The 57,671-nt window shown below is 71.5% G+C and carries 53 protein-coding genes, 2 tRNA genes and 1 pseudogene (1 of these 56 running past the window's edge); 32 read left to right on the forward strand and 24 right to left on the reverse strand.

Translation table 11 applies throughout. The features are described from left to right. The first annotated feature begins 179 nt into the window (after positions 1-179). Positions 180-3,902: a S8 family serine peptidase gene (locus tag BUS84_RS35315; RefSeq protein ID WP_074318642.1), complete on the forward strand. Its 3,723-nt coding sequence runs from the start codon at positions 180-182 to the stop codon at positions 3,900-3,902. A gap of 46 nt (positions 3,903-3,948) precedes the next feature. On the opposite strand, the gene BUS84_RS35320 is transcribed toward BUS84_RS35315, so the two are convergent. Beyond that, positions 3,949-4,968 (reverse strand): helix-turn-helix domain-containing protein, encoded by a 1,020-nt coding sequence (locus tag BUS84_RS35320; RefSeq protein WP_074318643.1) that lies wholly within the window; start codon positions 4,966-4,968, stop codon positions 3,949-3,951. A gap of 101 nt (positions 4,969-5,069) precedes the next feature. On the opposite strand from BUS84_RS35320, the gene recN reads away from it, so the two are divergent. The 9 genes from recN (at position 5,070) to BUS84_RS35365 (ending at position 17,966) form a co-directional block, all read left to right on the forward strand. Beyond that, positions 5,070-6,827 (forward strand): DNA repair protein RecN, encoded by a 1,758-nt coding sequence (gene recN, locus BUS84_RS35325; protein WP_074318644.1) that lies wholly within the window; start codon positions 5,070-5,072, stop codon positions 6,825-6,827. Between the two features lie 119 nt (positions 6,828-6,946). Further along, on the forward strand, positions 6,947-8,125 hold the full coding sequence (steA, locus tag BUS84_RS35330) for a putative cytokinetic ring protein SteA (RefSeq protein WP_074319361.1): 1,179 nt from the start codon (positions 6,947-6,949) through the stop codon (positions 8,123-8,125). 27 nt (positions 8,126-8,152) lie between these two features. Further along, the gene (locus tag BUS84_RS35335; RefSeq protein ID WP_074318645.1) at positions 8,153-9,094 is read left to right on the forward strand and encodes a copper transporter; all 942 of its coding nucleotides are present in this window, start codon (positions 8,153-8,155) and stop codon (positions 9,092-9,094) included. Between the two features lie 115 nt (positions 9,095-9,209). Beyond that, on the forward strand, positions 9,210-10,076 hold the full coding sequence (locus BUS84_RS35340) for a hypothetical protein (RefSeq protein ID WP_074318646.1): 867 nt from the start codon (positions 9,210-9,212) through the stop codon (positions 10,074-10,076). Position 10,077: 1 nt separating this feature from the next. Beyond that, positions 10,078-11,778: a murein biosynthesis integral membrane protein MurJ gene (gene murJ / locus BUS84_RS35345; protein WP_074318647.1), complete on the forward strand. Its 1,701-nt coding sequence runs from the start codon at positions 10,078-10,080 to the stop codon at positions 11,776-11,778. Positions 11,779-11,807: 29 nt separating this feature from the next. Then, positions 11,808-12,959, forward strand: coding sequence for a glycosyltransferase family 4 protein (locus tag BUS84_RS35350; RefSeq protein WP_074319362.1), 1,152 nt, complete (start codon positions 11,808-11,810; stop codon positions 12,957-12,959). Continuing rightward, the gene (locus BUS84_RS35355) at positions 12,959-15,412 is read left to right on the forward strand and encodes a hypothetical protein (protein ID WP_074318648.1); all 2,454 of its coding nucleotides are present in this window, start codon (positions 12,959-12,961) and stop codon (positions 15,410-15,412) included. The genes BUS84_RS35350 and BUS84_RS35355 overlap by 1 nt, the downstream gene beginning before the upstream one ends. Before the next feature lie 164 nt (positions 15,413-15,576). Next, positions 15,577-17,328: a CTP synthase gene (locus BUS84_RS35360; protein WP_074318649.1), complete on the forward strand. Its 1,752-nt coding sequence runs from the start codon at positions 15,577-15,579 to the stop codon at positions 17,326-17,328. After that, positions 17,325-17,966, forward strand: coding sequence for an NUDIX domain-containing protein (locus tag BUS84_RS35365; protein WP_074318650.1), 642 nt, complete (start codon positions 17,325-17,327; stop codon positions 17,964-17,966). The genes BUS84_RS35360 and BUS84_RS35365 overlap by 4 nt, the downstream gene beginning before the upstream one ends. A gap of 98 nt (positions 17,967-18,064) precedes the next feature. On the opposite strand, the gene BUS84_RS35370 is transcribed toward BUS84_RS35365, so the two are convergent. Continuing rightward, positions 18,065-18,388: a TM2 domain-containing protein gene (locus BUS84_RS35370; RefSeq protein ID WP_074319363.1), complete on the reverse strand. Its 324-nt coding sequence runs from the start codon at positions 18,386-18,388 to the stop codon at positions 18,065-18,067. Positions 18,389-18,614: 226 nt separating this feature from the next. Here BUS84_RS35370 and ald point away from each other — a divergent pair, with 226 nt between their 5' ends. The 9 genes from ald to BUS84_RS35415 all read left to right on the forward strand — a co-directional run bounded on the left by ald (position 18,615) and on the right by BUS84_RS35415 (position 27,285). Then, a complete protein-coding gene (gene ald / locus BUS84_RS35375) occupies positions 18,615-19,730 on the forward strand; it encodes an alanine dehydrogenase (RefSeq protein WP_074318651.1) in 1,116 nt (371 codons plus the stop codon). Positions 19,731-19,741: 11 nt separating this feature from the next. Next, complete coding sequence (locus BUS84_RS35380; RefSeq protein WP_074319364.1) at positions 19,742-20,734, forward strand: site-specific tyrosine recombinase XerD; 993 nt, start codon at positions 19,742-19,744, stop codon at positions 20,732-20,734. A 182-nt stretch (positions 20,735-20,916) separates the two neighbouring features. Then, a complete protein-coding gene (locus BUS84_RS35385; protein ID WP_074318652.1) occupies positions 20,917-21,840 on the forward strand; it encodes a ParA family protein in 924 nt (307 codons plus the stop codon). A 41-nt stretch (positions 21,841-21,881) separates the two neighbouring features. Continuing rightward, complete coding sequence (locus tag BUS84_RS35390; protein WP_074319365.1) at positions 21,882-22,934, forward strand: segregation and condensation protein A; 1,053 nt, start codon at positions 21,882-21,884, stop codon at positions 22,932-22,934. Then, positions 22,927-23,994, forward strand: coding sequence for an SMC-Scp complex subunit ScpB (gene scpB, locus BUS84_RS35395; RefSeq protein WP_074318653.1), 1,068 nt, complete (start codon positions 22,927-22,929; stop codon positions 23,992-23,994). Before BUS84_RS35390 ends, scpB begins: the two co-directional genes overlap by 8 nt. Then, positions 23,981-24,751, forward strand: a complete 771-nt coding sequence (locus tag BUS84_RS35400; RefSeq protein ID WP_074318654.1) for a pseudouridine synthase — start codon at positions 23,981-23,983, stop codon at positions 24,749-24,751. Before scpB ends, BUS84_RS35400 begins: the two co-directional genes overlap by 14 nt. Before the next feature lie 182 nt (positions 24,752-24,933). After that, the gene (gene cmk / locus BUS84_RS35405; RefSeq protein WP_074318655.1) at positions 24,934-25,614 is read left to right on the forward strand and encodes a (d)CMP kinase; all 681 of its coding nucleotides are present in this window, start codon (positions 24,934-24,936) and stop codon (positions 25,612-25,614) included. Next, positions 25,611-27,014, forward strand: a complete 1,404-nt coding sequence (der, locus tag BUS84_RS35410) for a ribosome biogenesis GTPase Der (protein ID WP_074318656.1) — start codon at positions 25,611-25,613, stop codon at positions 27,012-27,014. The genes cmk and der overlap by 4 nt, the downstream gene beginning before the upstream one ends. A 194-nt stretch (positions 27,015-27,208) precedes the next feature. Beyond that, positions 27,209-27,285 (forward strand) — tRNA-Pro (locus BUS84_RS35415). Between the two features lie 147 nt (positions 27,286-27,432). On the opposite strand, the gene BUS84_RS35420 is transcribed toward BUS84_RS35415, so the two are convergent. Both BUS84_RS35420 and BUS84_RS35425 read right to left on the reverse strand, forming a co-directional pair. After that, positions 27,433-28,620, reverse strand: coding sequence for a hypothetical protein (locus tag BUS84_RS35420; protein WP_143728611.1), 1,188 nt, complete (start codon positions 28,618-28,620; stop codon positions 27,433-27,435). A 253-nt stretch (positions 28,621-28,873) separates the two neighbouring features. Then, on the reverse strand, positions 28,874-29,269 hold the full coding sequence (locus tag BUS84_RS35425) for a hypothetical protein (RefSeq protein WP_074318658.1): 396 nt from the start codon (positions 29,267-29,269) through the stop codon (positions 28,874-28,876). Between the two features lie 142 nt (positions 29,270-29,411). Here BUS84_RS35425 and BUS84_RS35430 point away from each other — a divergent pair, with 142 nt between their 5' ends. Further along, on the forward strand, positions 29,412-29,807 hold the full coding sequence (locus BUS84_RS35430; RefSeq protein WP_074318659.1) for a hypothetical protein: 396 nt from the start codon (positions 29,412-29,414) through the stop codon (positions 29,805-29,807). Positions 29,808-29,821: 14 nt separating this feature from the next. After that, positions 29,822-31,147 carry a hypothetical protein gene (locus BUS84_RS35435; RefSeq protein WP_074318660.1) on the forward strand — a complete coding sequence of 442 codons (1,326 nt, stop codon included), beginning with the start codon at positions 29,822-29,824 and terminating at the stop codon, positions 31,145-31,147. Positions 31,148-31,946: 799 nt separating this feature from the next. Here BUS84_RS35435 and BUS84_RS38470 read toward each other — a convergent pair. Further along, positions 31,947-32,015: transfer RNA gene (locus BUS84_RS38470), tRNA-OTHER, on the reverse strand. Between the two features lie 88 nt (positions 32,016-32,103). Between BUS84_RS38470 and BUS84_RS38475 the strand changes: the two genes are divergently transcribed. After that, positions 32,104-32,271 carry a hypothetical protein gene (locus BUS84_RS38475; RefSeq protein ID WP_159451105.1) on the forward strand — a complete coding sequence of 56 codons (168 nt, stop codon included), beginning with the start codon at positions 32,104-32,106 and terminating at the stop codon, positions 32,269-32,271. Between the two features lie 165 nt (positions 32,272-32,436). Here the strand turns inward: BUS84_RS38475 and BUS84_RS35445 are convergent, their stop codons facing one another. Further along, positions 32,437-33,768, reverse strand: coding sequence for a low temperature requirement protein A (locus BUS84_RS35445; RefSeq protein WP_074318661.1), 1,332 nt, complete (start codon positions 33,766-33,768; stop codon positions 32,437-32,439). 680 nt (positions 33,769-34,448) lie between these two features. On the opposite strand from BUS84_RS35445, the gene BUS84_RS37920 reads away from it, so the two are divergent. From BUS84_RS37920 to BUS84_RS35455, 3 genes are all read left to right on the forward strand, one after another. Further along, entirely contained in the window at positions 34,449-34,853 is a 405-nt protein-coding gene (locus BUS84_RS37920) for a hypothetical protein (protein ID WP_143728612.1), read from the forward strand. Between the two features lie 246 nt (positions 34,854-35,099). After that, complete coding sequence (locus BUS84_RS35450; RefSeq protein ID WP_143728613.1) at positions 35,100-35,624, forward strand: MmyB family transcriptional regulator; 525 nt, start codon at positions 35,100-35,102, stop codon at positions 35,622-35,624. A gap of 52 nt (positions 35,625-35,676) precedes the next feature. Further along, positions 35,677-36,072, forward strand: a complete 396-nt coding sequence (locus BUS84_RS35455; RefSeq protein ID WP_074316118.1) for a hypothetical protein — start codon at positions 35,677-35,679, stop codon at positions 36,070-36,072. A gap of 112 nt (positions 36,073-36,184) precedes the next feature. Here BUS84_RS35455 and BUS84_RS35460 read toward each other — a convergent pair whose 3' ends face one another. Both BUS84_RS35460 and BUS84_RS35465 read right to left on the reverse strand, forming a co-directional pair. Continuing rightward, the gene (locus BUS84_RS35460; protein WP_074319366.1) at positions 36,185-37,069 is read right to left on the reverse strand and encodes an ABC transporter substrate-binding protein; all 885 of its coding nucleotides are present in this window, start codon (positions 37,067-37,069) and stop codon (positions 36,185-36,187) included. 371 nt (positions 37,070-37,440) lie between these two features. Beyond that, the gene (locus BUS84_RS35465) at positions 37,441-38,424 is read right to left on the reverse strand and encodes an integrase core domain-containing protein (RefSeq protein ID WP_208869810.1); all 984 of its coding nucleotides are present in this window, start codon (positions 38,422-38,424) and stop codon (positions 37,441-37,443) included. Positions 38,425-39,061: 637 nt separating this feature from the next. Between BUS84_RS35465 and BUS84_RS37925 the strand changes: the two genes are divergently transcribed. From BUS84_RS37925 to BUS84_RS35495, 5 genes are all read left to right on the forward strand, one after another. Continuing rightward, on the forward strand, positions 39,062-39,304 hold the full coding sequence (locus BUS84_RS37925; RefSeq protein WP_143728614.1) for a hypothetical protein: 243 nt from the start codon (positions 39,062-39,064) through the stop codon (positions 39,302-39,304). A gap of 426 nt (positions 39,305-39,730) precedes the next feature. After that, positions 39,731-40,387 carry an ATP-binding protein gene (locus tag BUS84_RS35480; protein WP_074318665.1) on the forward strand — a complete coding sequence of 219 codons (657 nt, stop codon included), beginning with the start codon at positions 39,731-39,733 and terminating at the stop codon, positions 40,385-40,387. A gap of 220 nt (positions 40,388-40,607) precedes the next feature. Continuing rightward, complete coding sequence (locus BUS84_RS35485) at positions 40,608-41,300, forward strand: DUF4389 domain-containing protein (protein WP_074318666.1); 693 nt, start codon at positions 40,608-40,610, stop codon at positions 41,298-41,300. 57 nt (positions 41,301-41,357) lie between these two features. Next, complete coding sequence (locus tag BUS84_RS35490) at positions 41,358-42,089, forward strand: NAD(P)-dependent oxidoreductase (RefSeq protein ID WP_074318667.1); 732 nt, start codon at positions 41,358-41,360, stop codon at positions 42,087-42,089. A gap of 118 nt (positions 42,090-42,207) precedes the next feature. Continuing rightward, positions 42,208-42,519, forward strand: a complete 312-nt coding sequence (locus BUS84_RS35495) for a hypothetical protein (protein WP_074318668.1) — start codon at positions 42,208-42,210, stop codon at positions 42,517-42,519. 983 nt (positions 42,520-43,502) lie between these two features. On the opposite strand, the gene BUS84_RS40815 is transcribed toward BUS84_RS35495, so the two are convergent. The 16 genes and pseudogenes from BUS84_RS40815 to BUS84_RS38805 all read right to left on the reverse strand — a co-directional run bounded on the left by BUS84_RS40815 (position 43,503) and on the right by BUS84_RS38805 (position 56,306). Further along, positions 43,503-43,637, reverse strand: coding sequence for a hypothetical protein (locus tag BUS84_RS40815; RefSeq protein WP_280175161.1), 135 nt, complete (start codon positions 43,635-43,637; stop codon positions 43,503-43,505). Positions 43,638-44,193: 556 nt separating this feature from the next. Then, a complete protein-coding gene (locus BUS84_RS35500; protein WP_074318669.1) occupies positions 44,194-45,399 on the reverse strand; it encodes a site-specific integrase in 1,206 nt (401 codons plus the stop codon). Further along, positions 45,399-45,785, reverse strand: coding sequence for a helix-turn-helix domain-containing protein (locus BUS84_RS37930; protein WP_143728615.1), 387 nt, complete (start codon positions 45,783-45,785; stop codon positions 45,399-45,401). Before BUS84_RS37930 ends, BUS84_RS35500 begins: the two co-directional genes overlap by 1 nt. A 280-nt stretch (positions 45,786-46,065) precedes the next feature. After that, positions 46,066-46,737: a hypothetical protein gene (locus BUS84_RS35510; RefSeq protein ID WP_074318671.1), complete on the reverse strand. Its 672-nt coding sequence runs from the start codon at positions 46,735-46,737 to the stop codon at positions 46,066-46,068. A 90-nt stretch (positions 46,738-46,827) separates the two neighbouring features. Further along, a complete protein-coding gene (locus BUS84_RS38795) occupies positions 46,828-47,496 on the reverse strand; it encodes a response regulator transcription factor (protein WP_074318672.1) in 669 nt (222 codons plus the stop codon). Next, positions 47,493-48,767 carry a sensor histidine kinase gene (locus tag BUS84_RS38800; RefSeq protein WP_244298832.1) on the reverse strand — a complete coding sequence of 425 codons (1,275 nt, stop codon included), beginning with the start codon at positions 48,765-48,767 and terminating at the stop codon, positions 47,493-47,495. Before BUS84_RS38800 ends, BUS84_RS38795 begins: the two co-directional genes overlap by 4 nt. Before the next feature lie 280 nt (positions 48,768-49,047). Beyond that, positions 49,048-50,136, reverse strand: a complete 1,089-nt coding sequence (locus BUS84_RS35525) for an IS630 family transposase (protein WP_074318673.1) — start codon at positions 50,134-50,136, stop codon at positions 49,048-49,050. Positions 50,137-50,193: 57 nt separating this feature from the next. Continuing rightward, positions 50,194-51,507 (reverse strand): IS701 family transposase, encoded by a 1,314-nt coding sequence (locus BUS84_RS35530; protein ID WP_074318674.1) that lies wholly within the window; start codon positions 51,505-51,507, stop codon positions 50,194-50,196. 54 nt (positions 51,508-51,561) lie between these two features. Continuing rightward, on the reverse strand, positions 51,562-51,762 hold the full coding sequence (locus BUS84_RS35535) for a helix-turn-helix transcriptional regulator (protein ID WP_084757926.1): 201 nt from the start codon (positions 51,760-51,762) through the stop codon (positions 51,562-51,564). Positions 51,763-51,899: 137 nt separating this feature from the next. Further along, a pseudogene (locus tag BUS84_RS35540) lies at positions 51,900-53,678 on the reverse strand (replication initiator). Further along, a complete protein-coding gene (locus BUS84_RS35545; RefSeq protein ID WP_074318675.1) occupies positions 53,678-53,944 on the reverse strand; it encodes a hypothetical protein in 267 nt (88 codons plus the stop codon). Before BUS84_RS35545 ends, BUS84_RS35540 begins: the two are co-directional and overlap by 1 nt. 75 nt (positions 53,945-54,019) lie before the next feature. Next, positions 54,020-54,667, reverse strand: coding sequence for a hypothetical protein (locus BUS84_RS35550; RefSeq protein WP_244298834.1), 648 nt, complete (start codon positions 54,665-54,667; stop codon positions 54,020-54,022). Then, a complete protein-coding gene (locus BUS84_RS35555; RefSeq protein ID WP_074318676.1) occupies positions 54,654-54,938 on the reverse strand; it encodes a hypothetical protein in 285 nt (94 codons plus the stop codon). The genes BUS84_RS35550 and BUS84_RS35555 overlap by 14 nt, the downstream gene beginning before the upstream one ends. Further along, positions 54,928-55,221, reverse strand: a complete 294-nt coding sequence (locus tag BUS84_RS35560) for a hypothetical protein (RefSeq protein ID WP_074318677.1) — start codon at positions 55,219-55,221, stop codon at positions 54,928-54,930. The genes BUS84_RS35555 and BUS84_RS35560 overlap by 11 nt, the downstream gene beginning before the upstream one ends. A gap of 120 nt (positions 55,222-55,341) precedes the next feature. Next, positions 55,342-55,851, reverse strand: a complete 510-nt coding sequence (locus BUS84_RS35565; protein WP_074318678.1) for a hypothetical protein — start codon at positions 55,849-55,851, stop codon at positions 55,342-55,344. Beyond that, positions 55,797-56,306 (reverse strand): hypothetical protein, encoded by a 510-nt coding sequence (locus BUS84_RS38805; RefSeq protein ID WP_167627064.1) that lies wholly within the window; start codon positions 56,304-56,306, stop codon positions 55,797-55,799. Before BUS84_RS38805 ends, BUS84_RS35565 begins: the two co-directional genes overlap by 55 nt. A 63-nt stretch (positions 56,307-56,369) precedes the next feature. Here BUS84_RS38805 and BUS84_RS40820 point away from each other — a divergent pair, with 63 nt between their 5' ends. Next, complete coding sequence (locus tag BUS84_RS40820; RefSeq protein ID WP_280175162.1) at positions 56,370-56,498, forward strand: hypothetical protein; 129 nt, start codon at positions 56,370-56,372, stop codon at positions 56,496-56,498. A gap of 1,103 nt (positions 56,499-57,601) precedes the next feature. Next, positions 57,602-57,671 carry the beginning of a hypothetical protein gene (locus BUS84_RS35575; RefSeq protein ID WP_074318679.1) on the forward strand. Its footprint extends 563 nt past the window's final position, so only the first 70 of its 633 coding nucleotides appear in the window; its start codon is at positions 57,602-57,604; the stop codon falls past the right edge of the window.

Here is a 57,671-nt window from a genome sequence, read left to right on the forward strand (position 1 = left end):
ATGGCCGGCGGAAACCCGCTGGACATCCGACGGCCCCGCGCCCGCCGCCGGATGTCCACCTGGCGACATGTCGCTGGTGCGGCGCGCCGCAGCTAGTGACCACCCGACGCGCTCCGTCGCAGACTCCGATCGGTCGATCTCCCTGAGACCGGCCCCCCTGGAGTAGAGGAGCGCATCGCATGCACAGGCCCCCACGCTGGCTGACCGCCGGCGCGGTCGGCGCGTTGGTCGTCGGGCTCGCCGCACCGGCGTCCGCCGACCCGCCTGCCCGGCCCACCGGCCCGAACCCGGGTCCGACCGTCCCGGGTACCGCGCCCGTTCACATCACCCTCATCACCGGCGACCAGGTCGACCTTGTTCAGGCGGCGCCCGGCCGGCTGGCCGCCACCGTGCGCCCCGGCCCCGGCCGTGAGCGGATCACCTTCCACACCGTGGAGGCCGACGGCGGGCTGCGGGTGCTGCCCAGCGACGTCGTGCCGTACCTCTCCGCAGGGGTGCTCGATTCCAACCTGTTCGATGTGCAGGAGTTGGCCGCCGACGGGTACGGCGACGCCGCGCAGGGCTCGCTGCCGCTGATCGTGCGTTACCAGGAGCAGGCCGGCGGCCGGGTCCGGCCGCTCGCCGGTGTCACCGACGCCCGGCCGTTGGAGAGCATCAACGGCGCGGCGTTGCGGGTCGGCAAGGGCGACCTCGGTGGCCTGTGGACGACGCTGCGCGGCACGCCGCAGGCCCGTACCGCGGGTGCGCCTGCCCGGCTCGGCGCCGGCGTCGCCCGGATCTGGCTGGACGGGAAGGTCCGTCCGGCGCTGGAGCACAGCGTGCCGCAGATCGGCGCTCCGGCGGCCTGGGCGGCTGGCCGGGACGGTAACGGCGTCAAGGTGGCGGTGCTCGACACCGGCGTCGACGCCACCCACCCCGACCTGGCCGGGCGGATCGCCGAGGCGCAGGACTTCTCCGGCAGCGGTAGCGCCCGCGACGGGCACGGCCACGGCACCCACGTGGCGGCCACCATCGCCGGCAGCGGCGCGGCTTCCGCCGGGGTGCGCAAGGGCGTCGCCCCCGGCGCGCAGCTGCTGGTCGGCAAGGTGCTCGACGACGCCGGCTCCGGCTACGACTCGTCCATCATCGCGGGCATGGAGTGGGCCGCCCACTCCGGCGCGAAGGTGGTCAGCATGAGCCTCGGTGGCTCCGCCACCGACGGCACCGACCCGATGAGCCAGGCCGTCAACGACCTGACCGCCGAGACCGGGGCGCTCTTCGTCATCGCCGCCGGCAACGAGGGCACGCCGCGTTCGGTCGGCTCGCCGGGCGCGGCCGCCGCGGCGCTCACCGTCGGCGCGGTGGACCGCGACGACAACCTCGCGGACTTCTCCAGCCGTGGCCCGCGGCTCGGCGACAACGGCCTCAAGCCGGAGATCACCGCTCCGGGCGTCGGCATCATCGCCGCCCGGGCCGCCGGCACCACCATGGGTACGCCGGTGGGGGACGCGTACACGACCGCGTCGGGCACCTCGATGGCCACCCCGCACGTCGCCGGCGCGGCCGCGATCCTCGCCCAGGAACACCCGGACTGGACCGCCGGGAAGCTCAAGGACGCTCTGGTCAGCACCACGAAGGCGAACCCGGAGTTGACCGTCTTCGAGCAGGGCGGCGGCCGGGTCGACGTGGCCCGGGCGCTCGGCCAGCGGGTGTACGGCTCGGCCACCGCCGACTTCGGTCGGGTGTCCACCGGCGGCGCGGCGGTCGAGCGGACCGTCACGTACACCAACGGCACCACGGCCCCGCAGACCCTGCGGCTGGCCCTGGAGCTGCGCAACCTGGACAGCGGCGCGGCCGAGCCCGACGGTGTCACCGCCGGCGGCGGCGAGGTGACCGTGCCGGCGGGCGGCAGCGTGGCCGTGCCACTGCGCGCCGACCCGGCGAAGCTGGCCCGCGGTCCGCACGGCGGGTGGCTGGTGGCCACCGGCGCGGACGGCGTCGCGGTGCGTACCGCCGTCGGGCTCACCCTGAGCGGCCCGGTGCACACGGTCACGGTGAAGGTGCTGGACATGCAGGGGCAGCCGGGCCTCGCGCCGGTGCTCACCCTCTTCGGCGAGCAGCCCGAGTCCGACTTCATCGGCTGGGTCGGCGGCGAAACGCAGGTGCAGGTCGAAGAGGGCCCGTACCTCGTCGAGGCGCTGATCGAGCACGGCGCGCCGCTGGACGAGCAGATCACCCTGGCCACCGACCCGGAGCTGATGGTCACCGGGGACGTCACCGTGGTGCTCGACCCGCGCAAGGGCACCCCGGTGCGGATCGAGACGCCGAAGCCGGCCGAGCAGCGAGCCGCGATCAGCTTCTACGAGCACCGGGTCTTCGGCAACGGCCGGCAGGTCGACCACGGCGTGATGACCTTCAGCACCATCCAGCAGGTCAACGTCACGCCGACCCGTCAGGTGCGCCAGGGCGAGTTCGAGTTCTCCTCGCGCTGGCAGCTGGTGGCGCCGATGGTGGACGCCCGGATCAGCGGGGTGTCCGGTCCGCTGGACATCAACCTGATGGGCCACTCGCCGGCGCCGACCGGCCGGCAGAAGCTGCCGCTGGTCTGGGCCGGGACCGGCACCCCCGCCGAGCTGGCCCGGGTGCGCGGCGCCGCGGCGCTGCTCACCACCAACCCGGACGCCTCGGAGGATGAGCAGATCGCGGCGGCTGCGGCGGCCGGTGCGAAGTCGGTGCTCATCGTCCGGCCGGCCGACCAGAGCGCGTGGACGGTCTGGACCCCGCAGGGGGACCGGCTTGCCGTGCCCGCGATGGCGGTGGCGTACGACGACGGGCAGCGGGTGATCGCGGCGGCGCGTGAGGGCCGGGCGACGCTGGACCTGACGCTGACCGTGGACAGCCCCTACCTGTACGACGTGTGGCAGGTCTCGAAGGGCCGGGTGCCGGAGCGGATCGAGCACATCGTCACCGCGAAGAACACCGCCGAGGTGAGCGCCAACTACGGCGACGTCGGCGGTTCGGAGTGGGCCACCGAGCAGCGGTTCGGCTGGCGTCCGTGGCAGGACACCTCCTGGAACGACGACCAGCGGCTGGTGCGTACCGGCACCACCCGGCAGGAGTTCGTCAGCGCCGGCGACAACTGGTGGCAGCACCGGGTCCTGCACCGGATCACCTGGTCCTGGGGACGGCTGCTCGGCGGTTTGACTCAGCAGCCCCGGCGGTACGACGCCGACGACCGCGCCAGCGAGACCTGGCACGCCCCGGTGGTCCGGCCGGCCGTTCCGGCTGGCGGCGGGGCCCCGGTGCCGACCCGCACCGGGGACAACCTGGACCTGCGGGTGGCCGAGTTCGTCGACGCCGACGGGAACCACAGCGCGGCCGGCGGAGCCGAGGAGTCGGACACCGTCGAGGCCCGGCTCAGCCGGGACGGGAAGCAGATCGCCGACCTCTCCGGCGGGTGGGCGCCGGTGCCCACCACCGCGGAGTCGGCCCGCTACCGGCTCGACCTGAGCACGCAGCGGTCGTCGGACGAGTGGCGCTACGCCACCCGCACCGAGACGGCCTGGCAGTTCACCTCGGCCCGCCCGGACGGGGACACGGCCCGGCCGTTGCCGCTGCTCCAGGTCGACTACCAGGTCCCGGCCGACCTGCGCGGCCAGGTGGCCGGCGGTCGGACGCACCGGCTGGGGTTGACCCTGCGCCAGCCGGCGGGTGTACCGGCGCCGACCGGCACCAGCCTGCGCGTCGAGGTGTCCTTCGACGGCGGGAAGAACTGGCGCAAGGTTCCGGTGCAGGGCTCCGGCACCCGGTTCACCGCCACCGTGCCGGCCGGTCGGGGCGCGGTGTCCCTGCGGGTGCACGGCAGCGACGGGGCCGGTAACACCGTCGACCAGAGCGTGGTCGACGCGTACGGGCTGCGCTGACGCGCGTGGGGCGGGGCGCCCGTGGGCCGTCCCGCCCCGCTCCCGTTCAGATCCAGCCCCGCCGGGCGACCTGGAAGGCCAGTCCGGGCCGGGTGTCCACGCCGGCGGCGGCCATCAGGTCGGCGAGCCGGCGTTGCACGGTGCGCCGGCTCACCCCGAGCTGCGAGGCGATGGACTTGTCCGGCACCCCGGCCACGAACAGCGACAGCAGCCGCGCCTCGTCGGCGTCCGGCCGGTAGCCGTCGCCGGGATGGTCGTCGGGGTCGGGCCTTCGGCCCTCGGTCGCCGGCACCGCCAGCGGGTCGTCCAGCCGCAGCCGGGTGGCCACCCGCCAGTGGCTCTCGAAGAGGGCGAGCAGCGCGTCGAGCAGTTGACTGCGGCCGATCACGGCGGCGCTCGGCTCGCCGCCGTCGCGGTCGGGCACCAGCGGGCAGATGGCGGTGCGGGCGTCCACGATGGCCAGTCGGACCGGCAGCCGGTCCAGGACGCGGGCCTGCTCGCCGGCGGCGACCCCCTTGGCCAGGTCGGCCAGCGCGCCCGGCTCCAGCAGCAGGTCCCGCTCGTAGATGGCCCGGTAGCTCACCCCGCGGGCCAGCGCGTCGAACTCCTCGACGTTCTCCGGGCCGGCCATCGCCAGCGGGTTCGCCCGGCAGAACCAGAGCACCTCGGTACGCGCCGAGTTCTGCAGATCGCGGAGCCGATCCCGGAGCATCCGGGCCCCGGTGATCACCTCGACCAGGTGGTCACCGTGGTGGCGGCGCAGCCCGGACCGGTACTCCTCGGCCAGTTGGGTGACCCGCCGTCGGGCCGCCTCGAGGTCCTCCTGCCGGCGCAGCAGCGCCGCGCCGAGGGCGACGTCCGGTGCGGTCGGGCGCAGCGGGGCGTCCGGGTCGGTGTCGGTGGGCAGCACCAGACCCTTGATCCGCAGGGTCTCGACCTGCGCGACGACCTGGGCGCGCGGGCGTTGCAGCCGGTCGACCAGCTCGTCGATCCGGGCGGTGGTGAGCTGGAGCAGGCAGCGGTAGAGCTCCTCTTCAGCCGAGGTCAGGCCGATCACGTCCAACACGGGGCAGAACTGTACGTCGGCCCGATGTCGCCCGTACCGCGACCTGCCCGCGGGTCCGTCGGCTGGTCAAGTGTCGGGCCTCGCGTCTACTGTCGGGTGCTGTGCTGGAAGAGCTGCGCATCACCGGACTGGGCGTCATCGAGGACACCACGCTGCCGTTGACCGGCGGGATGAACGTCATCACCGGCGAGACCGGTGCGGGCAAGACGATGGTGGTCACCGGCCTCGGCCTGCTCTTCGGCGGCCGGGCCGACGCCGGGCGGGTGCGTGCCCAGCCCGGGCGGGCCGTGGTGGAGGGGCGGCTGCGTCTGCAAGGTCGCGTCGCCGACGCGGTGTACGCCCGGATCACCGATGCCGGCGGCGAGCCCGACGAGGACGGCTCCCTGCTGCTGAGCCGCACGGTGACGGTGGAGGGCCGGTCCCGCGCGCACCTCGGTGGCCGCAGCATGCCGGTGTCGATGCTCGGTGAGGTGGGTGAGCAGGCGGTGGCCGTGCACGGCCAGTCCGACCAGCTGCGGCTGCTGCGCCCGGTCGAGCAGCGGGCCGCACTGGACCGGTTCGCCGGCCCGGCGCACGAGAAGCTGCTCGACGCGCTGCGTGAGGCGTACACCGGTTGGCGGCGGATCGTCGACGACCTGGCCGACCGGCGACGCAACGCCCGCGAGCGCAACCAGGAGGCCGACCTGCTGCGGCTCGGCCTCGACGAGATCACCCGGGTCGATCCGCAGCCCGGTGAGGATGACGAGCTCAAGATCGAGGCGCAGCGGCTGGAGCACGCTGAGGGGCTGCGTACGGCCGCGCAGCTGGCCCAGCAGTGCCTGGCGGGCGGCGCGGAGGCGGCCGACGAGACACCGGACGCGACGACGCTGCTGGGCACCTCCCGGCGCACCCTGGAGGCGCAGTCCGGCACCGATCCGGCGTTGGGTGAGCTGGCGGCCCGGCTGGAGGAGGCGGCCACGCTGGTCACCGACGTTTCCGCCGAGCTGTCGGCGTACCTGGCGACGCTCGACGCCGACCCGGCCCGGTTGCAGCACGTCTACGAGCGTCGGGCCGCGTTGCGCGCGTTGACCCGCAAGTACGCCGACGACGTCGACGGGGTGATCGCGTGGGCCGAGCGGGCCCGCACCCGACTGTCCGACCTGGACACCTCCGACGATCTGCTCGACGAGTTGGAGCGCGAGGGTCAGCGGCTGGCCGGTGAGGTGGCCGATCTGGCCGGTCGTGTGTCGGCCTCCCGACAGGAGGCGGCTGTCCGTTTCGCCGACCAGGTCACCGTCGAGCTGGCCGGGCTGGCGATGCCGCACGCCCGGATCGAGGTGGCGGTGCTGCCCCGCCCGGCCGGGCGGTCCGAGCCGGCGCTGTCGGTCAACGGCGTCGAGGTGGGCATCGCCCCGGACGGCGGCGACGAGGTGGAGTTGCGGTTGCTGGCCCACCCGGGCGCGCCGTCGCTGCCGTTGCAGCGCGGCGCCTCCGGCGGTGAGCTGTCCCGGGTGATGCTCGCCATCGAGGTGGTCTTCGCCGGTTCGGGTGGCCCGCCCACGCTGGTCTTCGACGAGGTCGACGCGGGGGTCGGCGGTCAGGCGGCGGTGGAGATCGGTCGGCGGCTGGCCCGGCTGGCCCGCAGCCACCAGGTGCTGGTCGTCACCCACCTGCCGCAGGTGGCGGCGTTCGCCGACCGGCACCTGGTGGTGGCGAAGGACACGGGCGGCGCGGTGACCACCAGCGGGGTGCGTGTGGTGGAGGACACCGAGCGGGCCCGGGAGCTGGCTCGGATGCTCGCTGGTTTGCCCGATTCGGATCTGGGTATCGCCCACGCCGAGGAGCTCCTGGCTGTGGCGGCCAAGGAAAGGCGGCCGTGACGCCGCGTATTGTGAGCGCAAGCACACCGGCTTGCGCCGACGTGTGCTTCCCTGGGTAGGCGGCCCTGCTCAGGCATGTCGCGACAGATAAGCCTGCCCCACATGCCAGGATGGTCACGATGCGTCTACCCACGTTGCGCCGGAACCGGATCGCGGAGCCGGGCACAGTCCTCGGCACCGCGCGCCTTGATCGCCGGACGAAACGCCTGGTCGGTCGGCTGCGCCCCGGTGACATCGCGGTGATCGACCACGTCGACCTGGACCGGGTGGCGGCCGATTCGTTGGTCGCCGTCGGGGTCGCGGCGGTGCTCAACGCCAAGCCCTCGGTGTCCGGCCGCTACCCGAACCTGGGCCCGGAGGTGCTGATCGCCGCCGGCATCCCGCTCCTGGACGACCTGGGGGAGGGCGTCTTCGAGCGGATCCGCGAGGGCGACCAGGTGCGCATCGAGGGCAACACGGTCTTCGCCGGCGATGAGCCGGTGGCGCTCGGCAGCCTGCAGGACGCCGAGTCGGTCGCCAAGGCGATGGCCGACGCCCGCGAGGGGCTCTCGGTGCAGTTGGAGGCGTTCGCCGCCAACACCATGGACTACCTGCGCCAGGAGCGCGACCTGCTGCTCGACGGCGTGGGCGTGCCGGACATCGAGACCCAGATGCAGGGTCGGCACTGCCTGATCGTGGTGCGCGGCTACGACTACAAGGCCGACCTGGACGTGCTGCGCCCGTACATCCGGGAGTTCAAGCCGGTGTTGATCGGCGTCGACGGCGGCGCCGACGCGCTGGTCGAGGCCGGGTACACCCCCGACATGATCATCGGGGACATGGATTCGGTCACCGACGACGTGCTGCGCTGCGGCGCCGAGGTGATCGTGCACGCCTACCCGGACGGGCGGGCGCCCGGCCTGCCCCGGGTCAACGGCCTCGGCGTCCCGGCGGTGACCTTCCCGGCGGCGGCGACCAGCGAGGACCTGGCCATGCTGCTGGCCGACGAGAAGGGCGCCTCGCTGCTGGTCGCGGTCGGCACCCACGCCACGCTGGTCGAGTTCCTGGACAAGGGCCGCGGCGGGATGGCCTCGACGTTCCTGACCCGGCTGAAGGTCGGCGGCAAGCTGGTCGACGCCAAGGGCGTGAGCCGGCTCTACCGGCAGAGCATCTCCGGTTCGTCGCTGCTGCTGCTGGTGCTCTCGGCGGTCGCGGCGATGGCCTCCGCGGTGGCCGTTTCCACTGTCGGGAAGGCGTACCTGGGCGTGGCCGCCGAGTGGTGGGACAATCTGGTGTTCCAGCTGTACCGGCTCTTCTAGTTCCCGACCGATCAAGAGGCTGCAAGCGTGATCAACTTCCGCTACCACGTGGTGTCCCTCACCGCGGTCTTCCTGGCTCTGGCGATCGGCCTGGTGGTCGGCACGGCCGCCCTCAACGGCCCCGTCGCCGACTCGCTCAAGGAGCAGGTCACCGGGCTGCGCAAGGACAACCAGCAGTGGCGTCAGACGGTCAGCAACATGGAGAAGCAGCTCGGGCTGGAGGAGGAGTTCGCCGAGGAGATGTCCCAGGTCGTCCTGCCGGGCACCCTCACCGGGCGCCGGGTCGTGGTGCTCAGCCTGCCCAACGGGCGCGACCACACCGAGGGCGTGCTCAAGAAGCTCCAGCTCGGCGGCGCCACCATCACCGGCCGCGTCGACCTGCAGGACAAGTTCGTCAACCCGGACAACAACTCCAACCTGCTGGAGCTGGCCGTCACCGCCGCGCGGCCGACCGCGCAGACCACCGGCCTGCCGGGCAACGGGCACGGCGTGGAGACCTCCAGCGCCCTGCTGGCCAGCGTCCTGCTGGACCGCGCCCAAGGCACCGCGCCGGTCAGCGACGCCGACCGGCGGGCGGTGCTCGCCGCGTACAACAACGCCGGCTACCTGACCACCGACGACAACAAGGTCACCGGGCCGGCGGAGGCCGTCGTGGTGGTCAGCGGCCAGCCGTACGTCGACAAGGACTCCGAGAAGCGGGACGAGTCGGTCGTCAAGATCGCCGAGCAGTTCGACCGGACCGGGTCGATCGTGGTGGGCGGCAACGGTTCCGCCGGCGGCAACGTGGTGGCCGTGGTCCGTGGCGACCCGGTGCTGTCCCAGACCATCTCCACGGTCGACAACGCCAACACCGTGCAGGGCCAGCTGGTCACCAGCCTCGCCCTGGTGCAGCAGCTCACCGAAAAGAAGGCCGGCCAGTACGGCGTCGGCGACAACGCCGCCTCGCTGCTGCCTAGACTGCCCCAGTGAGCGAACGACGTACCCCCGTGTCCGAAACCGACGAGGCGGCGCGTGAGCGTGCGCAGCGAGCGAACCTCAGCAGGGCGGCGTCGCACGCCGCTGCCGAGCGAAGCGAGGCACCGGCGTGAGGGCGCTCGGCCGGCTGCTGATCGCCGGAGCCGGCGCCGCCGCCGCCCGGTACGCGCTGCGTGAGGTGCGCACCGCCCCGGTCGGGCCCGCGCTGCAGCGCACCAACTTCCGCGGCCGGCCGGTGACCCTGGCCGCCGGGCCGGCGCTCGCCGCCGGCACGGCCGCCGTCGGCGCGTTCGGCGCCACCAGCGCCGCCTCCGGCGCAGCCGCCCTGGTCGCCGGTCTCGGCGCGGGCGGCGTCGGGCTGTACGACGACGTGGTCGGCGCCCGCCCGGAGCAGAAGGCCGCGAAGGGCTTCACCGGGCACCTCGCCGCGCTGCGCGAGGGGCGGATCACCGCCGGGCTGGTCAAGGTCCTCGGGGTGGGCGCCGCCGGGCTGGGCGCTGCCGCGCTGCTCGCCGCCGACCCCCGGGTCGCCGCTCACCCGCGCCGCCAGCGCCACGGCGCGTTCGGCCGGGGCATCGACGTGCTGCTCGGCGCCGGGGTGATCGCCGGCACCGCCAACCTGCTCAACCTGCTCGACCTGCGGCCCGGGCGGGCCATCAAGTCGGGGTTGCTGCTCGGCGCGCCACTGATCGGCGGCCCGCACGGCGGGATCGCCGCGGGCGCGGCCGGCGCGGCCGCCGGTCTGCTCCGCGACGACCTGGCCGAGGAGGTGATGCTCGGCGACAGCGGCGCGAACGCCCTCGGCGCGGTGCTCGGCGTCGCGCTCGCCGCCCGGACCGGCCCGCTCGGTCGGGCCGGGCTGCTCGCCGTTCTCGCCGGCCTCACCGCCGCCAGCGAGAAGGTCAGCTTCACGTCGGTGATCCAGCGAACCCCGGGGCTGCGGGAGCTTGACGCACTGGGCCGGCGCGCCGACTGACGTGACCAGACCGGCACCCCTCGCCGGCGCCGGCCGGCTGGCCGGGGCAGCCGCGCTCATCGCCGTCCTCACCGTGCTCAGCCGGCTCGCCGGCTTCGGCCGTACCGCCGTGTTCACCTGGGTGGTGCAGCAGAGCGACCTCGGCGGCATGTACGTCATCGCGAACACGGTTCCGAACATCGTCTTCGAGATCGTCGCCGGCGGGGCGCTGGCCAGCCTCGTCGTACCGCTGCTGGCCGGCGCGATCGCGGCGGGGGACCGGCGGGCGGTGGCGGCCACCACCGGGGCCCTGCTCACCTGGACGGTGAGCCTGCTGGTTCCCCTCGCCGTGCTCGTCGCGCTGTTCGCCGATCCGATCATGTCGCTGATCAGCGAGGGCCGCTCCGCGCCGGAACTCGCCGCCGGGGCCCGGATGCTGCGCGTGTTCGCTCCCCAGTTGCCGCTCTACGGGATCGGCATCGTGCTCACCGGCGTGCTTCAGGCGCACCGCCGCTTCGCCTGGCCGGTGATCGCCCCGCTGCTGTCCAGCCTCACCGTGGTCGTCGTCTACCTGGCCTTCGGCGCCGCTCAGGGGCGTGGTGCGAGCGTGGCCCAGGTCAGCCGCAGCGGCGAGTTGGTCCTGTCCGCCGGCACCACCCTGGGCGTCGTCGTGCTGTCCCTCTCGCTGCTGATCCCGCTGCGCCGGCTCCGGCTACGGCCGCGACCGGGGTACGCCTTCCCGGCCGACGCACGCGCGCGGATCGGCGGACTCGCGACGGCCGGTGCGGTGACGGTGGCCGCTCAGCAGGTCGCGCTGCTGGTGATTCTCAATCGGGTCTCCGGCGGCCCCACCGGCTCCCCGCAGGTGTTCAACCTGGCCCAGGCGATCTTCCTGTTGCCGTGGGCGGTCCTCGCGGTACCGCTGGCGGTGGCGTCTTATCCCACACTCGCGGCCGCCTCAGCTGCCGGTGACGAGGATGGCTACCGACGCACCCTCTCCTCGTCGGTGCGCGGCGTGCTGCTCTTCAGCTGCCTGGGCGTCGCGGTGCTGGTCGCGACGGCCCAGCCGATCGCCGCCCTCTTCTACCCGGAGAACCCGGCGTCCACCGCGGCGGCCATCACCGGCTTCGCGCCCGGGCTGCTCGGGTACGGGCTGTTCGCGGTCCTGTCCCGCGCTTTGTACGCCCGGGGCGACACCCGGGCGGCGACCGTGGCGATCACGCTGGGCTGGTTGGTGGTTCCGGCCGTGGCGCTGCCGTTGGCGGGCCTGCTCCCCACCGCCGACCGGGTGCTCGCGGCCACCGTCGCGAACTCGGTGGGCATGTCGGTGCTCGGGGCGCTGCTGCTCGCGGCGGTGTGGCGCGGCGCCGGCCGCGCGGCGTTGGCCGGCGCGGCCCGGGCTGGCGCGGCCGGCGGGCTCGCCGGAGTGCTCGCCGCGCTCGCCGGGCTCGGCCTCACCCGGTGGTTCGACACGCCGGGCGGCGGCACCCCGACGATCGCGACGGCACTCGGTCAGGGCATGCTGTCCGGGATTCTGGTTGGGGTCGTGTTCCTCGCCGTGCTCTGGTTCGTCGACCGGCGGGACGTACGGCCACTGCTCGCCGGGGTGCTGCGGCGCCTGGGCCGGGCGGGCCGGCGGGGGTCGCGGGACCGGGCCGGTACGCCGACGCCGGGCGCGGTTCCCCCGGAGCAGGACGACGGGAAGGAGACGGTGGTCCGGTGAGCGCGAGGAGTGAGCCGGTTCAGCCCGTCCTGCCCATCCGATGGTCGGGCAGCGTCGCGCTGGTGCTCGCCTCCAGCACCGGTGGGGTCGGCCAGCACGTCCGCTCCGTGGCGCGCGGGCTCGTCGCGGCCGGCGCCACCGTGCTGGTGTGCGGGCCGGCGGCGACGCAGGAGCAGTTCGACTTCGCCGGGGTCGGCGCGCGCTTTCAGCCGGTGGAGATCCCGGCCAGCCCGACGCCGGCCGACGCTCGCGCGGTCCTGGCCCTGCGGCGGGTGCTCGCCGCCGCCCGGGTGGACGTGGTGCACGCGCACGGCCTGCGCGCCGGGCTGGTCGCCGTGCTGGCCCGTCCGGCCGCCCCGCTGGTCGTGACCTGGCACAACGCGGTGCTCGCCGGCGGGCTGCGTGGCGGGATGTCCCGGCTCGCCGAGCGGATGGTGGCCCGGGGCGCCCGGGTCGCCCTCGGCGCCTCCGCGGACCTGGTGGAACGGGCCGCCGCGCTGGGCGCCACCGACGCCCGGCTCGCCCCGGTCGCCGCGCCGACGCTGCCCGCGCCGCGCCGACGCCCCGCCGCCGTGCGGGCCGAGTTCGGTGTCCGCCCGGACCAGCCGCTGATCGTCTCGGTCGGCCGGCTGCATCCGCAGAAGCGGTACGACGTGCTGATCGACGCGGCGGCCCGCTGGCGTACCCGCACTCCACCGCCGGTCGTGGTGATCGCCGGCAGCGGCCCGGCCTACCTGCCGCTGGCCGCCCGGACCTCGGCGGCCCGCGCCCCGGTGACCCTGCTGGGGCACCGTACGGACGTGGCCGACCTGCTCGCCGGCGCCGACCTCGCGGTGGTGACCAGCGACTGGGAGGCCCGGCAGCTCTTCGCCCAGGAGGCGCTGCGGGCCGGTGTGCCGCTGGTGGCCACCGCGGTCGGCGGGCTGCCGGAGCTGGTCGGCGACGCCGCCGCGCTGGTCCCCGCCGGCGACGTGGACGCCGTCGACGCGGCGGTGCGCGCGTTGCTCGACGACCCGGCAGCCCGGGCCGAGCTGGGCCGGAGCGGTGCCGAGCGGGCCGCGACGTGGCCCACCGAGGCGGACACCGTGGCCGCGTTGGCGGCCCTGTACGCCGAGCTGGCCGCGGCGCCCACCGGTCCGGCGGCCCCGGACCCTGACGCCCCGATGACGGGACACCGGTGATGCTGCGCCGACTCGCCCCCGCCCTGTTGACCGTGCTCGTGGTGGCGCTGGGCGTCACCGCGCTGGCCGCGCGCCCGCCGCAGGGCGTCCCGCAGCGCACCGCCGACTTCGTGGTGCTCGCCGGGATCGCCGGGCTGCGCTGGGAGGACGTGGATCCGCAGAGCACCCCGACCCTGTGGCGGATGGCCCAGGACGGCTCGATCGGCTCGCTGTCGGTGCGCTCCGCGCACCGGCCCACCTGCCCGGTGGACGGCTGGCTGACCCTGGGCGCGGGCAGCTTCGCCGCGTGGAACGGCAGCCGGTCGGCCGGTGGCTGCCCGCCGGCCGGGGTGGCCGTGGAGCAGCCGGACGGCATCGGCGCGAACCTGCCCGACCAGGAGAGCGTGGTCCAGTACAACCAGCAGCGGCTGCCCTGGGGCACCATGCCCGGGTCGCTGTCGGAGTCGGTGCGCTGCTCGGTCGCGGTCGGTCCGGGTGCGGCCGTGGCCGCCGCCCGACCGTTCGGCCGGGTCGACCGGTACGCCGCGGGGCTGCCGGCCGATCCGCGCGCCCTGCTCGGCTCGTGCGTGCTGAGCATCGTCGACCTGGGCATGGTCGACGGGACCGACCCGGTGGCGCGCGCCGAGGCGGCCCGCGCGGCGGACGCCCAACTGGCCCGGGTGCTGGCGGCTCGGCCGCCGCGGTCACTGGTGCTGGTCGCCGGGATCTCCGACACCGCCCAGCCGTCCCGACTGCACGTGGCGGTCGCCGACGGGCCGGGCTGGGAGCGGGGCTGGCTCACCTCGGCCAGCACCGGCCGGGACGGGTACCTGCAACTGGTCGACCTCGCGCCGACCGCGCTGGCCGCGCTGGGCCGGCCGATGCCGGATCGGCTCTTCCTCGGCCGGCCGGCGGTCAGCACCGGCGGCCGCCCGGCGGACCTGACCGAGGCGATCAACGCCCCGGCCGACGCGGACCGGGAGGCGGCCGCGCAGCGGAGCGTCTCCGGGCGGTTCTTCACGCTGCTCGCCGGGTTGCAGGTGCTGCTGGCCATCGCGGTGCTGCCGCTGCTGCGTCGGGCCCGCCCGCACGCCGGGCCGGCCGGGCCGACGCGGGCACCGGCGCGGGTCGTGGCGGTGGTCGAGCTGCTGCTGGTGGCCGCGGCGTTGACCGTGCCGGCCGCGCTGCTCGCCGACGCGGTGCCCTGGTGGCGGGGCGAGCATTCGGGTTGGATCTTCGCCGGGGTCACCGCGCTGCTGGTGGCGGCCGGCACCGCGGCGGTCCGTTTCGTCCCCGGGTACGCCGGCACCCTCGGCCCGTTCGGCGCGGTGGCCGGGCTCACCACGCTCGTCGTCGGGCTGGACGTGCTCACCGGGGCCCGGCTTCAGCTCAACGGCGTGGTCGGCTACTCCGCGTTGCAGGGCGGCCGGTACTCCGGCCTGGGCACGGTCGGGTTGGGGGTGTTCCTCGCCGGCGCGCTGCTGAGCGGGGGCTGGCTCGCCCAGCGGGTGCACCGCACCTGGCGGCCGGCGGTGATGGTGGCCGTCGGCGGCCTCGCCGTCGTGGTGGTCGGCAGCCCGTACCTGGGCGCCGACCCGGTGGGCGCGATCGCGCTGACCGCCGGGCTGAGTGTGGCCGCCGCGATCAGCGCCGGCGGTTGGCTGACGATCAGCAGGCTGGCCTGGGCCACCATGGCCGCGCTGGCGGTCGGCATCGGCTTCGCCGTGGTGGACCTGCGCCGTCCGGCGGCGGAGCGGGGCAGCCTGGGTCGGTTCCTCTCCGCCGTGGGTGACGGCACCGGCGGGTTCACCGTGCACCGGTCCAGCACCGCGAACTTCGAGACGCTGGTCAACAGCCCGCTGACGGTGCTGGCCCTGGCCGGCGGCCTGCTGGTGTGGTTCGCCCTGCTGCAGCCGTGGGGCGGGCTGACGCGACTGTTCGGCATCTACCCGGCCGTGCGGGCCGCGCTGGCCGGTACCGCGGTCGCCGCGGTGCTCGGTGGCGTGCTCGACGGCGCGGCGCTGGACATCGCCGGCGCCGCCGCCGCGGTGGTGGTGCCGATGGCCGCGCTGGCCTCGCTGCGGGTGCTGGGGCACGCAGCGGACCGCACCCGCCCGGTCGGGGGGCGCACCCGCGACGACGGCGCCGCCGACGATTCCGGTTTCGGCGGCGACGGGCCGGCCGGTGGGGGTGACGGCCCGACCGGCGGTGGTGGGCCGCTGGGCGCCGGCCATCCCCGCCCGATCAGCGGCCCACCCGCCGGCCCGCCCGGGAAGGTCGGCCGGCCCCCGAACCCGGCCACGCCAGCCGAACGGGCTCCCGACGATCCGGCGGAGCCGATGCTGGACGCCCCGGCGGCGCCGGCGCAACGACCGGCTGACCCGTCGGAGGCCGACCCCTCGGACACCGCGCCGACGGTGGCGCGGCCGCCCCGGCAGGTCACCCGATCATCGACCGAGATTGCTGCTCCCTGAGCGCCTGGGCGCCGTCGTGGTGGCCCCGCCGGGTCCCACCCGGGGTGCGGCCTGCGAGTACCCGCCCGGGAGGTGTTACCGTGGAATCCCGTGGATCGCGTGATCACTTTGCTGATCAAGCACGGCGGTCTGCATGACCGCGACAGACGACACGGGAGCAGGCCTTGGCCCCATCAGCACGGACGACCAGGCACATTTTCGTCACCGGGGGCGTCGCCTCCTCGCTGGGTAAGGGCCTCACCGCCTCCAGCCTCGGCAACCTGTTGACCGCGCGCGGGCTGCGCGTCGTGATGCAGAAGCTCGACCCCTACCTCAACGTCGACCCGGGAACGATGAACCCGTTCCAGCACGGCGAGGTCTTCGTCACCGAGGACGGCGCCGAGACCGACCTCGACGTCGGGCACTACGAGCGGTTCCTGGACCGGGCGTTGTCCGGCAAGGCGAACGTCACCACGGGCCAGATCTACTCCGACGTGATCGCCAAGGAGCGGCGCGGCGAGTACCTGGGCGACACCGTCCAGGTCATCCCGCACATCACCAACGAGATCAAGTCCCGGATCCTGGCGATGGGCGACCCGGACGACGACGGCCACGTCCCGGACGTGGTGATCACGGAGGTCGGCGGCACGGTCGGCGACATCGAGTCGCTGCCGTTCCTGGAGGCGATCCGCCAGGTCCGCCACGACCTGGGCCGGGACAACTGCTTCTACCTGCACGTCTCGTTGGTGCCCTACCTGGCGCCCTCGGGTGAGCTGAAGACCAAGCCGACCCAGCACTCGGTGGCGCAGCTGCGCAACATCGGTATCCAGCCGGACGCCATCGTGCTGCGCTGCGACCGGGAGATCCCGGAGAAGCTCAAGGAGAAGCTGTCGCTCTACTGCGACGTGGACGCCGAGGCGGTCGTCGCCGCGCCGGACGCGCCGAGCATCTACGACATCCCGAAGGTGCTGCACCGTGAGGGGCTGGACGCGTACGTGGTGCGCCGGCTCGGGCTCTCCTTCCGGGACGTGGACTGGACCAGCTGGGACGACCTGCTGGAGCGGGTGCACCGGCCCCGGCACACCGTCACCGTCGCGGTGGTCGGCAAGTACGTCGACCTGCCCGACGCGTACCTGTCGGTGAGCGAGGCGATCCGGGCGGCCGGGTTCGGCCACCGTGCCCGGGTGCAGCTGCGCTGGGTGCCCAGCGACGAGTGCGTCACCCCGGCCGGCGCCGCGGCGGCCCTGGCCGGCGTGGACGGCATCCTCATCCCCGGCGGTTTCGGGGTGCGCGGCATCGAGGGCAAGATCGGCACCGCCCGGTACGCCCGGGAGAACGGCATCCCGCTGCTCGGCCTCTGCCTCGGCCTGCAGTGCATGACCATCGACGTGGCCCGGCATCTGGCCGGCCTGGACGGCGCCAACTCGCTGGAGTTCGACGAGCAGGCCGCGCACCCGGTCATCGCCACGATGGCCGACCAGGAGGACATCGTCGCCGGCAAGGGCGACCTGGGCGGCACCATGCGGCTCGGCGCGTACCCGGCGACGCTGACCGAGGGCTCGATCGTCGCCGAGGCGTACGGCAGCACCGACATCAGCGAGCGGCACCGGCACCGCTACGAGGTGAACAACGCCTACCGGGACGCGCTGACCAAGGCGGGCCTGCACATCTCCGGCACCTCGCCGGACGGTCGGCTCGTCGAGTTCATCGAGCTGGACCGGGGCCTGCACCCGTTCTTCGTGGCCACCCAGGCGCACCCGGAGCTCAAGAGCCGCCCCACCCGCCCGCACCCGCTGTTCGCCTCATTCGTCAAGGCCGCCGTGGCGTACTCGCAGGCCGACCAGCTTCCGGTCGACCTGGACGCGGCGACGGAGGCCCCGACGGCGCGTCGGGCCGCCCGCAACGGCGCCGCGACGAAGGCGTCGTCCGCGTCGTGAGCGAGCGAGCCAACGGGCACAGCGGCGCGGCGCGAAGCGCCGTCGAGCACCGCTACCAGGTGCGCTCGCGCGAGGAGCGCTACCAGGGCCGGATCTTCGCCGTGGTCAGCGAGGAGGTGACCATGCCGGGCGGCGGGACCGCGGTGCGTGACCTCGTCCGGCATGTCGGGGCGGTGGCCGTGGTGGCGCTCGACGACGCCGGCCAGGTGGTGCTGATCCGCCAGTACCGGCATCCGGTCGGCCGGCACCTGTGGGAGTTGCCGGCCGGGCTCATGGACGTGTCCGGCGAGGAGTTGCCGGCCGCCGCGCTGCGGGAGTTGGCCGAGGAGGCCGACCTCACCGCCGGGCGGATCGACGTCCTGGTCGACCTGCACAGCTCGCCCGGGTTCACCGACGAGCTGGTCCGGGTCTACCTGGCCCGGGACCTGGCCGACGTGCCGGCCGGCGAGCGCCACGAGCGCAGCGACGAGGAGGCCGACCTCCAGGTCGTGCGGATCGACCTGGACGAGGCTGTCGGCATGGTCCTGGCCGGCGAGATCACCAACGCCTCCGCGGTGGCCGGGCTGCTGGCCGCGGCCCGCGCCCGGGACACCGGCTGGTCGGCGCTGCGCCGCGCGGACGCACCGCTGCCGCGCTGAGAGTCGCCGCCGGGGCGCACCCGGCGGCCCCGGCGAGGGGTACGCGCGAAGGGCCCCGCGGCACGCGTGCCGCGGGGCCCTTGTCGTGGTCCGGTGGATCAGTCGCGCAGCGGCCGGCCCTGTGCGTCCGTGCCGCCGTTGACCAGGATGAGGATGCCGTCGATGAGGCCCCAGATGCTGCCGAAGCCGAGGGTGCACACGCTCACGACGAGCTGCAGCACACCGATCTTGATGTCGCCGATGTAGAACCGACCGGCGCCGAAGAAGCCGAGCAGGATGCCGAGGACGCCCGCAACGACCTTGCTCTTGTCGGAGACGCCCTGGGGGTACCCCGGCTGGTAAGGAGGAGTGGTCATGGGCCGACACACTAGTGATCCACTCGCCCGCTGTCCGCAGCGGGACCCACCAGATGGGACGATAATGGGTGAACATTGTCCTGACGGCTGAGGTTGCCCCCCACCGCCGACCCGGTCGATGCCCTGACACTCCGTCAGGTCACCCCGGCACCGGATGCCACTGTGCTGGCCCGCGGCGGGGCCGGGCGCGCCTAGACTGCCGCCGGCGGGACCGGTGGACCGCGGTGGCAACGGGGCCGTCGCGGCACCGAGCAGTCGGGGGAGAGCAGCCCCGAAGAGAGGTGTCTGCATCGTGAAGGTCGGAATCCCACGCGAGGTCAAGAACCACGAGTACCGCGTGGCGATCACGCCGGCGGGCGTCAACGAGTTCACCCGCAGCGGTCACCAGGTCTTCGTCGAGTCCGGCGCCGGCATCGGCTCCAGCATCAGCGATGAGGAGTTCGCCACGGCGGGCGCCAAGATCCTGGCCACCGCCGACGAGGTGTGGGAGACCGCCGAGCTGGTGCTCAAGGTCAAGGAGCCGATCGCCGAGGAGTACCACCGGATGCGCGAGGGGCAGGTGCTCTTCACCTACCTGCACCTGGCCGCCTCCAAGGAGTGCACCGACGCGCTGATCGACCGGAAGGTCACCGGCATCGCGTACGAGACCGTCGAGCTGCCCGACCGGTCGTTGCCGCTGCTCGCCCCGATGTCCGAGGTGGCCGGCCGGCTCGCCCCGCAGGTGGGCGCCTTCTACATGATGCGCACCGGCGGTGGGCGCGGCGTGCTGCCCGGCGGCGTGTCCGGGGTGTACGCGGCCAAGACCGTGGTCATCGGCGCCGGCGTCTCCGGCATGAACGCCGCCGTGATCGCGCTGGGCCTGCAGTCCGAGGTGCTGCTGCTGGACAAGAACGTCGCCCGGCTGCGCCAGGCCGACGCCATCTACCGGGGCCACCTGCAGACGGTCGCCTCCAACGCGTACGAGATCGAGCGGGCCGTGCTCGACGCCGACCTGGTCATCGGCGCGGTGCTGGTGCCCGGCGCCAAGGCGCCGACCCTGATCTCCAACGAGCTGGTCTCCCGGATGAAGCCGGGCAGCGTGCTGGTCGACATCGCCATCGACCAGGGTGGCTGCTTCGAGGACTCGCGCCCCACCACGCACGCCGACCCGGTCTACAAGGTGCACGAGTCGATCTTCTACTGCGTGGCGAACATGCCGGGCGCGGTGCCGAACACCAGCACCTACGCGCTGACCAACGTCACCCTGCCGTACGCCCTGGAGTTGGCCAACCAGGGCTGGCGCGAGGCGCTGCGCCGCGACCCGGCGCTGGCGCTGGGCCTGAACACCCACGACGGCCGGGTCACCTACGGCCCGGTCGCCGAGTCGCACGGCATGGACGTGCTCCCGCTGGCCGACGTGCTGGCCTGAGCGGTGGCGGGCTGACCGGCATCGCGGACAGGGCCGGCGCGGGCGAGCAGCCCGCACCGGCCCTGCGCCGTGCCGTGCGCGGCTATCTCGACCACCTCACCGTCGAGCGGGGCCTGTCCGCGAACACCCTCGCCTCGTACCGCCGGGACCTGGAGCGCTACCTGGCGACCCTGGTGGACGCCGGCATCGGCGACCTCGCGTCGGTCGGCGCCGGCGTCGTCGAATCGCACCTGGCCCGGCTGCGCGCCGGCGACGACGCGCACCCGCCGCTGGCGGTCTCCTCGGCCGCCCGCGCGGCCAGCGCGGTACGCGGCCTGCACCGCTTCGCGCTGCGCGAGGGGCTGGCCGGCGCCGACCCCAGCCGAGACGTCCGCCCGCCCACCCCGCCGCGCCGGCTGCCCCGCGCGCTGCCGGTCCACGACGTGGTCCGGCTGCTGGAGACCGCCGGCCCGGTCACCGCGACCGGCGACGGCGCGCCGCTCGCGCTGCGCGACCGGGCGCTGCTGGAATTTCTGTACGGCACCGGGGCGCGGATCTCCGAGGCGGTCGGCGCCGCCGTGGACGACCTCGACGCCGACGAGGGCACCGTGCTGCTGCGCGGCAAGGGCGGCCGGGTGCGGCTGGTGCCGATCGGCGGGTACGCCGTCGAGGCGGTGCGCGCCTACCTGGTCCGGGCCCGGCCCGGGCTGGCCTCGACCGGCCGGGGCACCCCGGCGGTCTTCCTCAACGCCCGCGGCGGCGCGTTGACCCGGCAGGGCGCCTGGGCCATCCTGCGGCGCGCCGCCGGCCGGGCCGGGCTGCCGGTCGACGGGCCCGCCGCGGTCTCCCCGCACACCCTGCGCCACTCCTACGCCACCCACCTGCTCGACGGCGGCGCCGACGTGCGGGTGGTCCAGGAGTTGCTCGGGCACGCATCGGTGACCACCACCCAGGTCTACACCCTGGTGACCGTCGAGCGGCTGCGCGAGGTGTACGCCACCGCCCACCCGCGCGCCCGGGGCTGAGCCCCCGCTTGCGGTCGGTCCCGACACGCCGGGCCGGTGCCGAACCCCCTGCTGGTCGGTGGCGTACAGTCGGCATCGGCGCGGACCTCCTGGGGCGACACGACCGGGGTGCGCAGCGGCGCCGCGAAGGACGTCGGACGGCTCCGACGCCGGGTGGGTCGTCGGGAGGGGGCAACGAGGACATGGCTGGCAACGGTGACCGTGCCGAGACCTGGACGTCGGAGCTCCGCGAGCAGCAGGCCACGCTCGGCGCGGACCTGGGTCCGGCGGACCCGGCGGCCTACACGATGCGCAAGCCCATCCCCGAGCCGATGCCCACCGATCGGCACGGCCCGGCGCGCATCATCGCGATGGCCAACCAGAAGGGCGGCGTCGGCAAGACCACCACCACCATCAACCTGGGCGCGGCGCTGGCCGAGTACGGCCGCAAGGTGCTGCTGGTCGACTTCGACCCGCAGGGCGCGCTCTCGGTGGGGCTGGGGGTCAACCCGCACAACCTCGACCTGTCCGTCTACAACCTGCTCATGCAGGACGACGTCCTCGCCGAGGACGTCCTGATCAAGACCGACGTCGCGGGCCTGCACCTGCTTCCGGCCAACATCGACCTCTCCGCCGCCGAGATCCAGCTGGTCAACGAGGTCGCCCGCGAGATGGCCCTGGCCCGGATCCTGCGGACGGTCCGCAAGGAGTACGACTACATCCTGATCGACTGCCAGCCGTCGCTCGGTCTCCTGGCGATCAACGCGCTGACCGTCGCGCACGGTGTGCTCATCCCGCTCGAGTGCGAGTTCTTCAGCCTGCGCGGCGTCGCGCTGCTGCTGGACACCATCGACAAGGTGCGCGAGCGGCTCAACTTCGACCTGGAGCTCGAGGGCATCCTCGCCACCATGTACGACAGCCGCACCACGCACTGCCGGCAGGTGCTGCAGCGGGTTGTCGAGGCGTTCGGCGACAAGGTCTACCAGACGGTCATCACCAAGACGGTGAAGTTCCCCGAGTCCACCGTGGCCGGTGCTCCGATCACCACGCTGGACCCGGCGTCCTCCGGGGCGCGCAACTACCGTCAACTGGCCCGTGAGGTGATCGCCGCCCAGTCGGAGCGGTAGCCGGAACGCCCGGTGCCCACCTCGTGCACTACGGTCGTCCGGTGACCGCGCCACCCCTCGACCCGCCGGCCGGGCCGCACGAGGCCGCCGCCCCGGCGGTCGCCGCCGAGCTGGCCGTCGAGGCCGACGGCGTGCTGCCGACCGCCCCGGCGGTCCCCGCCGAGGAGACCTCCGGCTTCACCGTGCGGCTGGCCAACTTCAGCGGCCCGTTCGACCTGCTGCTGCAACTGATCAGCAAGCACAAACTCGATGTCACCGAGGTGGCCCTGCACAAGGTCACCGACGAGTTCATCGCCTACATCCGGGCCATGGGCGACAAGTGGGACCTCGACGAGGCCAGCGAGTTCCTGCTGATCGCCGCGACCCTGCTCGACCTGAAGGCGGCCCGGCTGCTACCCGCCGCCGAGGTGGAGGACGAGGCGGACCTCGCCCTGCTGGAGGCGCGGGACCTGCTCTTCGCCCGGCTGTTGCAGTACAAGGCGTACAAGGAGGCGGCGGCGCACATCGCCGAGCTGGAGGCGGTCGGCGGTCGGCGGTATCCGCGGGCGGTCAGCCTGGAGCCCCGTTACGCCGAGGCGCTGCCCGACCTGGTGCTCGGCATCGGCCCGCAGCGGCTGTTGAAGCTGGCCGTGAAGGCGATGACCCCGAAGCCGGTGCCGGAGGTCTCCATCGCCCACGTGCACATGGTCCGGGTCAGCGTCCGGGAACACGCCGGGATCCTCGCCACCCGGCTGCGCCGGGCCGGTACGGCCACCTTCTCGCTGCTCTGCGCCGATTGCGAGGCCACCCTGGAGGTGGTGGCCCGGTTCCTCGCGCTGCTGGAGTTGTACCGGGAGGGCTTGGTGGCTTTCGTGCAGGAGCAGGCTCTGGAGGAGCTGACCGTGCGCTGGACCGGCCCGACCGACGGCGACACCGAGCTGCACGTCGACGAGTACGCCGGTGCCCCGGCCGACCCGGAGTCGACGAGCGTGCCGGCAGGCCCGGCCGACCCGGAGCCGGTGGATGCGGCCGAGCCAGAGCCGGACCCCGTTGCGGCGGGGGAGGCCGGGGGAGCGGACGAGACGGCAACGACGGAGGGGGAGCGCGATGAGTGACGAGGAACGCCGGGACTCCCTGGCCGACCAGGCCGCCGCCTGGGTCCCCCCGTGGGACCGACCCCGTCCGCCCACACCCACCGTCTCCGACTCCGACGAAGAAGCCGTCGCCGTTGACGACCGCGTCGCCGAGCCGATTCCGTCCGGCACTGCCGAGCCGGCCCTGCCCGGCACCGCCGAGCCGGCCCTGCCCGGCACCGCCGAGCCGGCCCTGCCCGGCACCGCCGAGCCGGCCCTGCCCGGCACCGCCGAGCCGGCCCTGCCCGGCACCGCCGAGCCGGCCCTGCCCGGCACCGCCGAGCCGATTCCGTCCCGGCCCGTCACCAGCGATCCGATTCCTGCGGAAGGTCTTGGAGGGGAACCACCCGGGCCGGAATCTTCAAAGATCGCGGAGGAGGCGGGCGCGCCGGGCGCGGGCGCGGCGGCGGGGGAGGGCGTCGCTGGGGACGTACCCCCGCGGTCGGTTGTGGGGCGGCGGAGGGTGCCGGCCGCGCCGGAGCCCGCGCCGGAGTTGTCCGACGCCGAGCTGCGCGGCGCGCTGGAGGCGATCCTGCTGGTGGTCGACGAGCCGGTCAGCGAGCTGATCCTGGCCCAGGTGCTGGAGCAGCCGGCCGAGCGGGTCGGGCCGATGCTCGACGAGATCGCCGCCGGTTACACCGCTGCCGGGCACGGTTTCGAGCTGCGCCGGGCGGCTGGCGGCTGGCGGCTGTACACCCGGCCGGAATACGCGACCTATGTCGAACGGTTCGTATTGGACGGGCAGTCCGTGCGGCTGACCCAGGCGGCGCTGGAGACCCTCGCCGTGGTCGCCTACAAGCAGCCGGTGACCCGCTCGCGTATTTCCGCCATCCGCGGTGTGAACTGCGATGGGGTCATCCGTACGCTGGTTACCCGCGGCCTGGTCGAGGAGTGCGGCACCGAACCGGACAGCGGGGCGTTCCTCTACCGGACCACCACGCTGTTCCTGGAGAAGCTCGGGCTGAACACCGTCGACGAACTGCCGCCACTCGCACCCTTCCTGCCCGACGACGTAGAAGAGCTTGCTGATGCCACGCAATGACCGTTTCCCGAAACCCGACGCCCCCGTCTTTGAGGGGGCCGAGCGCCTGCAGAAGGTGCTCGCCGCCGCCGGCGTGGGTTCCCGGCGTGCCTGCGAGGACCTGATCTTCCGACGCCGGGTCACGGTCGACGGCCGGGTCGCCAAGCTCGGCGACAAGGTCGACCCCGCCACCGCCGTGATCCAGGTGGACGGCGAGCGCGTCCAGGCCGACAACCGCCTGGTCTACGTGGCGATGAACAAGCCGCGCGGGGTGGTTACCACCATGGCGGACGATAAGGGACGCAACGAGCTGGCCGAGTTCATCGGCAACCGGGTGGAGCAGCGGGTCTACCACGTCGGGCGGCTCGACGCGGACAGCGAGGGTCTGCTGCTGCTCACCAACGACGGCACCCTCGCGCACAAGCTCATGCACCCCTCGTACCAGGTGCTGAAGACCTACCTCGCCGAGGTGGCCGGGCCGATCCCGCGCAACCTGAGCAAGCGGCTGATGGCCGGCGTCGAGCTGGAGGACGGGCCGGTCAAGGTCGACTCGTTCAAGTTGGTGGACACCCTGGGCAAGAGCGCCCAGGTGGAACTGAGCCTGCACGAGGGGCGCAAGCACATCGTCCGGCGTCTGCTGGCCGAGGTCGGACACCCGGTCACCCGGCTGGTGCGTACCTCGATCGGGCCCATCCGGCTGGGTGACCTGCGTACCGGGCGAATCCGGCGGTTGACCAACGCCGAGGTCGCCGCCCTGTTCAAGGCCGTGGGTGACTGACCCCGAGTTCGGGGTACGGCCTTCGGTAGGCTCCCCGACGGCCCGAACGCCGGCCCGCCGATGGTGCGAGGCGCACCGCGCGCGGTGCGCGGCGAGCTGCGGGCATGATTGATGACGATAGACAACCGCTTGCGGCGCCGGAAGGCCGGCGATCCGTGAGGTACGGGCTGAGGAGGACGACGGTGGAGGAAAACGTACGGGCCGGGCGATGTGTGGTCGCTGTGGACGGGCCGTCCGGTTCGGGTAAGTCCACCGTCTCGCGGCGGCTCGCCGTTGGCATCGGTGCGCGCTACCTGGACACCGGGGCGATGTACCGGGCGATCACCTGGGCCGTGCTGCGCTCCGGCGTCGACCTCGCTGACGCCGCGTCGGTGGCGAAGGTCGCCGGCGAGGTGGACCTGCGCATCGGCACCGACCCCCAGGGGTACGGCGTGACCGCCGACGGCGTGAGCGTGGACGCGGAGATCCGCGGTCCCGAGGTGACCGGGGCGGTTTCCGCCGTCGCCGCGGTGCCGGCGGTCCGCGAGCTGCTGGTCGCCCGGCAGCGCGAGATGATCGCCAACGCCGGCCGGATCGTGATCGAGGGCCGTGACATCGGCTCGGTCGTGGCGCCGGACGCCGATTTGAAGGTCTTCCTGACCGCCTCCGAGGCGGCCCGGGCGGCCCGCCGCAGCGCCGAGGACGCGGCCGACGTGGCGGTCACCGCCGCCGACCTGGCCCGCCGGGACCGGCTCGACTCCACTCGCAAGATCAATCCGCTGGCCCAGGCGCCGGACGCGGTGGTGCTGGACACCACCGAGCTGGGCATCGACGAGGTCGTGCTCCGGCTGCGCGACCTGCTCACCGAACGGGGCGTGGCATGACCGAGGGTGCAGGGTGGGTCGAGCTGCGTGAGCCGGACGTCGCCGTCGAGGAGCCGACCGGCCCGCAGCCGGTGGTGGCCGTCGTCGGTCGCCCCAACGTGGGCAAGTCCACGCTGGTCAACCGGATCATCGGCCGCCGACAGGCGGTCGTCGAGGACGTCCCCGGGGTGACCCGGGACCGGGTGCCGTACGACGCGCAGTGGAACGGCCGGGCGTTCACCGTGGTGGACACCGGCGGTTGGGAACCGGACGCGAAGGACCGGGCCGCGGCCATCGCGGCGCAGGCCGAGACGGCGGTGGTCACCGCGGACGTGGTGCTCTTCGTGGTGGACGCGATGGTGGGCTCCACCGACGTTGACGAGGCCGCGGTGAAGATGCTGCGGCGCAGCGCCAAGCCGGTGATCCTGGTGGCGAACAAGGCGGACAACACCTCCATCGAGATGGAGGCCACCTCGCTGTGGTCGCTCGGCCTCGGCGAGCCGTTCCCGATTTCCGCGCTGCACGGGCGGGGCTCCGGCGACCTGCTGGACGCCATCCTCGCCGCGCTGCCGGAGGCGCCGGCGATCGTGGAGAACCGGCCGCGCGGGCCGCGTCGGGTGGCGCTGGTCGGGCGTCCGAACGTGGGCAAGTCCAGCCTGCTCAACCGGTTCTCCGGTGAGGAGCGGGCGGTCGTCGACGCGGTCGCCGGCACCACCGTGGACCCGGTGGACAGCCTGGTCGAGATCGGCGGTCAGACCTGGCAGCTGGTGGACACCGCCGGGCTGCGCAAGCGGGTCGGTAAGGCCAGTGGCACCGAGTACTACGCCAGCCTGCGTACCGCCGCCGCGATCGAGGCCGCCGAGGTGGCCGTGGTGCTGCTGGACTCCAGCGAACCGATCAGCGAGCAGGACCAGCGGATCCTGTCGATGGTGACCGAGAGCGGCCGGGCGCTGGTCATCGCGTTCAACAAGTGGGACCTGGTCGACGCCGACCGCCGGTACTACCTCGACAAGGAGATCGACCGAGAGCTGCGCCGCATCCCCTGGGCGATCCGGTTGAACCTGTCGGCGATGACCGGCCGGGCGGTCGACAAGCTGGCCCCGGCGCTGAACAAGGCGCTGGCCAGCTGGGAGACCCGGGTGCCGACCGCGCAGCTCAACCAGTGGCTGACCGCCCTGGTACAGGCCACCCCGCACCCGGTGCGCGGTGGGCGCGCGCCGCGGATCCTGTTCGCCACCCAGGCCGGGGTGGCGCCGCCGCGGTTCGTGCTCTTCACCACCGGCCCGCTCGACGCTGGCTACCAGCGCTTCGTCGAGCGCAAGCTCCGCGAGGAGTTCGGGTACGAGGGCAGCCCGATCGAGATCTCGGTCCGTCCGCGCAAGAAGCTCGGCCCCGGCGGCCGAGGCAAGGCGCACGGCTGATCTGTTCTCCAGAAAATGCCGGATGGGGTTTCGCCCATCCGGCATTTTCCTGCCTTCCTCCCACCTGCCCTCCTAGGATGCTGTAGGGGTTGTGGGGTGATTCGGTGGCACCGCGACTCGGGTGGGGCCTGTGCGGAAGAGCGAGGCTGCTGCGCTAAGCTGTAGCGGCTGCCGCGGGGGAAACCGCGCGGAGGCGGGACGTGGCGCAGCTTGGTAGCGCACTTGACTGGGGGTCAAGGGGTCGTCGGTTCGAATCCGGCCGTCCCGACCAGCACTAACGGAGATCATCTCCGGCGGTCGGAAAATCTTTGGGAGCAGGTCGGGAGCGACCGCTCCCAGCCCGGGGAGCAACCGGGCGTGTCGCGAGCACGGAGAAGCCCGGGGAGCCGACGCTCGCCCGGGCTGCTTGCTGATGACGTCAGTGAATGCGTCGTACCGGGCGGAGGCCGGGCGAACCCTGGCCCGCGTTGCCCGCGTTGCCCGCGATGATGCGCTCGCTCTCGCGCAGAATCTGCTCCGCCTCCTGGTCGCCCTCGGCGAGGAAGGTGACGACCGCCTTCTGCAACGCCTCCGTCTGCGCGTGCACCTGCTGGACCAGGGCCTCGTTCTGCTGCTGTGTCCACACCGGGGCTTCTGTCGCCGCGCCGTACGGCGGCACCTTTCCACTGCTGGCCTCCGCCGTAGGCGATGGGGGCGGCGGTCCAGAGCCCGGGGCTCGATCGAGGTCTCCGTCCAAAACCACCGCGCGTACGTCGGCGTCGGCCGGGTGTACCGGCGCCGGCGCCGGCGCCCGCGCCCATCCGATGGTCCCGTGGGCGAGGGGTGCGCGCGGCTGGAAGACCGTTGGCCTCTGACTGAGGTGATCAGTGGGCTGCGGCACGACGCCCAGCGTGGGCAAGCCGACGGGTGCTCCGACGATCGGCCGCAGGATGGGGTCCAGCGACGGGCACACCGGGGTCAGCTCCTCCCGTAGCTTCGCACCCGGCTGGGTGACGACCTGGTCGAGCCGGTCGATGAGCGGCCTGTCGAGCACACGCTCCAGGAGGCGGTCGACGCGCGGCAGGGCCTCGTCAGTGAGGCTCGTGACGGTGTCGGTGACCGCTCGCAGCGGCCCGGCCTGCGGGGCGGTCGACGTGTCGGCTGCCGGCTTCGTGTGCCTGCCTGACGCGGGTCGGACCGCCGGCTTCAGCTGGGCGCGCTCGGGCCGGGTGCCGAGCTTCGGTTGTTCCGGCCGCCCCTGCTCGGCCGGTGGCTTGGGCTTCGGCTCGCGTCCTGCGTCGGGCTTCCGGTCGACCACTGGGCGATCGGGTATCAGCGCGTCGATGGTCTCGCCGGCGGCGCCCAGCAGGTCCGCGACGACGCCTGGCTGGCGGTCGTCGGCCCAGGCTGTGCCGGGGGCTGTCGCATCCGCGGCCGCCCATACGCCGAGGGACAGTGCTGTCAGCAGCAGCCCTCGCATAGCGAAGCGTGCTAAGGGTTGCCTCATCGTCACCTGCCTTCCTGGTTCTCGTGGGGGATCGCCTGTCCGGGTATGGAGCGGCGCCTTAGCGAGAGTCCAGTCCGTGCAGTAGCCGATCGGTGTGCTGCCGGTGGGCGCCGCGGGCACCGCCGTGTGCTGCGACACTCCGCACGCCGTCACCCCCGTGCCAGTTCATCCGCTGTTGATCTACTGACGGGTAGCCTGCCGAGAAGATCGTCCCTGGAAAACCGGATCGCATGTTGTCGTGCACAATTTGCAGAGACAGAAGTATCGCCCGCAAGGGTGGCCGCTGCCGCTCGTTGTTGCGGCGCGAGCGCGGGTTCAACGAAAGAAGGGGCGGCGGGCATCGTTGCCCGCCGCCCCATCGCGCCAGCGCCTCTCAGGGTTCGCGGACCCAGGGCCAGCTGGCAGCAGCCCCGCGCTCGATCAGCGGGACCATGCGGAACGTCGCGTCGCTCAAGCCGCCCAGCTCGATCCGGTTGCGGCTGCCGGCGTCGAACGCGGCCGGCGCGTAGCCGGCCAGGTTGAACCCGTACAGCTTCACCGACCGCGGCACAGAGTCGGTGACCCCCTGGGCGTAGTAGCCGGACATCGTCTGCATGTCGGAGAAGACGAACACCCGGTCGTGGCCGTTGAAGGTGCGCCGGATCGAGCCGGCGATCTGGGTGCCATGGCCAACCTCGCCGACCCGGGCGCAGAAGCGCTTCACCTGGTCGATGACGCTGGCGCCGCGCGGTATGTCGTGGCGGAAGACGCCGTCGGCGAACGTAGCCACGGCGGGGCCCGACACCGTCGGGCGAATGCATGCTGAGCGGCGAAAATCCGCTAAACATGAAGAAACTGCCGAGCCCGCGAAACGTCCTGGCATCCGCGAGCGCTAGATCATCCGGGCGGTCCTGCAAGCCGGGCCCGATCCCGTGGGCAGCAGCGGCTCCAGCGCCGCCCACTGCGCGATCACCAACACGCCCGACCCATCACCAGCTGACCGCCACCTCGGGCTATGGCACCTGACCTACCTCATCAGTCATCGTGGTGGTGCTCTTCTGTGCGCCGTCCGCGGCGCCGCCCGCGCCGACGGGTCGGTTGCCGTCGCCGCCGGCGTCGTCGGCACCCCAACATCAATCCACGCCGCCTACGTCGACGAACTCCAACTCCGGGCCGGCAACACCGACCCCGGCGTCCGGATCGCCGCCGGCCTGCCCGCCGGAGGCACCGTCAGCGATTGGCTGGCCGCCTCCGGAATCCCCTACGAGTACCGGCTACAGGTGTCCGCCGCCAACGGCACCTACACCACCAGCCCCTGGACCCCCTGACAGGAGATTGCACCATGCCTCTCGCTGTATCCACCGCCCGTGTCGAGATCACCCCCCAGCCGGGTCAGCCGATGGCCGGTTACGGCACCTGGGATGGGCCGAGGGAGGCTACCGGCACCGCCAGCCCACTGTGGGCGCGGGCAGTGTGCCTGTGGGACGACGGCTACCCCAACGTCATCGTCAGTGTGGACATCCTCGGGGTCGGTGCCCAGCTCAACGCCGGGGTACGGGCGGCGCTTGGCGGTGAGGTGCCGGACACCGACCTGATGCTGCTGGCCAGCCACACGCATAACGGCCCGGCGCTGCCCGACGGTTTGCACCCGTACATCAGCTACAACCTGACCGACACGACCGTCATCGACGCGTATGGGGTGTGGCAGCGGGACACGGTCGTGCAGCTGGTGCGGGACGTGTTGGCTGGTGATCGCACGCCGGTAACGCTGGACTACCGGGTGGCCAGCCAGTCGTGGAGTCGCAACAGGGCTGGCCTGTCTTACCGGGAAACGGCGGTGCCGGTACTGACTGCCCGCGGCACCGACGGCGACCCGGTCGCGGTGCTGTACTCCTACGGCTGCCACCCCGTCGCGGCCGGCCAGCAGGACGAGTGGTACGCCGACTACCCGGGCGTCGCGTCCGCCGTCATCGAGGACGCCTACCCGGGTGCGAAGGCACTGTTCATTCCAGGTCCTGCCGGCGACCAAAACCCGCCCGGACCGTTCAGCTGGTCTCAGGCCGAGACGCTTGGCCAGCAGCTCGGCAACGCGGTCACCGCCGCGGCGGCCACTCCTGGTCGCTGGATCTCCGGGCCATTCCGCAATTCCTACCGGGAAATCACTCTGCCGCTGGACATCACCACCACCCCGTCCAACATGGCGGCGGTCCGGTCGCTGTACGTGGCCCGGCAGACCGCGCCCGGCCTGTACCCGTGGTACGCGCGGCACGGTGAAGTGATGGTCGACCAGATCGACCAGGGCACCTACAAGACCAGCATCCGCGTGGCCAGCCAGGTGTGGAAGCTGTCCGGCAGCCCAACCTTGCAGATCGCGATGGTCGGCGGCGAGCTGGTCAGCGGGTACGCAGTGTACTTCCGCAACCGCTATGGCGGCGCGAACGGACTGATCATCGGCGGGTACGCCAACGGCTGCACCTGCTACCTGCCGTCCAATGAGCTATTGCCGCCCATCAAGACCGGCGGCTCGTACGAGGGCGGCTGGAAAACGGACCACCCGGGAATCGCCGGGGAGTCAATGACTGTGTACGGGCAGATCGCCCACTGCAAAGCCGGATCCGCCGGCACCGAGGCTGCGCTGATCAGCGCACTCAACACCCAGCTCGCGTGAGGGGACACCGGTGAAGGCTTCAGGCATCATTTACGTGCAGGGCCGTAACTCATACTCCGACTCCGACGGACGGAAATACGGGATCGCGATCCACAACACCAGCAACAGCGCGAGCGCGTCGGCCGAGGCGTCGTACGCGACCCGCCGCACCGACGGCGTCAGCAGCCGGGCAGGAGATTGCTCGGCTGGTGTTGGCTGGTCTGGAGCCGTCCGCGATCGCCGCCGCTGTCGCTGATGCTCTGCCCGCCGATCTAGCGCGTGAGGTGTCGGACGAGCTGGCCACCCGGTTGCAGGGCTGACCGGGGTGGTGACGCTTGCCCTGGCGCGCTGGCCGACCGTTCCGAGCGTGCCGTGGCGGACTGTCGTCACCGTGGTACTCGCCAAAGGTGCATGGGACAGCGTCGGTTTGCTCGCTGGTGATGTTGCCTACGCGGGCCCTTCGTATGACGTGCTGCGGTCCATACCGCCCGTCGGCGGCATGCGGTCTCGCGGCGTTGTCCTTGCCGCCCTCACGGTGGTCGCGTTGGTCGTCTCGTACCGGTCGGCGCGCGCCGGCCGGGATCGGGCGTTGCGTTGCTGCCTGGCCGGCTACGCGGGTCGGAGCCGATTCCCCCGCCGTCTCTGGATGAGCCGCCACCCGGTGGCACACCGCCAGCCGCGCCCGAGCTGCCCACCCCGCGCCGGCGGTGGGCCCCGCTCCTCGGGGCGCTCGCCGCGACCGCGGTCGTCCTGGTCGTCGGTCGGGGCGGCCAGCACCAGTACGCCGTCAACGTGTTCCTGACCTACGACGCTACGGCTGGGCCGGCAACTGGACTCGAACCAATAACCATCGCTTAGAAGGCGAAGAACTCCCGCCCTACGCACCGGCTGGCCGCCAGCGCGCCGACCTGCGCCGGGAGGCACGCCGACTGGTCGAGTCCTCACCGCTGTGGGATCGCGGCCAATGGGTGCTCCAAATGGTCGACGCCACCCCGCAGACCGTGGTCATCCAGGTGCAGGCCTCGGCCGCCGACGGCGCCAGCGCCTGGGACCTGCGCTGCGACCTACGCGAGGGACTGATCCGCTACCTGCGCGACCAGCACCCCCAATGGCTGCCCCGCACCCGCAACCAGTACCAGCCCTGACCGGCGGGTCCGGCGGGGTCGCACCGATCGACCACCTCGGGCGGGACGCCGTTCTCGTCGGGGGGGCACGGTCAAGAAGCAGCAGGTCGCCGAGCGCATGGGGGTCTCCCAGTCGCGGGGGCTGGTAGACGTGGCGCGTCCACCGCGTGATCGTCTGTATGTTGCTCAGGACGGCGCCGACCCAGTCTGGTCGGCGTCGTCCGCCGGTGGCCGAGCCGCCTCCGCCTCCTCGAGGAGCGTGCTCCGCAGCAGCCGCCGTTGCGGGCGGCTGACGATGAACTCCGTCACCGCCGTGACGAGGCAGACGACGGCCAGCCACATCAAGGCCCGTAGGGCGGAGATCCGCGTGGTAACGGGAATCGTCGCCAGCAGCACGGCCGCCGCGGTGAGCCGTGGCCAGATGATAGTGCCGATCCGGGGGCTCAGCCGCCACTGAAACGCGGCGTGGGCGAGCAGGAACAGGGCTACGCCGCCGTACATCCCGTACCGGCCGAGGTCGTCGAGCGGGTCGCCGCGCCGGTACGCCGCCTCGTCGCCGACGAGAGAGGGCACGTGCTTCAGGCCGAGCGCCAGCAGAATGACTCCCGTGATCATCGGAAGGTGGAGGTAGCTGTACCCGTCCCGTCCGAGCCCCGCCCGCCGGGCCGGATCCGCCGCGTACAGCGCGCTCTCGCCGGCCAGAGCCGACAGGTCGAAGTAGATCCACCCGAGCGCGCCGGCGACGACGACGGCGAGCGCCGACGCAATGAGCAGCCCCAGCGTGCCGGGCAGGTGGGCTCCGGCCAGCCCGATCGCCACCAACACCTCGCCGATCGCCACGATGACGATGAGGTTGTGCCGTTCCGTCCAGTGCCGGACGGAGAAGATCCGCCGGTCGCCGATGGGCAGGGCCATCCCGAAGGCGTAGTCCACGACGACCGCGACCGCCCAGAGCGTCACCTGCCCGATCCCTACGCGGCCGGTGTCGAGGCCGGTCAGGGGCAGTGCGGCCGCAGCGGTCAGCAGCCCGACGGCGACGAGCATCGGCACGGTGAGCGCCGCGAGGTCCCGGCGGCGCAGCCCGGGCGAAGCGTAGATCCGCAGCGCCAGGTAGATGGCCCGCACCAGGACGAACCCGGCGACGAAGACGAACGGCATGTACACCCCGCCGGGCCGGTCGGTGAAGGCTTCGGGAATGGAGACCGAGAGCACAAACATGATCGGCGTCGCGGTCAGCAGCACCAGACGAGACAGGCCGTAGTTGGCGCTTGCCCGGTTGCCCAGCCAGGCGAACAGCGACCAGGACCACCAGAGCACGGTGAGCAGCAAAATTCCCTGCAGCACGCTGAGCGGGCTGGCCTCGTCGGACATCCGGGTGGTGACCTGAAGGAAGGCGACCACGAACACCAGGTCGAAGAAGAGCTCGGCCGTAGTGACGTGGGTCCGCTCGGTGACGGGGCGGATGCCGGGTCGTGGGCCTCGACCACCCGAACCGGCGCGGCCGTCAGGTTCAGCCACGACGGGTAGGTCCGCTCACTCGTGGCTCCTCAGCCAGTCCGACTCGTGGACACCGGCTACCCCGTCGATCATCCGGTAAACGCCGGTACTTTGGCTCCCGGCCGGGGAACCGACGTACCGGTCGACCTTCGGTCACGTCAACGAGGGCGGGTCGCGGTAGCGGACGGTAAACATGGTCCGGCTCGTCGCGCCAGCCAGAAGCTGGCTGCCCGACCTTCGAGCCTTCCTGTTCCCTCTGGGCCGGATCACTTCCGGGGCATCGAGGGCGAGCTCGGTGCGACCGCCACCGGATACCGGCGTGTGGTCTCCGCGCTGCGCGCCGGTCAGCGCGACGATGCGCCATCGGAAGTGTGGCCGGTCCTGAGCTTCGGCGCTCAACGGTTCCGGGCGCTCATACTCGCCAAGCACGCCCACAGGACGGAGCGGGGGCGCTTGGTGACCGGTTTGACGAAGAGGGCATCCTAAACCACGCAACCGAGGCTGTGCTGGCTGGCGAGATGGCAGCGATGCTCGCCCTGTGGCTGCGTCAGGACCCCGCTAAGCGCTCAGCGGCAGACGCATTCGCGGTCTGCGCATCTGGCCTGCGATCAGCACAGTGGCTGTGGCTCGAAGACGACGATCGTGGCATGGGCTGCCTGCGGTGTGTGATCGAACAGGTGGCACGAGCACGGACCTAGCGGGTGAGGCCGGATCGCGCTGCCAGGATTGAAGCGAACCCGAGGTCCACCCCTCGCGACTGGATAGAGGGCGCTGGCTGGAAGCGCCTGAACCTGTTGAACCGGGCCCTCGGCGAGTTCGCGCACGGGTCGACAAGGACGAATTGGAACGTCGCCCGTGGTGCACTCGTCGCGCTTCAAGCCAACGCAGAGGCGGATGAAGAAGCGCAGTACACCGGCCGCACCCACGCACTGGCCGCGATGATCTTCATCATATCCGTGGAATGCGCGGCCTGGGTCGACAGCTTCAGCAGTCAACTGGGCGAGGCGTACCGCAAGGTCATTCGTGTCGACGACGCGGGGGCCGACCGCGCCATCGACGCACTGATGAATCGAGCGTGGGAGAAGCGCGGAACACCGCTGCGGTGAGGGTCACTCAACGACAACGTCCCGGCGGTTGCCGCCGGGAGGCCCGCAACGACGCGGGCCGGTGACTGGGCAGGGCGCGGTAAAGGCGGCCGATACTCCGACGATTTCCTTGACCGGGTCGCTGACGCTCTGCGGCTCACCGACAACGAACGAGAGGTCCTCTATCGCCTGGCCGTCGGGCGTCAACCAGTCCCGAGGGCGGGTGCCGACGAAGACACCAGCCCTGCTCGCGAGGTGTGCCGGACGATGGAACGGCTTGTGGCGACCCAGCAATGCCCGGCGTACATCATCGACAGTGCCTTCAACATTCAGGCGTGGAACGCGCAAGCGGCAGCTTGGTTCCCATCGCTGCCGAGCGAGCCCAACCTGATGCGGTGGGCGTTCGGGCACCGGGCGGCTCAACAGCAGCCGGACCGGTGGGAGGAAGACTGGGCGCCGTCACTGCTGGCGCAGCTACGGATGGCTCACGCCCGCGAACCCGACAATGAATCGCTCACCCGGGTCATCCGGGATGTCATCGCCAGCAACGAGCAGGCGCGTTGGTGCTGGGAGAACAAGCCCAGCGTCACTGATCCAGGTCAGGTCGAACGGGGAGTTCGTATCCCTGACAGCGCCAGCCCGGTGATGGTAGAGGTGATCACCTGCTCACCGCTGGGCTACGCCGGCATGCAAATGGTCTGCATGGTGCCGGTTGATCCCGCGCAGGGCGGCACGTTCGTCTCCTCGATGAGCGCGCGGGCGGTTCCAACGTCGGGGAGTCGAGCCGCCTGACTAGGCTCGGGTGCACCGGAACGACGGTGCTCAGTCCCGGCATACTGGCCCGGTGATCGACAACGGATCGCCGGGCCGACCGGACCTCTCCTCCGCGCTGCGGTTCCTCAGCGAGCTGATCGCCTGGGTGGCCACGCCGTGGGCGCTCGCCCCGCACTCGGTGCCGCTGGCGGTCGCCTCGGTGGTCGTCCTCGTGGGGCTGCCGACCGTTTTCGCCACCCCCGGCGACAAGAACCACGTCCTGGTCCCCGTGCCCGGGGCGGTCACCATCGCGCTGGTGGGGTTGCAACTGGTCGCTGCGGCGGTCTCGGCCTGGTTCGCGTGGCCGTGGCCGGCCGCCCTGGTCGTGACCGCCGTGGCGCTGTCCACCGTGGTCACCGAGCTGCCGCGCTGGCGTCGGCTCGCCCCACTCGGCCCCGAGGGCCGGCCCTCGCACCGACCTGCCTAACCCGCCCGCGGCCGGCGACTACCTCGCCGGCCGGGCCGAGCGGGAGCTGTGCCAGCGGGCCCACCGACGGGCGGCGACCCGACCGCGCGTCGGCGGACCGGGCCGGGCGGCGTCAGGCCACCCGGCGGATGCTGCCCGCCGGCGGGGCCGGCACGGCGTCCGGGTGCAGGATCCCCGCGATCGCCTCGACCCCGTCGACCAGCCGGGGTCCGGCCCGCACGATCAGCCCGTCCGCGTCGACGGCCCAGACCTCCGCGTCCGGGAAGTGCGGGACCACCGCCGCGGCCTGCTCGGCCGCCCCGTCGAGGTGGAAGCCGCACGGGGTGACCAGCACGACCTCCGGCGCCGCCGCCCGCAGCGCCGCCCAGGTGGTGGGTGTCGAGCGGGCGCCGGGGTGGGTGGCCACCGGCTTGCCGCCGGCGGCCCGGACCTGGTCTGGGATCCAGTGACCGGCGCCGAACGGCGGGTCCACCCACTCCACCACCGCGACCCGGCGCCGGGCCCGGCCGGCCACCGCCGCGCTGACCCCGGCCAGCCGCGCCCGCAGGCCGTCCACCAGGGCCTCCGCCCGATCCGGTACGTGGGCCGCCGCCCCGACCGCGAGGATGGTGCCGAGCACCTCCTCCAGGGTGTACGGGTCCAGCGACAGCACGTCGGCCCGGCAGCCGAGGTGGTCCACGGCGTCGGCGACCCGCCCGGCGGGCAGGGCGCAGACCCGGCACAGGTCCTGGGTGAGGATCAGGTCGGGGTCGAGCCCGGCGAGCGCGCCCGCGTGCAGGATGTAGAGGTCGGCACCCGCGGCGAGCTGCCCCTTGACGTACGCGTCGATCTCGCCGGGGCTCATCCCCCGGGTGTCCCGGCCGCCCACGACGACGGTCTTGCCGGCCCGGTCGGCCGCCGGCAGCTCGCACTCGAAGGTCACCCCGACCAGGTCCTCGGCGAGGCCCAGGGCGTAGACGATCTCGGTGGCGGACGGCAGCAGGGAGACCAGGCGCATCCCGCCATCCTGCCCGCCCCGCGCCCCGCGCCCCGCACCGCCCCGGCAGCTGCCCGATCCGGCCTCCGCGCCAGGGCACGGCGATAGGCTGGGGCGGCGCCGGAAGAGCACGGACGCGTCGGTCGTCGCCGCTGCACGGGTCGCCGCGGTCCACCTCGGGCCGCCCGCCCCGACGGCGATCTCGCGGGAGGCGGTGCGGTGTCGGATCCCATCGGAGCGTTCTTCGACCGGCTCGCCGGCGGTGGGTACGAGCGCCTGCTGCGCAAGACCGCCGGCACCGTCCGGTTCGAGCTGGTGGGCGACGACGGGCTCGACGTCTGGCACCTGACCATCGCCGACGGTGTGCTTGCCGAAAATTCCATCCGCGCAGCTCAGGCGGCATGTTCGTACTCGTGCAGGATGCCGCCGAGTCGGTCGCTTCGGTGGACACGCAGCTGGTTGATCTCGTCGGGATTGGCAAGCGGGGTGGGCAACGGGCGCAGCGGTCGGGCGTTGGCGATGCCTTGGTGCGGACGGTGCGTGTTGTAGAAGGTCTCGAACTCGTGCAGGACGTGCAGTAGGTGGTGCTGATTCCAGATCAGCGTCCGGTCCAGCAGTTCGCGGCGGCAGGTTTGCACCCACCGCTCCATCACCGCGTTCATGCGGGGCATCCGGACACCACTGCGCACCACGGTGATGCCCGCGTCGGCGAGGATCGCGTCGAACAATGCGGGAAACTTGCCGTCTCGGTCGCGGATCAAGTACTTGGCTCGGTAACCGGCATCCTCCAGGTCCATCACCAGGTTCCGCGCTGTCTGCGCTACCCAGCCGGCGGTTGGATGGGCGGTGGCGCCCAGAATCCGGATCCGGCGGCTCGTGTGCTCGATCAGCGCTAGGACGTAGAGTCGTGCCCCTGTCAGCGTGACCGCTTCGAAGAAGTCGCACGCCAGCAAGGCGTCTGCCTGCGACCGCAGGAAGTCTGCCCAGGTGCTGGCCGCCCGTTGAGGTGCCGGGTCGATTCCGGCGTTGCGCAGGATCTCCCAGACTGTGGATGGGGCGACTTTCACACCGAGGACGAGCAGTTCACCGTGTAGGCGCCGGTAGCCCCACTGCGGGTTCTCTCCGGCTAGGCGCAACACCAGGATCCGGATTGAACGGACCGTTCGCGGGCGACCCGGCCGTTTAGGCCGAGAGACCGCCGCGTGTTTGCGGGCGACGAGATCGCGATGCCACCGGATGACCGTGTCGGGACGGACCAACAACCGCAGCCCGCGCAACACGTCCCTCGGCACTTGATGAAGCAGCGCGGCCAGCAACGCCCTGTCACTCGGGTCGAACCGCGGCCGCTGTTCGCCGATCTGGCGCTGCAGCACCATGAGCTAATGGCGCAGGGCGAGGATCTCGATGTCCTTGATCCGGTCGCTCGTTGGTAGCAGCTGGAGCATCGCGAAGACGTTCGTCACCCCGAGGTACGCCAGTCGTAGCAGCATGGCCAGCCATCATCGTCCACTGATCGTCGGCTATCCCCACCCGGCCATCGCACCCGGCATCAAGGTCTCCGGATTCTCTGCGGCGGCGCCGCGACCAGGTCGGATGTGGTTCTCGGCAAGCGCAGGGCCGGTGGCGGCAGACGCCGGCTCGGCGTCTGCGCTGGAGCGGTGGCTTCACCTTCGGTGGTTTGCGCAGTCCCGAAGGCTAACCGCGAGGTGGGACACGTGCGTTGTCGGCGGGTTCTGCGGCAATCCGGAGACCGTACGCGATCGGCTGCAACAGGCCCATCATGACCCGCTATTGGCGCAGAAGCACGTCTCAACTGCACGCCCAGCTGGTTTAACATCTACGGCCGGCTTGGCAGGTTCGCCAAACCCGTAACGTCGCGACGGCGCCCGACACCCTGACAGCGGCCAGCTCGACATCGCGCCACGCGACGCCTTCGGCCCCGACCGGGAACCGATCATCCTGCTACAGCGGGAGATTGACCAGGTCAGCGGTCAGGCCGACTACCGTCGCCAATTGCTCGACCGGCTGATCGGCGACGAGGTCGCGGCCGCCGAGCGCGAAGTCGATCTGGTGCGCCGCCGGCTGCGCGCCAACGGCGCTGAGCTGAGGAAGCATCTGCTGGAACAGGCGAAGCGCCCCGAGTTGGAGCGCCACATCGCAAAGCTCACCCATGAGTTGGAGCTCTTTCAGCAGACCGGCGCGCGTTGGACAAGCTGGCCACGCACAACCGCCTGCAGGCCATCGACCGTCCCCTGACGTCCGCCTGCGACCTCACCTCACAGACGGACACTGGCAGCCCTTGGCGGAACGCACTGCGGGACTTGCAGGAGACAATCGACAATAAGCGGGGCGACCTTGCCGAGCGTGTGGATGATTTGACCAGTGCGGCCGAGCGGGTCCTGCTCAGTGTCACAAGCGCCATCACGACGTCATGCCCCGCGATGTCTGCGCGGTAAACGGGCTGTCTCGGCTTTTCGATGAGGAGACCACCACAGCCAGAGGATGACCGCGAAGCTGCGGTGTGGTCCAGCCCTTCATACCTGGATTGTGACGCCCGTTCGCTGGAGCGTGCTCGGCAGCGTACGGTGAGGCCTCCTCGGCCGCTGCTACGCCGACGCACTGCGGCTTGGTGACCGTGGCTGCAAGTCGTCCTCGACGTATCTCCTTGCTCGCCGATCGCCCATGAACAGCGAGCCGAAAGTCGTCACCGTGGCCGACCTGCACAGCGCCTCCGAGGACCATGCCGATCGCACCGCCCGAGTGATCAAGGGCTTCCTCAGCAGTGAGTGGCCACCCGCCGACAAGGCACTGATCGAGACATGGACGCTGATCACGTTCGCCGAACTACGCGCGCTGCGAGCCTCCGTGCGTCACGCCCTCGCCGGCCGGCTGATGTCGACCGGCGCGGGAAGTGAAGAGGTCGCGCGACGCCTGGCGATCGTGGCGACCGAGCTTGCCGCCAACGCCATGGCGCACACCGGACCTCCCACGACGGTGCGGCTCTTCCGGACCGCCACGACGTACATCGTCGAAGTGGCGGACAACAATCCGTGGCTCGCCCCCCAGGCCGCCGGGGAACGTTTCGCCAGAGCCGGTGGACTCGGTCTGCACATGGCCCGCAAATTGTCTCTGCGCATGGGCTGGTACACCGACGCCGGGATCAAATACGTGTGGGCCGAGGTCGCAAACGCGGTGGCGGCGTCACGGCATCGTCCTGCTGCGGCTGGGGTCCGAAGCAGTGCGGCTGGCGGTTCAGCCGGTCCAGGCGCCGTCCTCGGCGATCAATCGAGATGTAACAACCCGCGCCGGGAGACGCGCGGCTGCGTCGATTGCGCGTAGGGTCGCCCATGGATCGGTTCGCCGGGTCACCGGCGAGTCAGCGCCCGCCGGGCGTGCTGCCCGGAACGTCGGCAGTCCCACAGGGACCCCTCTACGTTCGAGGGCCGAGTGTTGGCAGACGGTCCGGTCATCCGATCGTCATCGACGTCATCATCCCGGTGACGGGCCTGCGCCGCGCCCCTACCAGGCGACGACAGCCGCCGGCGGAAGGCGAACCGTCATGACCGCACCGTTGAGCTATCCGGTACGCGTGAACGCGCGCATGGATCCACACCTGTCACGGTGGCTGTGGCTGGTGAAGTGGGTCCTGATCATCCCGCACTACCTCGCCCTCGTCTTCCTCTGGATCGCGTTCGTCGCGCTGTCGGTCTTCGCGTTCTTCGCGATCCTGTTCACCGGCCGATATCCCCGGCCGATCTTCGACTTCAACCTCGGCGTCATGCGGTGGACCTGGCGTGCCAACTACTACGCCTACAGCGCCCTGGGCACCGACCGATATCCGCCGTTCACCCTGGCCGAGGTGCCTGACTACCCGGCCCAACTGCACGTCCCCTACCCCGCGAATCTCTCCCGTGGTCTGGTCTTGGTCAAGTGGTGGCTGCTCGCCATCCCGCACTACCTGATCGTCGGCTTCTTCGCCGGCGGCGGCACCTGGCTCGCCACCCGCTCCGACACCCAGAACTTCAGCTGGGCCAGCAACGGCCTGATCGGACTTCTGGTCCTGATCGCCGCGATCATCCTGGCGGTCACCGGCCGCTATCCCGACGGCCTCTTCAACCTGATCCTCGGCCTGAATCGGTGGGTGCTGCGGGTCGCCGCGTACACGTCGTTGATGACGGACGCCTACCCGCCATTCCGGCTGGACACCGGCGGTACCGATCCGGCTGAGCCGGTCATCGTGGCTGCGCGGTGAGACCGGTCCGGTACGCCCGGCGACAGCCGGCCACCTTCCAACGCCAGGAGTAGAGACATGGATCCACACGCACGACCTGACCCTGTACGCCTGAAGGTCTGCATCGTCGGCGCGTCCGGGAAACTCGGGCAGTACATGGTGAAACATGCACTGGATCGCGGCTACCAGGTGGTAGGCGTGTGCCGAGAAGAGAGCGTAGGCAAGCTCGACGCGTTCAAAGGACGCATGACGGTCATGGCAGGAGCGACCGACGATCGCAATGTCATCGCACGTGCGGTCGCTGGGTGCGACGGGGTGCTGACCGTCCTGGTTCCGCGCGGCGTGCACGGCTACTCGTCGGGCACCGCCCAGGCAGTCCTCGACCACGCACGGCCCGAGGCGCGTCTCGTCTTCTCATGCGGGTGGCACATCAGCCGCGACGGCCACGACGTGTACTCCTTGAAACTCAAGGCGCTCGTCAAGATCGCCGGCCCCCTCGCGAAACTTGCTCGCTTCGCCGACCTCGGTGATCAGGTCGAAGCCTGCCGGCGCATCTTCGCCAGCAACACCCGATGGACAATGGTCCGCGGCAGCGACCTGCAGGAGGGCGACAGCCAAGGGCTGCCGGTGTGGAGCCGACACGTAGGCGACCCGATCCTGGCGAGCAACCTCACGCGCCGGGTGGACTTCGCCCTTTTCATGGTGGACGCCCTGACAAACGATCAACTGGTTCAGGAAGCACCGGCGATCGTCGGCTGCCGCACGCCGTCGGCGCTCGCCCATCCCGCCACGGGTGCGGGCGCGCGATGAGCGTGAGACGAGACATGGCGCGGTCTCTGCCGACCGACGCACTTCGCCGGTTCACCGGAAGTCTGTTCCTGCTGGGCTCGGTCACGATCGCGGTCGCGGTCATCGTGCTGCGGGTGGTATGAGCCTGGGCCTGTTCCTCGGTGCCGCCACCGTCGGCTATCGCACGTCGCTGGCCGGCCTCGCACTCATGGGCTCGATCACCGGGCTGGTGCTCGGAGCCGCCCAGGCCCTTGCCCTGCCTCACACAACCCACCGCCGTTGGGTCTGGCCGGCCGCGATGCCCGCACTGTGGGCGATCGGCTGGACCTCGACCACCCTCGGCGGGATCGACGTCGATCAACAGTTCACCGTGTTCGGCGCCTACGGGGCGGTGGCGTTCTCGGCTCTGTCCGGCCTGTTGTTGCCGATCGTCGAGCCGCTCAGCCGCTGAACTGGCCACGCTGGCGGCCGAGCAAGATGACGCTTCAGCCAAGCTGATACTCGACGTGGCCCACCCACCCGTTCGGTAAGGAGGCGTGCACGATCCACGGACGCCGAGGACGTCGCTCAGCCACAGTGCGGCGGCCGAGATGTCGTCGCAGAGCACACCCGGCACGACAATCGGATAGCCCGTTCCGGGTCGTACACGACGATTTCACCGACACCGCGTACCAGCCCAAACCCGCCGTCGTCCTGGTGCACGGCGCTTGGGTGGACGGCTTTTCATGGAACGCCGTGGTGCAGCGGCTGCAGCGGGTGGGCTAGCCGGTCCGAGTTCCGCCCAACCCGCTGCGCCGTGCCCGGCGACGCCGCCACACTCAGCGGCTTTCTGTCGACCATCACCGGACCCGTTGTCCTGGCCGGCCACTCCTACGCGGCGGCGATATCACCAACGCCGCGACGGGCAACACCAATATCAAGGCCCTGGTGTACATGGACGCCTTCGCGCCCGACGCGGGGGAGACTGTCTTCCCGCTCAGCGGCGCCGACTCGGCTCTCGTGGTGGACCCGGCGATGGTCTTCGACTTCTTGCCTTTACTCCGGGGCGCCCGCCGGCGACGTCGACGTACCTCAAACGCACCACGTTCCTGATCTTCGTCGCCACCGGAGTACCGGCCGACGCGGCCGGACTGCTCCACGCCGCTCAGCGCCCGCTGGCGTTGAGCGGCGGCAACCAACCCTCGCGGCGCACCGGCCTGGAAGGCCATTCCGTCCTGGTACCTGGTCGGCACCAAGGACGAGATCAGCACACCCGCGGCGCAGCGGTTCATGGCTTCTCGCGCTCACGCCTGTACCGTGCAGGTCCGCGCCGGGCACCCTGTCCCCTGTGCACCACCCGAGCGGCCCTGCTGCAGCTCTACGGCCGCAGCGGCCGACGATCGTCAGCCCCCACCTTCACCGCCGCATTCGGACAATTGAGCGATGCTGCCGGCGTCAGCGCCCGGTGGACACGATGTTTGAGGAGCGCCCGTTCTGCTCGTCGCGCTTCAGGCGCTTCGCAGTCTGCTTCTCCTTGATCGTCTTACCCTTTTTCTTGACGTTCGCCTTGGTCGTCGAGTCCTTGGACATGATCGAACCTCCTGGAGCAGGTCGGTGAACGTGCAGCGTGTTACTCGCCTAATCGTGGCGTGCAGGTGACGGAAGACCCGCGCGGCGTGCGCGAAGTCTTCCCTGCACGCCGACCCTACGCTGTTCGAGCTCTTGCCGACGTTGGGAGTGCATCGCCGGTGGTGGGCAATGGTTCGTGTCGCCTCACCGACACGAACCCCCTTCCCTACGGTAGGCGGGTCGCGATGGGTCGTTTTATTGGTGACGGTAGGTCCCATGGTGGGGGAGTGGGGTGCGGCGGGGTCCTGGCGACGGCTTGTCGGCCTGCCCCCGTTTACCCCCGAAAACCCCGTCTGCGGATGACAACCAGTGACAAGACGCGATCATCACTTGATCGTGTCTGCGCAGCTCAGCGCCCATTTCTGACGGCTAATGACAAGGTCGGGGCGGCTACGGTTGGTAACAAGGGGTCGTCGGTTCGAATCCGGCCGTCCCGACAGCATGTAGATGGGCCGCAACCGGGGCTTCTGCCCTGGTCAGCGGCCTCTACTGATTACGGCAACCTTCTGGGGAGAAGCTAAACCGCCCGTAGCTGGGGACCACCTGGGGACCGGCGAACCTTCAGGTGAGCACTCAGTGCCACTCCGGCGTCCGTGATCGACTGGCGATCGGGGTGCAAGTACTGCTGGGTCGTGGTTAGCGACCCGTGCCCGGCGATCTTTCGCAGGACGTGCACCGGCACGCCGGCATCAGCCATCCAGGTCAGCCCTGTGTGACGCAGATCGTGGCGTCGCAGATGTTCGTAGCCCAAGGCAGTCACGACCTCGTCCCAGTTTGTCGCGTCCCGCAGTACTGCTGTGCTGATCCGACCGCCGCGAGGTCCGGTAAATAGCCGGCCACCCGGATCGCCACAGGAGATGACCCGGCGCGTAACGAGTTCGCGCACCTCTTGGACCAGCGGTACCCACCGAGCGCGCTTTCCTTTAGTGCCCTTGTCAGCCAACCCGCCAGGGTTCGGCGTCGTCTGCCGTCGGACCGTCCAGCTCCAGTTGGTCAGGTCGATGTCGCCTACGCGCACGCCAGCCACCTCACCGATTCGAGCGGCCGTACACGCAGCGAAGACGACGACATCACCCCAGCCCTGAAAATGACCTGCTGACCGCTGCACGAGGGCGTCGGCGAGTTGCGTCAACGCATCCCAGTCGGGCAGCGCCAACGAACGAGGATCGTCCAGTTCATCCGCGGCCCGTTGATACTCCCGCTGCCAGCCGCTGACCTTGGCCGGGTTCCGATCGATAATGCCGTCGCGGACGGCCTGCTCCATCACACGCACGAGGACGGCGAGGCTGTTCTTTACCGTGGACCGGCTGCACTCATCGGCAATCCAACCGTGAACGGCTCGGTCGATTGCCCCGTTGGTGATCATGCGGACCGGAAGATGGCCGAGCGAGGGAATGACCCGCTTGCGCCAACCAGCTAGGTAGGGATCAAGGGTCTTGCTCTCAAGGCCCCGGACGGCCAACTGCATCACTGCCTCGCCGTAGTCGGAGAGTCGCATCGTGGCGGCCATCGGGTCTACGCCACCCCGAGCGGCGCGGGCCATACCCTCAATCCACGCGTTGGCTGCCTCGAGACTGCCGACAGACTCCGACTTCGACTTTCGGGTCTTGCTGACCGGATCGATCCACCGCACCCGTGCGCGGTAAGGGTTCGCGCGTCCCCGACGGAACTCGACGTCAGACGACAGGGACACTCCAAGTGGAGGCGTCTCGCGGCTGCTCATCAGGCCGCCTCGGGTGTAACACGCTTGCTTAGTACTCCAACGTCACTTGATCTTTCGACTGCTGTGGTGACCGAGTTTGCGCTGGCCCCGACCCCGTACCCGAGCCCGGCCAGTTCGCCCTGCATGCGTCGACACCCCCAGGTCGGGTTGTCCCGCGCCAGCCGCAGCACCAGCTCTCGCGCTCCAGCCGTGACCGGTGGACGGCCCGGACCGCGCCTAAGGTAGGTCCACTGCCGGGCGTTCAGGTTGCGGTGCCAGCGCAACAGCGTGGCCGGGGTGACGAAGAACGCCGCCCACCGCGCCCACGGCAACAACCGTGACAGCCCGGCCAGCACAGTCCGATCGCCCGGTTCCAGGTCCAGTCGACGCAGCTGCCTTCGTAGCACCACGACATGGTGCCGCAGTACCAGCGCCTCCACCGCGTTGGCCCGTTCTCCACGGCCACGAGGATGACCAACTGCAGCACCTGGCGGAGAAGCAGGTACCCATACGAGAGGATCATGACCGGCAGCATGCTGCCAATCGTCGATCCCGGGGCGGACAATCCCGCAGTTCACGGCCGCGAAGTTTCCGAACGGTACAGGTTGACCGGTTGACCGCCTCAGCGGAGGGCTCCTGACCGGACGATGCCGGTCAGGAGCAGCGGCCGCTGGAATCGGGATGGTGCTACCAGGTGCCGGCACGATCCCCGGCCAGCGCCGGCGAGGTCGGCACGGACCGGGTGGCCGCCCGGGGACGCAGCCGCCCGGCGATCATCTGTATCCCGACGTAGAGGAACGGGAGCAGGAGCAGCAGATCCGCGGCATGCGCTACCAGCACCTCGCGCGGGATGCGGCTCACCGGGAAGACCACGGCCCCCAGGCAGATCAGCCCGCCGATCGCCACCGGCACGGCCCGGATCCGGGCCAGCACCAGGCCGAGGAAGAAGAGGCTGGTCGGGAAGAGCGGGCCGGCGAACCAGAAGAGCAGCGACGCGGCCACCGGGTACGGCTCGAGCAGCCGTACCGCATCGCCGTGCGAGACGCCGAACAACTCCTCGTGCATGCCCTGCAGCCCGAACGCCACCCCGCCGAGCACCCCGTAGCAGGCCAGCGGCAGGGCGATGGCGGCGTACCGGGGTGCCCGCGGCTCGATCGCCCGGAACACCCCGACCAGGCCGACCAGCCAGGCCAGGGAGGAGAGCACGTTGAACACCGCGGCGTCGACTCCCTGCACGCCGCCGTCCTGCCAGTAGAACGTGCCGACGACGCTCAACGCCGGGCCGAGCAGCAGCCCGACCCCCGCGATCCACCGGTACGACCTGGGCAGTTCCTGCGCTTCTTGCGAGTAAGTAGTCATGCCGATGACGCTATGGTTCGATCCGGCTCGATCCGTCCGGCGAACGCGGTCGCCGCACTACCGCAAGCGCGGTAGTCGTCCAAGCGCCGGCTACCGCGACGGCGGCAGACCCGTCAGGCCGGACTGGTAGGCGAAGACCACCAGTTGCGCCCGGTCCCGGGCGCCCAGCTTCACCATCGCCCGGTTGACGTGCGTCTTCGCCGTCGCTGGGCTCATCGTCAGGCGTACCCCAATCTCCTCATTGGAGAGTCCGGCCGCGACCAGCGTGACCACCTCACGCTCCCGCTGGGTGAGTGCGGCCAACGACGCCGCCGGAACCGCAGGACCGGCGGCCCGGCCGACGAACGCCGCGATCAGGCGCCGGGTCACGGTGGGCGCGAGCATCGCGTCGCCGCGGGCCACCGTCCGTACCGCCTGCCGCAACTCCTCCGGCTCGATGTCCTTGAGCAGGAATCCGCTCGCCCCGGCGTGCAGGGCGGAGTAGACGTACTCGTCCAGCTCGAACGTGGTCAGCATCAGCACCCGTACGCCCGGCAGCCGGTCGTCGGCGAGGATCCGCCGGGTCGCGGTGAGCCCGTCCGTCCCCGGCATCCGGATGTCCATCAGCACCACGTCGGGGCGGTGCGCCCGGGTCAACGCGATCGCCTCCGCGCCGTCGCCGGCCTCGCCGACCACCTCGATGTCGTCCGCCCGTTCCAGCAGTGCCCGCAACCCGCCGCGGACCAGGATCTGGTCGTCGGCCACCAGCACCCGGATCACGTCGTCGCCTCCCGTACCGGCAGCCAGGCCCGCACCCGGAAGCCGCCGGCCGGCTCCGAGCCGGCGGCCAGCCAGCCGCCGAGGCTGCCGGCCCGCTCCGCCATCCCGCGGATGCCGAACCCGGTCCCCGGCGTGGCCGGCTGAGTGCCATCGTCGACAATCTCCAGTCGCAGTCCGTCCGGCAGATACTCCACGGTGACGTCGACCTGGTTGGCGGCGGCGTGCCGCAGCACGTTGGTCAGCGACTCCTGGGCGATCCGGTACGCGGTCGCCTCCACCGCCCGGGGCAGTGGCCGGCGGTCGCCGCGCCAGGTGAGCGCCACCGCCGGCCCGTCGCCGGCCCCGCAGGCGCGGGCCATCACCGGCAGCCGGTCGAGGCTCGGCGCCGGCGGCTCCGGTTGGGCCGGCGCAGCGCCGAGCGGGACGCCCTCGGGTGAACCGGTGTCCGCCGGATCGGCGTCGCCGGGCGGATCCGCCGTGGCCGGGGTGCCGTCCCGCAGTACGCCCACCGCCGCGCGCAGGTCGCGCATCGCCTCCCGGCTCGCCTGGCGTACGGCGCCGAGCGCCGCCCGGGCCTGCTCGGGCGAGTCCTTTAGCGTCTCCGCCGCCACCCCGGCCTGTACCCCGATCACCGCGATCGTGTGCGCCGTGATGTCGTGCAACTCTTGGGCAATGCGGATCCGTTCCCGGGCAAGGCGCTCCGCCGCGGCCCGGTCCCGGTCCGCGGCGGCCCGATCCCGCTCGGCGGTGAGCAGCGCGAGCCGGGCCCGGGTCTCGGCCTGCCATCGGCGGCGGCTGCGCGCGGCCTCGCCGAGCAGGAGCGCGGCGATGAAGACACCGAACGAGCCGTCCAGAGTGGGATCAAGGGGGTCGAGGTTGTGAGTGGCGACGCGCCCCTGCAGATCGGACCCGATCAGGAACGCGGCGACGAGCATCGACGCGGCCCGGTCGGTCGCGGCGGCACCGGTGTAGAGCGCGACCCAGACCGGCACGGCCGGCGCCCCGCCCGGATAGTCGAGGATGTGGTACGCCAGCCAGCCCACCGTGACCAGCGCGAGCACCAGCGCCGGCCAGCGGCGGCGCAGCGGCAGCACCGTCGACATGGCCAGCCCGAGCAGGTACGCCGCCTGGTCCGGCGGCCGGTCCGCGGACTGCACCACGCCGGCCCGGATCCGGAAGACGGTCGCCACCGCCACGACGACCACCAGGGCCGACTCGCCGACCCACGGCGGCACCGTCGCCCACCAGCGCCGCAACGCCTCGAACGTCACCCGCTCACGGTACGGAAGACGGCGGCCGCCGGCATACCACGAATGCGGTATCCGCTGGTGGCCGCCGTCGCCGCTTGACCGCGGGCTCAGCCACCACGCCCGCTGGCGGTCGATGCGTTGACCGCGCTGTGTTCGCGCGCAACGGAAAAGCGGCGGGCACGCCCGAGTACCACGGTCGCGAGCAGAGCGAAAGGAGCCAACGGCGCCAGTAGTCGGACCTGGGTGAGCAGCAGCGTGCTGACGGCTGCTCCGGCCACGAGCCCTAGGAGGATAAAGACGCTTAGTGTCCTGAGTCGTTAATTCGGCCGCAGTATGCGGCGAGGCTGTTCAGGATCTCGTCTGCGGTCCTGGTCCAGACGAATGGTCTCGGGTCGGTGTTCCATGCCTCGATCCAGATCCCTACGTCGGCTTCGAGGTCGGCGAGGCTGCGGTGACTGGACCGGCGGAGTTTGCGGTTGGTCAGCTCGGCGAACCAGCGCTCCACGAGGTTGAGCCACGACGCTGATGTCGGGGTGAAGTGCAGATGGAAGCGGGGATGCGCGGCCAGCCAGCGGTGCACGGCCGGGGTCTTGTGGGTGGCGTAGTTGTCCAGCACCAGGTGCAGATCCACCTCGGCGGGCGTGTTGGCGTCGATGGCCTTCAGGAACTTGAGGAACTCCTGGTGACGGTGCCGGCGATGCAGCTGCCCGATGACTTTGCCCGTGGCCGGGTCGAACGCGGCGAACAGGCTGGCCACGCCGTGCCGGACGTAGTCGTGGGCCTGCCGGGCCGGGACGGTGGGCATCATCGGCAGCATCGGTCGGGTCCGCTCCAGGGCCTGCATCTGTGACTTCTCATCGACGCACAGCACCATCGCCTTGACCGGCGGATCCAGGTACAGGCCCACGACGTCACGGACCTTCTCCACGAACATCGGGTCAGCTGACAGCTTCCAGGTGTCCACCAGATGCGGCTCGAGACCGAATGCCCGCCAGATCCGCGACACCGCCGTCTGCGACAGCCCGGTCTCGCGCGCCATCGACCGGGTCGACCAATGACTGTCCTGATTGGCCGGCTGCCGTACGAGGGTCTTGACGATCACCTCATCAACCCGGTCGTCGGTGATCCGACGCGGCGCCCCGGGCCGCGGCTCGTCGACCAGCCCCTCCAACCGACGCGCCAGGAAACGGCTACGCCACTTGCCCACCATGTCCCGCGACACCCCAAGTCGCTGCGCGACGTGCGTGTTCACCAGGCCATCGGCGCACAACAACACGATCTTCGACCGCAACGCCAACGCCTGCGACGACTTGCCCCGCCGCGCCCACCGGGTCAGGCACGCGCGCTCGTCATCAGTCAGTTCCACCACACCGCGCGGACGACCAGCCATGCCGACAGCCTACTATCTGCCGGCGAATTAACGACTCGGGACATTAGTACTCCAACGTCACTTCGCCGGTCGGCTGGCGTAGTGGCTGAGTCTGCGCTGGTAGTGGGATCGACGGGCTCGAACTTGGGATGTTCGCCGCCAGGTTGACCAGTGCAGGGTGTGAGCTGGCGGTAGTGGAAGGGCAAGGACGAAGGCGTTGAGGAGTCGACGGATCTCCGCCACGGTCAACGCGATGATCTCCGGGTCGGAGTCGGCCTGCTCGGCGGCGGCGGCGAGGACGGTCAGCACGGCCAGGGCGAGCATGGCCAGGGTGATGAAGCGGTGCCAGCCGTTCCAGCCGCGGACCTGGTAGTGGTCCAGGCCGACTTGGCCTTTGCCGGTTTGGAACAACTCCTCGATGCTCCAGCGGGACTCGGCGACGGTCACGAGGGTGTGCAGCGGCACCGGTCGCGGTGACCAGCACAGGTAGAAGGCCAGCTCGCCGGTGCTGCGGCTGCGGCGGATGAGCAGCCAGCGGTGCTCGCCATGCAGGCTGGTGGTGATCCAGGCCCACAGGTAGTCGCGGGGTCCTTTCGCTCCCGGACCGCAGCTGAGCCGTTGCCACTCGGCCGTGGGTATCCGGTCGGCGAGGTCGTCGACGCGGATTAGAGTTCTCCCGTCGTTGACGGTGACGCGTCGGTCGCAGCCGACCGCGAGGACGTAGCCGACGCCGCGATTCTCCAGGTCTGCGCGTAGGCCGGGGTCGGCGCCGTAGACCTCGTCGCCGGTCGCCCACCCGACGGGGACACCAGCGTCCAGCGCCGCGGTGATCATCTGCCGGGCCAGGGTCGGTTTCGTGGCGAACCCGACCTCATCGGGAACGCCGGCGCCCGCGCGGTGGTCCGGCCGCTCGCACCAGGTCGCCTCGGGTAGGTAGAGCCGGCGGTCGATCAACGCTCGCCCCAGGGGTGAGACGTAGGAAAGGAACACCCCGACCTGGGCATTCTCCACCCGGCCGGCGGTGCCGGTGTACTGCCGCTGCACCCCGACCGAGCAGACGCCCTTCTTCAGAAAGCCGGTCTCGTCGGTGACCAGGACACCATCCGGGTGACCGACATGCTCCATCAGAAAGGCGCGAACGTCATCGCGGACGGCGTCGACGTCCCACACCGCCGTGCGCAGCAGCCGCTGCATCGCCTGCGGATCCTCGTGACCGGCGCGTTCCGCCAGGGACCAGCACGTCTTACGTTCCACCATCGACAGCAGTCCCTCAACGAACGCCGCCATGCTCCGGCGTGGTTCGGCCCGGGCGAACCGGCCAGCGACACGCGCTACCGCCGTGTCAAGGATGGCCCGCCACCCGGTGGGGTTTACGCTGTGGCCCGCGGCCACCGCACGATCTTCGGTTGTCCTCACAAGCCATCGATGATCACGCGGTGGCCGCCCTCATGCCTGCGCCACGCCCAATGCCGAAGCCAAGTGACGTTGGAGTATTAGGAGCCATCGCTCGACATCGTCGACGTTGTACATCGTCACCCGCTCCGAAAGCTTGATGAACGGCGGGCCCTGCGCGGGCTTGGCGGTGCGCCACCGCCGCACCGTTGATGGATCGACCTTGAGTAACCGCGCCAGGTCCTCGGTAGTCATCAGCTTGGACTGCCCGGAAGGCAAGGGTGCCACTGGGTCGTCCAGGCTCGGCCTCGGTATGAATACGACGAATCCGTCTCTGCTGTCTCGGCCATGGTGTGGAATCGCTTGCATGATCAGTCCTTTCTGGTCTTCAGTCAGGCAGCGGCTGTTGCGGTGCCGCTGGTGAGGGCGGTGCCGAGTTCGTGGGCGAGTTCTTCGCGGCCGGCGGCGTGTCGTGCGCGGGCGAGGGCGGCGGCGGTGTTGGCGAGGAGTGCGTCTCCGGTGGTGTGCCAGCCGACGCCGGCGAAGGTGAGGGTGCCGACGATGGGGGTGGTGTCGTCGAGGTGGTCGACGGCCTTGATGTGCTCGCCGGCGCCCTGGTCCTGGTCCTCGTTGCGTCGGTAGGTGACGCGGGTGTCGCGCAGGAGTTGGAAGGTGACGGAGTAGCGGCGGGCTTGGTGAGGAAGTGGCCGCCGAAGCCGAGCATGTGAGCCCATCGCCGCAGCCGGACGTACGGGTTGGCCGTGGCCGGTTTCGTCGGTTCGGCGTCAAGGGCGGCTTGACGGGTGGCGATGCAGACGGGGCAGGCGGCGTAGCGGGTGTGGGTGCCGCAGTCGGGACACTCCCAGGACTCGACGAATCCGGGCCGGGGCCGGTTGCCCCGAGGCCGTTGGGACACCGGGATGGGTGCGCCGGTGGGTCGGCCGAGTCGCCAGCAGGCGTCGATGAGGCGGGCGGTGTGGTCGCCGTCGGGATCGGCGTAGTCGCCGATGCTGTCGGCGTCGAGCCTGACGGAGCGGTGCCCGGTTACCTCGGTGCTCTTGGTGGCGTATTTGGCAAGGTATCCGGCGAACCATGCTGTCGGTGACCTCACCGCGACCGGTCAGGCTGATCGGACGGATGTCGACCTGCTCGCCCCATGCCATGGGCCAGCCCTCAGGGCGGTCCGGATGGCCGGGGGTGGCGAAGGCGACCTGCTCGACGGCGTGCCGGAGGGCGTCTTCCAGGTCAGTGGTCGTGAAGCCGGCCGGTGGCGGCACTACGGCCGCCGCGTCGGTGGGATGCATGCCGTCGAGGCGGACCAGGGCGTGGAAGTGGACCGCTCCCGTTGCCTGGAACTCGGCCACCTTGCCGTGGGAAAGCCGGATCGGCGGGACATTGCGGGTGTTGCCGGAGGCGGTGACGACCTCGACCTGAGGTATGCCGCGTCGGCGGGCGAGTTTGGCGAGCCACCGTTCCGCGGCTTGCTTGGTGCGGTGCCACAACTCGCCTGAGTAGAGGTTCCAGACGACCTGGTGGTCGTGGTCGTAGCAGTCCAGGCACAACGGCTGACCGAGGACTTGGTCGCCGGGCTCATGCCGAGCCCAGCACACGGCAGGTTGGCCGTGCTTGCAGAGGCCGGTGCCACGGCGGGCGTGACACGGCTCGGGCCGGCAGTCGCAACGCTTCCGATCCCGGCAGGTGTGTCGCTTGACCACACGGACGTGAACCGGCCCGAAGGACGGGGCGGTGAAGGTGGGGAAGACGGACGGGTGTCGGGCGACCGTCTCGGGGACACCCTTACCGCCGGTGAGGCCGACGCGCAGCAGTTGGTAGGCGTCGCGTTGGTAGGTCTGGGCGCAGGAAGGGCAGACGGTGGCCCGACGGTTGCCGCACGCGGTGTAGATCGTGGCATCAGGCATGGCGTCGGTGTTCCGCTGATTCAGCACCAGGCCCGTCGACGGGTCGACGGTGAGGAGCTGGCCGGCGAGGCGGATTGGGCGGGTGCAGCCGGCGGCGGCCCGGACGTGGTCCAGCCAGCCGAAGTAGTCGGGGCGGGTGGCGCGTGCGAAGGCGGAGCCGGCGGCGGTGTAGCCGTAGACGGGGATGGTGTCGGCGTTCGAGCCCACACCCCGGGCCGTGGCTCGGGGTGTGATGTCCAGCGTCGAGGCCATCAGCCGGCAACCTCGGTGAGGTGTCGGGTGGTGATGGTGCGTTCGGTGACGATGACCCGGCAGGCGCCGCACTGACGCTTGGCCGGCTCGTGCCGATGGCAGGGAATCTGGACGGTCTGTCCGCCGCAGCGGACGGTGACCGGTGCCCGGCAGGGCCCGCCGGGGATGACGTGCACGAGGGTCTGGCGGATGTCGAACGGGTGCGGGTCGATGAAGGCGGGGCAGGTGTGGATGACCTGTTCGATGTCGACGAGGTAGATGGTCATCGGCCACCACCGGTGATGGTGGCGAGGAGCTGCCCGGCGACGGCCGGGGCGATGCTCAGCCGGTCGGAGAGCTCGTCAGCGGTGATGGGCTGGCCGGTGGCTTGTTCGTGCTGCACGGCTGCGAAGCGGGGCGGTGGGCAGCAGGTGGGCAGGGACGTCGACCGGCTCAGGGGCCGGCGTGGTGACAGGTTCCGGTTCGACGGTCGGGGTCGGCTCGGGGGCCGGGGTGATAGCGGCCGGTGGTGCCGGCTCGGTGGTGACCTGCTCGGCCACCTGAACATGGATCGGCTCGGCCGGCTCGGCGGCGGGCGTGCCGTGTTCCGGCATGGGTGCCGGGGCGAGGACGAGCTTGACCAGGGCCATGAACGCCAAGGCGGGAACGGCGGAGAGAAGCCACCCGGATGGGCCGGGTTTGGCGACGGCGAGTTGCGCGGCCAGGGACAGGCCGGCGGCGGCGATAAGCAGGAACAGAGGGTAGCCGATGGGAGCGCCGGCCCGGCGGCGTCGGCGAATGGTCAGGAGCGAGGCGATGGGGACGAGTTCGGAGATGACGGCGTTGGCCCAGCCGAACCATGCCCCGGTTCCGGTGGGGGAGTTGGCGAGGGTCCAGTCTTTGACGTGGGTGAAGGAGGCGGCGCCGGCGAAGCCGGCGACGGTGAGGAGGATGAGGACCAGGACGACGCCTTCGAGGCGGGTGCCGTTGGTGGGTTTAGTGCTGGTCATGGCCGGTCACCTCGGGTCGGCGGTGTGGGGTGGGGTAGAGGTCGATGACGCCCAGGCAGTGGGCGCAGAGCACGGGGATCAGACCGACGGCGGCCATCCGGTTGCGGAAGCAGGCCAGGCAGGTGAAGTCGGACGGGAAGAGTCCGTCGCCGTCGCAGCCGCCGCAGATGGGCAGGCATTCGGGGCAGGGCCGGTAGACCAGGCCGAGGACGTCGTGGTTGCCGGCTGGCATGTTGCAGTCGGTGCAGAACCGGCAGTCGTCATCGGTCATCGCTGGTCACCTCCCCGGCGGTGACGAGGCGTTCTTCGGCGATGAGGCCGGCGAGGCCGACGCGGATCCCGTCGCAGGTCGGGCAGTCCTGGCCCTCGCCGGCGGTGCAGTCGGCGAGGTGTGCTTCGTGGATGATGCGGATGGATTCGGCGTAGTAGCCGGAGAGGAAGCGTTCGAAGGACAGGGGGCCGCGGCCGGCGAAGTCACCGGCGATGGCGTTCACGACGTAGTCGTCGGGTGTGGTGCGCTGCTGCGCGGCGAGGTTGAGCGTCGAGTGGGTCACGCTTGACGGATCGGCGTCACCTGATCGGCCGCGGCAACCTGCGCGGTGAGGGTGGCGGGGGCAACCAGACCCTCTCCAGCGGCTCCGGCGGCGGCTCTGGCGGTCTCTGACCCGATCCGTTCAGGCGGAGTCGGAACGGTCCACGCGCTCGTCGGAGTCACTCAGGTCCAGGGCCAGCTCCCAGAGGTGGGCGGCCACGGGCTGCCGCTGCTCCGGGGTCGGCTCCGGGCCGACCTGACGGCGCGCCTCCGTCAGGGCCTCCTCGAAGGTCGCTGCCGCTTCCGCGTCCAGGTGCAGCACGTTTCCCCGACGTGCGATCCCGATAGCGAGGACCATCACGCTGAACAGCGCCGCCACGCAGACCAGAACCAGTCCGGGTAGGAGCGCGAGCGCGCCCCAGAGCCGGTCGCCGGAGCCGAGCAGCCGAACCCCGGCCACGAACGCGACGACCGCCAGACCGAGCGAGAGTACGCCGATCCCCTTGAACCATCGGGCGGCGTCGGGCAGCCACACCTCGTCCGTGAAAGATGCCCGGCGGGGAGGCTCGCTGGTGTCGCTGTTCCAGCGCAGCGACGTCATACCGTTCCGCTGGCGGCGGATCTTGAGGTCACCGATCTGTTCGTCCTGCACGGATCACCCCCGGTCGGTCGGTGCGGCCGACGATAGCCGGTCCGGTCGAACGGCGGACCCCGCCCGGTGCGAACCGGTATCGAGGAGCGCGGTGAGCGGCCCAGTGCCGGTCCCCCCGGTTCCGCCTTCGCCTCGGCGCCGGTGAGCCACACCGCTGTCACGTCGTCGTCGGGCGGCAGTTCGCAGTGCCAGACCGCGAAGTACGCCTCCGACGTCGGCCACTCGCACCCCTCGGTGGGTGCGGCGACGGTGTTCCGGACGTAGCCGAGAAGCGTCGTCGGCCGGACACCGCCGAAGGTGTCCCGGAGCAGTCCACGCAGGCACTCCTCGACAGGCAGCCCGTCGACCCGACGGGTGGGGATGTCCAGCCCCCGGCCGTCGGCGCGGGGCCGCGTGCAGATCCGCCCGTCCCGCGTCGCGAGGACGGCGCGCCGGAGCAGGCCGAGTTCCCGCACGGGTAGCGTCGCACCGCCGACTCCCTCGTCGCGACAATCGCGACGCGCGCGGGAGTGCTAGTCATGCCAGAACAGGAACGAGAGGCCACGCTCGGCCGGATCCGCGCTTTCCTCGCGAGCAGACCGGAGACCACCAGCGGCGAGTTCACCCTCCCGATGCTGACCGGCGTACTGCGCGTCCGGCAGCTGTGAAAGCCATCGACCACCCGATCTTCAAGTAAGCGAGTCGCGGTTCGTCGACCAGCGTCCACGCGGCCGGCGCTGACCTGATGATCTCGGCCAACCCTGGCTGCTCCATGCAGATCACCAGGGCACTCGGCGATCAAGGCAACGCGCTTCACGTCGCGCACATCGCCAAGGTCATCGATGCGCCGGTCCGTTCCCGGCCCAGCCCAGCGCGCTGCCGCACGGTAAGGGCGCCAACGCCCCGGCCCGGGGTAGCGATCTGCTGTTCGCGGGCGATCAGTCAGCATTTCGGAACCTCGGTGTCGCGTGTGGCGCCCCAGACTGAGAATGCGACGGCTGGGTTAAGCTCGCCTCCTGACGGCCGCGGAGCCCTTTGATCGGGTGCACACTCATGCCGCGAGTCGCGCGGTTGTCGCGATCATGTCAAGCATCATCCGAGGCCGCCAAGTCAAGCATCACCCGGAGTCAGACAGCCGGCTGCCGGCGAAGTCGTTCAAAGTTTCTGTACGTCTTCAAGGCGGCCCTTGACGGGCCGCACGCGCCGCCGCCTGGGCGCGCGGCTTGCACTCCGCTGCCGCTCCGCTCCGGCCATGCAACACGCCCGGCGGCTGGCGCGGAGGCAGGGGAAGCCCAGAGGGCCGCCGCAGGACGACAGGAGCTTGACCGGGGAGATGGTGGGCCGGCAGCCGGCCGGGCCGCGCGGCCAGGACCCGCGCGGCGTGGGGAAGCGCACGCCGTCCGCGTCGGCGAGCTGCCGCCACTCGCGGGGTTGCGGTTAGGGGGCCTCCGGCGGGGGCGCTCCGGCTCCAGGATGGCCGAAGATCGCTGGCAGCCGCCGGGTTCGTGGGTGGTTGCGGGTTGGCCATCCCGCCTGCCATCGACCCGGGCAAGCCGAGCAGACCACCGCCCGACCCGCCAGCGCCCGTACGAGCCGTCACGGTCCGCCCGTCGTGGCGGGCCGGGCGGCGGCCCGCTCCCCAGGAGGGCGGGTCGACGGCACACGGGATGGCAGCAGGTCGTCAGGTTGTTGGCTGAAGCAGTCCGAGGTCTAGCAGGTTTGTCAGCGGTGGAATCTGTGCCCCCTGCGGCCGGTCCTCCATAATCGGCGGATGGCTTGCGACTCCGCTGAGGGCGGGCAGCATGGCTTTACAGCGGGTTGGCGGCTCGCGGCCGCCGCCG

Source organism: Micromonospora cremea (assembly GCF_900143515.1).
GTDB lineage: Bacteria > Actinomycetota > Actinomycetes > Mycobacteriales > Micromonosporaceae > Micromonospora > Micromonospora cremea.

What these genes read in the sequence shown, in the direction of transcription:
- BUS84_RS35315 (WP_074318642.1), top strand. Translation starts at nt 180, where the DNA reads ATGCACAGGCCCCCACGCTGGCTGACCGCCGGCGCGGTCGGCGCGTTG.
- steA (WP_074319361.1), top strand. Translation starts at nt 6,947, where the DNA reads ATGCGTCTACCCACGTTGCGCCGGAACCGGATCGCGGAGCCGGGCACA.
- BUS84_RS35355 (WP_074318648.1), top strand. Translation starts at nt 12,959, where the DNA reads ATGCTGCGCCGACTCGCCCCCGCCCTGTTGACCGTGCTCGTGGTGGCG.
- BUS84_RS35385 (WP_074318652.1), top strand. Translation starts at nt 20,917, where the DNA reads ATGGCTGGCAACGGTGACCGTGCCGAGACCTGGACGTCGGAGCTCCGC.
- scpB (WP_074318653.1), top strand. Translation starts at nt 22,927, where the DNA reads ATGAGTGACGAGGAACGCCGGGACTCCCTGGCCGACCAGGCCGCCGCC.
- BUS84_RS35400 (WP_074318654.1), top strand. Translation starts at nt 23,981, where the DNA reads ATGCCACGCAATGACCGTTTCCCGAAACCCGACGCCCCCGTCTTTGAG.
- der (WP_074318656.1), top strand. Translation starts at nt 25,611, where the DNA reads ATGACCGAGGGTGCAGGGTGGGTCGAGCTGCGTGAGCCGGACGTCGCC.
- BUS84_RS35435 (WP_074318660.1), top strand. Translation starts at nt 29,822, where the DNA reads ATGCCTCTCGCTGTATCCACCGCCCGTGTCGAGATCACCCCCCAGCCG.
- BUS84_RS38475 (WP_159451105.1), top strand. Translation starts at nt 32,104, where the DNA reads ATGGTCGACGCCACCCCGCAGACCGTGGTCATCCAGGTGCAGGCCTCG.
- BUS84_RS35450 (WP_143728613.1), top strand. Translation starts at nt 35,100, where the DNA reads ATGGAACGGCTTGTGGCGACCCAGCAATGCCCGGCGTACATCATCGAC.
- BUS84_RS35460 (WP_074319366.1), bottom strand. Translation starts at nt 37,069, where the DNA reads ATGCGCCTGGTCTCCCTGCTGCCGTCCGCCACCGAGATCGTCTACGCC.
- BUS84_RS35465 (WP_208869810.1), bottom strand. Translation starts at nt 38,424, where the DNA reads ATGGTGCTGCAGCGCCAGATCGGCGAACAGCGGCCGCGGTTCGACCCG.
- BUS84_RS35480 (WP_074318665.1), top strand. Translation starts at nt 39,731, where the DNA reads ATGAACAGCGAGCCGAAAGTCGTCACCGTGGCCGACCTGCACAGCGCC.
- BUS84_RS35485 (WP_074318666.1), top strand. Translation starts at nt 40,608, where the DNA reads ATGACCGCACCGTTGAGCTATCCGGTACGCGTGAACGCGCGCATGGAT.
- BUS84_RS35490 (WP_074318667.1), top strand. Translation starts at nt 41,358, where the DNA reads ATGGATCCACACGCACGACCTGACCCTGTACGCCTGAAGGTCTGCATC.
- BUS84_RS35495 (WP_074318668.1), top strand. Translation starts at nt 42,208, where the DNA reads ATGAGCCTGGGCCTGTTCCTCGGTGCCGCCACCGTCGGCTATCGCACG.
- BUS84_RS40815 (WP_280175161.1), bottom strand. Translation starts at nt 43,637, where the DNA reads ATGTCCAAGGACTCGACGACCAAGGCGAACGTCAAGAAAAAGGGTAAG.
- BUS84_RS35500 (WP_074318669.1), bottom strand. Translation starts at nt 45,399, where the DNA reads ATGAGCAGCCGCGAGACGCCTCCACTTGGAGTGTCCCTGTCGTCTGAC.
- BUS84_RS35510 (WP_074318671.1), bottom strand. Translation starts at nt 46,737, where the DNA reads ATGACTACTTACTCGCAAGAAGCGCAGGAACTGCCCAGGTCGTACCGG.
- BUS84_RS35525 (WP_074318673.1), bottom strand. Translation starts at nt 50,136, where the DNA reads ATGGCTGGTCGTCCGCGCGGTGTGGTGGAACTGACTGATGACGAGCGC.
- BUS84_RS35535 (WP_084757926.1), bottom strand. Translation starts at nt 51,762, where the DNA reads ATGACTACCGAGGACCTGGCGCGGTTACTCAAGGTCGATCCATCAACG.
- BUS84_RS35545 (WP_074318675.1), bottom strand. Translation starts at nt 53,944, where the DNA reads ATGACCATCTACCTCGTCGACATCGAACAGGTCATCCACACCTGCCCC.
- BUS84_RS35550 (WP_244298834.1), bottom strand. Translation starts at nt 54,667, where the DNA reads ATGACCAGCACTAAACCCACCAACGGCACCCGCCTCGAAGGCGTCGTC.
- BUS84_RS35555 (WP_074318676.1), bottom strand. Translation starts at nt 54,938, where the DNA reads ATGACCGATGACGACTGCCGGTTCTGCACCGACTGCAACATGCCAGCC.
- BUS84_RS40820 (WP_280175162.1), top strand. Translation starts at nt 56,370, where the DNA reads ATGCCAGAACAGGAACGAGAGGCCACGCTCGGCCGGATCCGCGCTTTC.